The following is a 45,609-nucleotide window of genomic DNA, read 5'->3' on the forward strand; positions in this document are numbered from 1 at the left end:
GGTGATGCCGGTGTTGCCCGGATCGCCGAGCACTCCGCCGTCGGGCCGCGGGTACCCGGCGTAGCGGATCAGCTGGTCGTTCCAGATCCTCGGGCCGGGCCGGTCCGGCGCGTCCGGGGCGAAGACGGTGATGACCGGGCGGATCCGCCCGCCGTTGGTCGCGGCCCTCAGGTGGGCGGCGGCTTCCAGGGCCACCCCGCGCGCCGTCGCGACGTGGCGGCGGTCGCGGACCTGCAGGGAGTTCCAGTACAGCCGCCCTATGCAGCGGTTGCTGTTGCGCCAGGCGACGCGCGCGCCGAAGACGAGTTCCTCGTGGGTGTGCCGGTAGGTGCCCGTCGCGTCGATCTCGGCGAGCACCGCGGACAGGCGCCGTTCGGCGTCGCCGGCGGCGCCGGCGGCGCCGGGCAACTCGCGGTGGTACTGGCCCAGGAAGTCGATGGCAAGCGCGCGGACGTCCACGTCCTTGTGCCGGACGGAGGGGGCACCGTCCCCGCCGGCCGCGCGGTCCACGGGACAGGAGGCCGCCGCGCCCTCGGGAGGCCGCCCCTCGGCACCCGCCTCCGCCGCCTGCGGGTGTCCGGCGGGCCACCCGGCCAGTGGCTCGGGGCCGTCCATCCGCGCGTGCTCCGCCGCGGGAGGCACGCGGCCCGGCCCGGTACTCCGTTCGTTCTTCCCCCCGGTACGGCGCAGAAATCTCAGCACGCCTGGCACCCCCAAGACCGCCTGCGCGAACCGTTTCCCTCACGGTCCGCGGGTACGGCACGAGACTGGAATCGGTATGACCGCTTGTCCGGAGTCAGTCATCCTGGCACGCGGCGCCGAACTGGACGTCGAATCAGGCGAATTGACGACATCGCTTCCCAGGTCGGACACATCCGGTCACGTGATGACCGTGACCGGTCCCGATCCGCCCGGGGCGCGTACGAACCCGCCTCGCGCACGCCCGGCGCCGCCGCTGGACCTCCGCACGGCAGGGGCGCGCCCCTCGGGCGGGTGCGTCGGGCGGGTGCGTCAGCCGGGCCGGGAAGACGCCCCCGGGGCCGGCCGGCGTACGGATACATGCCCGCGGTTCGCCGAGGGCATCGGGCACCGCACCGCGATCTCGACCCGGCGGCACGCCGCCGTAAGCGCTCGTCATGGCAGGCGTACCGGCAGGACCGCGCCCCGCGGCCGGGCGCCTCAGACGGACCCGGCAGGCCGCGCCGGACGCGGGGCCGCGCCGAGGGGCGCGGCCAGGCCGCTGAGCGCCGCCTCCAGACCCCGCAGGTGCTCCAGGGCCCGGTCGGCGTGCGGATGAGAGCCGCTGACCATGACCGACGCCGGGGCACCATCCCCGGCCGCGCCCGGGGGCACCAGACGCCGCACCGCGATCTCGACCCGGCGGCACGCCGCCGTGAGGCGCTCGTCATGGCAGGCGTGCGGGTCGGCCACGACCTCCGCGAGGCCGCGGACCTGGCGGGCGCACTCGTCGAGCAGGGCGAGGACGGTACGCGCCCGGGCCTTGCGACGCCGCAGCGGGCTGAGGGGATGCACCAGCGGGGCGACGGCGGCGCGCACCCGCTCCAGGAGGACGTCGAGCTCGGCCACATGGCGCGCCAGGTCGTGGCCCGGGCCGCCGGCGAGGTGACGGGCGGCCTCGCCGGTGAAGTCGTGGACCGCCTGCAGTGCGCGGCGGATCCAGGCGTCGGTCGCCGCGTGCGTGGTCACCGGCAGCACCATGAGGACCGCGACGGCCGCACCCAGGGCGCCGACGGCGGTCTCGCCCAGCCGCAGCACCAGCAGCCCGGGGTGGAGGATGCCGAGCAGGCCGTAGAGCAGCCCCGCCATCACGGTCACGAAGAACATCATCCAGCTGTACGAGACCGGGGCGGTGTAGAAGATCCCGAAGACGCAGACGGCGACGAGCCCGGCGGTCGGGGCGGGCGCCCCGTGCAGCGGAAGCGCCACGGCGAGCCCGGCGGCGATACCGGTGACGGTGCCGAGGACCCGGCGGAAGCCGCGCACGAGGGTCTCGCCCCGCGAGGTGGTGTTCACGAAGATCCACCAGGCGGTGCCGACGGCCCAGTACCAGCGGTCCTCGGACAGCGCCTGGCCCACCGCCACCGCGATGCCGCCAGCGAGCACCGCCTGGAAGGCCTGCCGGGTCGTCGGTCGGCGCAGCCCCCGCGGCTGGGGCGCGGAGACGGCGGGTGCCGGGGCGGCCGCGCGCTCGTAGCACCAGAGGCCGAAGCGGACGAGGGCGGCGCAGCCCAGCCCGAGGCCCACGGCCCCGTACAGCTCCGGCAGCAGTCCCGGCCCGGCCCGCAGGAACTGGGCGATGAAGAACATCATGAAGGCGAATACGCCCAGCGCGTGGCCGCGCGGCCCCCAGCGGCGGGCGTAGACCCCGGCGAAGACCACCGCGAGGAAGGCCGCGTCCCGTGCGCCCGGGTACGGGTGAAGCCACGCGGCCAGCGCGAGGACGGGGAAGGCCACCACGGGCGTCAGCGCCGTCGTCACGGCCTGGCGGGCCGGGCCGGGGTCGGCGACGACGAAGAGCGCGAGCAGCGCGGCCAGCCCGCCGACCACGACGGCGGGCAGCGGCAGCCCGGCCGCCGCCACGGCGGCGACCGCCCCCGCGATGCCCAGGACCGCGCGCGAGCCGCTGCGCAGCCGCGCGCGCCCCGGGTCCGGTGCGATGAACATCCGCCTCAGCACGTGCGCGTCCCGCCCCTTCGTTCGTGCCGCGGTGTGTGTCCGCGCATGGAAAAGGCGCTGCGGGGACCTCGTGTCCGCCGCAACGCCATCGTCGCCTACAGGAAAACATCCTTCGGGCCCGTGGCTCAACCGACCGCGTCCCCACTGGGCCATTGGCCCAGGCCCCATTCCGCCGGCCAGGGCGGGGACGGACCAGTGGCCCATGCCGGAACGCCCATTCGGCGTATATTGAGGAGAAAGGCGGACGTATTGACGCGAAAAAGTCGATCCCGCCTTTAAAGGCGCCCGACGAACCAACTCACCGGATCCGCCCCAGGAGGGGCCCGAGTCGAAGCCGACCCGTCCGGAGGAGGACGCGATGAGGGACGTGGCGAGCGAGCGGGACGTGGGCCGTCCCGGAACCATCGAGCGCGTCGTGACACTCGACGTCAACGGCCGGTCATACACCCTTCGCCTGGACACCCGGGTGACGCTGTTGGACGCGCTGCGGGACCGGCTGGGCCTGACGGGCACGAAGAAGGGCTGCGACCAGGGAGCCTGCGGTGCGTGCACGGTCCATCTCGACGGCAGGAGAGTGCTGTCCTGCCTGACACTGGCGGCGCAGGCCGAGGGCCGGGCGATCACCACCATCGAGGGCGTCGCGGGCACGGAGGGGCCGCACCCGGTGCAGCGGTCCTTCATGGACCACGACGGCTTCCAGTGCGGTTTCTGCACCCCCGGGCAGATCATGTCCGCGGTGGCGCTGATGGCCGAGGGCCGGACCGGCTCCGACGAGGAGATCCGGGAGTTCATGAGCGGCAACCTGTGCCGCTGCGGCGCCTATCCCAACATCGTGGCCGCGATCCGTGAGGCGGCATCAGGGGGAGGTTACGATGCGCACCTTTGAGTACGTGCGGGCGACCGACACCCAAGAGGTCGTACGGATGCTGGCGGAGGACCCGTCGGCGTCCTGTCTCGCGGGCGGCACGACCCAGCTGGACCTGATGAAGGACGGGGTCCTTGAGCCGCCGACGCTGATCGACATAACCCGGCTCCCGCTGCACGGCATCGAGCGGCGCGGCGAGTCGCTCCACGTGGGGGCGCTGGCCACGATGGAGGAGCTGGCCGCGGACGCCACCGTCGCCGAGCGGCTGCCGGTGGTGCGCGAGGCCCTCCTGCTGGGCGCGTCGACGCAGTTGCGCAACATGGCGACGATCGGCGGCAACCTGCTGCAGCGCACCCGCTGCCGCTACTTCCGCGACCCCAATGTGCTCGAGTGCAACAAGCGCGCTCCGGGCACCGGCTGCGCGGCCGTGCGGGGCGTGGCCAGGATGCACGCCGTCCTCGGCGTGAGCGAGAACTGCATCGCGCTGCACGCCTCGGACCTCGCCGTCGCACTGGTGGCGCTCGACGCGGTCGTGCACATCCAGGGGCTGTCGGGCCGGCGCACCGTCCCTCTGACGGAGTTCTACGTGACGGCAGTCGAGAGCCCCCAGCGGGAGAACGTCCTGGAGCACGCCGAGCTGATCACCGAGGTGGAGATCCCGCTCCCACCGCCGTCCGCCCGCTCGGGCTACCTCAAGGTCCGCGACCGGGTGTCCTACGAGTTCGCCCTGACCTCGGCCGCGGTGGTGCTCGTCGTGGAGGACGGCACGATCCGTCAGGCCCGGGTCGGCCTCGGCGGGGTGGGGTCGAAACCCTGGCGGGCCTACGAGGCCGAGCACGTGCTGACCGGCGCGCCCGCCACGTCGGCGACGTTCGTCGACGCGTCCGAGGCGACGATGCGCGACGCCTGGACCGTGCCCGGCACGGCGTTCAAGGTGCCCCTGGCCCGCCGGACCCTCGTCCGCGAGCTGCAGACAGTGTCAGGAGTGACGGCATGAGCACGGTCGAGAGCAGGCCGTTGGTCGGCGCGGGCCTCAACCGGGTCGACGGACCGCGCAAGGTCACCGGCGCCGCCCCCTACCCGATGGACTTCAGCGTCCCCGGCCAGGCCTACGGCGCCCTGGTGCAGAGCACGGTCGCCTCGGGCCGGATCGTCCGCATGGACACCGAGGAGGCCGAACGCTCCCCGGGTGTGATCTCGGTGCTCACCCACGAGAACGCCCCGCGGGTCGGGACCGGCCCCACCACGGTGCTCGGCGAGTCGCCGCCCGCCCCGCTGCGCAACGACCGGGTCATGCACCACGGGCAGCACATCGCCTTCGTGGTGGCCGAGACACCCGAACAGGCCACCGCCGCGGCACGGCTGGTGCACGCGGAGTACGAGGCCGCCGAGCCTTTGCTGGACCTGCAGGACCCGCGGGCGCAGCATCTGGTGGACCCGTGGAAGATGGACCACTCGCGCGGCGACGCCGCCGCGGCACTGGAGGCCGCCGACGTCGTCGTGCGCGGTACGTATTTCACGGCGGACAACACCAACAACCCGCTCGGGCTGTTCGCCACGCTGGCCGTGTGGGAGGGGGACACCCTCACCGTCCACGACACCAGCCAGTGGCCGTCGATGGTGCGCACCACACTCGCCATGGCCTTCGGCATCCCCGAGAGCTCGGTGCGGGTGCTGGTGCCCTACGTGGGCGGTGGCTTCGGCGCCGGGCTGCGGGCGTGGCCGCACGTGATCCTCACCGCGATGGCCGCCCGGACGACCAAGCGCCCGGTGAAGCTCGTGCTGACCCGGCCGCAGATGTTCACCTCCGTCGGGCACCGTCCCAGCGGGGTGCAGTGGCTCAGCGTGGGCGCCTCGCGCGACGGCGAACTGGTCGCCCTCGACCACCGCAGCCTCAGCTCGCTGAGCATGGAGGACAACGACTACGAGCCGTTCTCCCACGGGACCGCCTTCTCCTACCGGTGCCCGAACGTGATCACCCGCGACGAGCAGGCCAAGCTCAACATCGCCGTGCCGACCTCGATGCGCGCCCCCGCGGAGGCGCAGGGCTCCTTCGCGCTGGAATCGGCCCTCGACGAGCTGGCCTACACCCTGCGCATGGACCCGCTGGAGCTGCGGATCCGCAACCACACCGAGGTCGACCCGCGCAACGGGCTGCCCTGGTCCGGTAAGGCACTCCTGGAGTGCTACGAGGCCGGGGCGCGGCGCTTCGGCTGGTCCGACCGGAACCCGGAGCCGCGGTCCATGCGCGACGGCAACTGGCTCGTGGGCTACGGCATGGCGAGCGCGATGTTCCCGTACTTCGCGACGCCGTGCATGGCCGAGGTCACCGTCAACCGCGACGGCAGCGCGTTCGTGCGCAGTGCGGCGACGGACATCGGCACCGGCACGTACACCGTGATGGCACAGCTGTCCGCCGAGGAACTGGGCCTGCCCATGGACAAGGTCCGCTTCGACCTCGGCGACTCCGACATGCCCGACTCGATGATGGCGGGCGGCTCCGGGCTGACCGGTGCGCTCGGCAACGCCGTGCACGACGCCTGCCGCAGGCTCGTGGGGCTGTTCGCCGACCTCGCCCGCGGGGACGCCGGCTCGCCGCTGCTGGGCGCCTCCCCCGAGGACGTCGAGGCCTCCGGCGGCGGGGTCCACCTCGTCGGCCGCCCGGACCGCGGGCAGTCGTACGCCGACATCCTCGCCCGGCACGGGCTGCCCCAGCTCACGGCGACCGGGAGCAGCACGCCCCTCGTCCCGGCCGAGATCGGCATGTCGCCGGCCGGGGCCTACGGCGCGAAGTTCGTGGAGGTGCGCGTCGACGCCGACCTCGGCATCGTCCGTGTCGCCCGCGTGGTGTCCGCGATCGACGGCGGCCGCATCCTCAACGAGAAGACGGCCAGGAGCCAGATCATCGGCGGGACGGTCGGCGGGATCGGCATGGCCCTGTTCGAGGACACCGTCACCGACCCGCGTACCGGCCGGATCGCCAACGGGACGTTCGGGGACTATCTCGTCGCCGTGAACGCCGACATCCCGGAGCTGGACGTGATCTTCGTAGGCGAGCCCGACCGCGGCACGCCGACCGGCACCAAGGGAGTCGGCGAGGTCGGCCTGGTCGGCATCGCGCCCGCCATCGCCAACGCCGTTCACCACGCCACCGGCAAGCGCATCCGCGACCTGCCGATCACCATCGACGACCTGCTCTGAGCGGCGCGCACGGGCCGTCGGTAGCGTCGGATCCCCTGCCGTACGCCCGGGACCCCAAGGAGGCCGCGCCCCGTGCCCGCTGACGAGCTGGACGCCCGGATCCTGGCGCTGCTGCTGGAACAGCCGCGCACCAGCGTCCGCGAGTACGCCCGCATCCTGGGTGTGGCGCGGGGGACCCTGCAGGCGCGGCTGGACCGGCTGGACCGGGACGGGGTGATCACCGGGTACGAGCCGCGGCTGTCGCCCGAGGCCCTGGGGTACCGGGTGCTGGCCTTCGTCCACCTGGAGGTGACCCAGGGTCATCTGGACGACGCGGGCGAGGCCCTGGCCGCTGTGCCCGAGATCATCGAGGCGTTCTCGATCACCGGCGGCGGGGACCTGCTCACCCGGGTGGTCGCCCGGGACGCCGCACACCTGGAGGACGTGATCCAGCGTCTGATCCAAGTGCCGGGTGTGGTGCGCACCCGCACCGAGGTGGCGCTGCGCGAGCGGGTGCCGCAGCGGATGCTGCCGCTGGTCCGGGAGGTCGGCCGGGACGCCGCGGCCGGGCGCACGCCGTGATCGCGGGCTTGGCATGCTGGGGGTCATGACGCTCCCCGCGGTGATATTCGACCTGGACGGCACCCTCGTGGACAGCGAGCCCAACTACTTCGAGGCGGGCCGCCGGCTGCTGGCCGCGCACGGCGTGGACGACTTCACCTGGGAGCAGCACCGGCGCTTCGTCGGCATCGGCACCAAGGAGACGCTGGCGACCCTCCGCGAGGAGTACGGCCTGCCGGCGTCCGTCCAGGAGCTGCTGGACGGCAAGAACCGGCTCTACCTGGAACTGGCCCACGGGGCCACCCACGTGTTCCCGCGGATGCGCGCGTTCGCCGAACTCCTGGCGCAGGCCGGGCACCCCATGGCGGTGGCCTCGGGCTCCTCGCGGGAGGCGATCCGGGCGGTGCTGGCGGGGACCGGGCTGGACGCCCTGCTGACGACCGTGGTCTCGGCGGAGGAGGTCGACCACCCCGCCCCGGACGTCTTCCTGGAGGCGGCGGCCCGGCTCGACGTGGACCCGGCGGACTGCGTGGTCGTCGAGGACTCGCCGCCCGGCGCGGAGGCGGCGCACCGGGCGGGCATGCGGTGCGTCGCCGTCCCCTACCTGGCCGTGCAGGCCGACGATCCCGCCTTCGCGACGGCCGGTCTGCTGGTGCGCGGCGGGCAGAACGCCTTCGACGCCCGCGCGGTGATGGACTGGCTGACGGCCTGACGCGCGGGCGGTGCGGCGTTCAGCCGAGGAAGCTCAACCGGACCTGGCGTCGCGGGTTGTCGCGGTTGGTGTCGACCAGGACGACGGACTGCCAGGTGCCGAGTTCCAGCCGGCCGCCGATCACCGGGAGCGTGGCGTGCGGCGGGACGATGGCAGGCAGCACATGGTCGCGGCCGTGGCCGGGGCTGCCGTGGCGGTGGCGCCAGCGGTCGTCGGCAGGGAGCAGGTCGTGGAGCGCGGTCAGGAGGTCGTCGTCGCTGCCCGCGCCGGTCTCGATGACGGCGATCCCGGCGGTGGCGTGCGGGACGAACACGTTGAGCAGCCCGTCGCGTCCATGGGCGACGTCGTCGAGGAAGTCGGCGCAGGCGCCGGTCAGGTCGTGGACCGTCTCGCGGCTGCCGGTGGTGACGTCGATGGTGCGGGTGGAGAAAGCGTCGGCCATGTGACCATGGTGACTCACCCGGGAACACCGCGCGTTCCGGGGCCGTCGCGGGCGTTCCGAGGGCCGAGACACCGTTGGAGCCATCTGGACGGCCTGGCTACGTTCGTCGGCATGTCGCGTCCCGTTCTGTTCACCACGCGCGGTCACATCGACCTACTGCGGGTGGCCTCCGCCGCCTGTCGCCGCGGCTGCTGACGCCTCCACATCTTTTCACGCGCCTTCCCGCGCGCCCCCAACCCGTCGTGCCGCCGGGCGCGCTGCTGCCCGGCGCGATGACGGGGCTGCGCTCATCGCTCGCGACCGCGTGGCTCGCGATGGGCTTCGGGGAGCAGATCAACGCCTCCGACGGCATCGGCTTCCTGATGAACCAGGCACGGCGCTTCCTGCGGACCGACGTGATCGTGGTCTGCCTCGTCGTCCACGCCTTCCTCGGCCTCACCGCCGACATCGCCGTCCGCCTTGTCTAAGGCTGCTGCCGCAACGGCGACCGGCCTCCACCGGCCAGTGAGCCAACGCCGCGGAAACCGTGGGCGGTCCAGCGGCCGTGCGCGTGACCGGGCTGACCCGCTCCTTCAGCGGCCGTCCCGTCATCGACGGCCTCGGCCTCACCTTGCGGCCGGGCGAGTTCACCGCGCTGCTCGGCCGCAGCGGCTGCGGCAAGAGCACGCCGCTGCGTGTCCTGGCCGGGCTCGACCGGGAGATCGAGGTCACCGTGCTGGTTCCCGAGGCGTGCGGTCGACTTCCAGGCACCACGGCTGATGCCGTGGAAGCGGGTGTGGCCCGACGTCCTGCTCGGACTGCGGGGGCGGCCGGATCGGGCGCCGGCGAGGCCGCGTTGGACGAGGTCGGACTGCGGCAGCGGTCCGGTGCCTGGCCGAAGACGCTGTCGGGCGGTGAGACCCAGCGTGCCTCGCTCGCCAGGGTGCTGGTCCACGAGCCCGATCTGCTGCTGCTCGACGAGCCGTTCGGCGCGCTGGACGCCCTGACCCGCATCAAGGCGCAGCGCCTCGTCGCCGGCCGGCCGGCGTCCGCGCCGGACGGGGCGGGGCGCCGCTGCTGCGGTCCGGAGGCCGCTGAACGGGGCCGCACGACAGGGGCGGCTGTCCTGATCCGGGCGGCCGGCCCTCGATTGGTCTGGACCACTTGCCGTCCCTCGGGATAGGGTCGGCAGCGCCCGCCCGAGCGCCAGAGGGGGACCCCCCGTGTACGCACCGCACCGCGTCGCCGCGCTGGTCGACGTCTGCCTGCTGCCCGCCGGTCAGACCCGCAGACCGCCGGAATGGCTCCGGCGCGGCCTGGAGCGGGCCGGGGCGGTCACCATCGACGTGCCCGCCGCGCTCAGCGGGCCCGCGGTCACGGAGCTGCTGCGGGACGAGTTGGGCGACGGCGCGGTCGTGATCAGCGAACCGCTCGATACCGACGAGGTCGTGGAGGGCTGGGGCGTACCGGGGGCAGCCGTCCTGGCCTGGCTCTCGGGCGTGGACCTGCTCCAGCTCGGGCCCGGCTGCGGCACGGGCGTCCGGGAGGCCATCCGCACCGCGGCCACCCGCGCGGTCGCCGACGGCGACCTGCCGCTGTCCCGCCTTGAGGAGGCCGCCGCGCGGGTGGCCCGGCTGCGGCGCGAGGTGGCCGCGGGAAGCTTCCACGAAGGCGCGTAGTTAGTGGAAGCGTGAACCATGTGGATGTGGACGTCGCCGTCATCGGTGCCGGGCAGGCCGGGCTCTCCGGTGCGTACTTCCTGCGACGGGCCGGGATGCGGCCCGACGAGGACTTCGTCGTCCTGGACCACTCCCCCGGCCCCGGCGGCGCCTGGCAGTTCCGCTGGCCGACGCTGACCTACGGCAGGGCGCACGGGGTGCACTCGCTGCCCGGCATGGAGCTGGAGGGCGCCGACCCCGGCCGGCCGTCCGCCGAGGTCGTCGCCGAGTACTTCGGCCGCTACGAGCGCACCTTCGACCTGCGGGTGCACCGCCCGGTCGGCGTCTCCACGGTCCGCGAGGGCCCGGGCGGGCGCCTGCTCGTCGAGTCCGACGCCGGCACATGGGCGGCCCGCGCACTGCTCAACGCCACCGGGACCTGGGACCGGCCCTTCGTGCCCCGCTACCCGGGTCAGGAGACCTTCCGCGGCCGCCAGCTGCACACGGCGGGGTACCGCGGGCGCGAGGAGTTCGCCGGGAAGCACGTGATCGTGGTCGGCGGCGGCACTTCGGCCGTCCAGCTGCTGTTGGAGCTCCACGAGCCGGGTGGCGCGGCCGCGACGACCTGGGTCACCCGGCGGCCTCCCGTCTATCGCACCGGCCCCTTCGGCGAGGAGCAGGGCAGGGCGGCGGTCGCGCTGGTCGAGGAGCGCGTCAAGCAGGGCCTGCCGCCCCAGAGCGTCGTCAGCGTGACGGGGCTGCCCATGACCGAGGCGATGGAACGCGCCCATGAGCGCGGCATCCTCGAACGCCTCCCCATGTTCGACCGGATCACCCCGGACGGCGTGACCTGGGCGGACGGCCGCCACGTCACCGCCGAAGTCATCCTGTGGGCCACCGGTTTCCGCGCGGCCCTCGACCACCTCGCCCCGCTGCACCTGCGCGGGTCCGGCGGCGGCATCCGGCTGGAGGGACTCACCCGGGTCGCCGCTGACCCCCGGGTCCACCTCATCGGCTACGGCCCCTCCGCGAGCACGATCGGCGCCAACCGGGCCGGCCGCAGCGCCGTCCGCGAGATCCGCGCCTACTTGCGGGACCGGGACCGCGCCCTGGACGATCCCCGGGCGCCGGAGCCGGTGACCGCGGCCGGCTGACGGCGCCGCCGCCCGGCAGGGGCACCGACCCGCGTCAAGGAGGGGCTCCTCGGTACGGCCGTGCCGGACGCCCGGACCCCTGCGGCGCGCGACGGGCGGTGCCCCACGACGGCAGGTACCCCACGACGGCACCAGGTGGCACCCCGGCGGGAGTGACGTGCCCGGGGATGCCTCAGCAGCGGTGGGCCGCCCTGCCCACCCGGTCCGGGACCGAAAACAGGTGCCGAGATCCGACGGCACCGGGCGCACCGCCACGCGCGCCCTCGGCTCGGCGGAAGGTGGGCGGTACGGGCGGACCGGACCGGCTTACGGCCGGGGCACGGACGGCCACGGCCTGGCACGGCCCGGCGGGCACCGCAGGGCTCAACGGGCGGCGCGGCCACTCTTGCCGAGGGTGGAGGCACGGACGACGAGTTCGGGCTGGAAGACGATGCGCCGGTGCTCGTGCTCCTCGGCCGCGTCCCCGGTCTCCTCGATGAGCAGGTCGGCCGCCGCCCGGCCCATCCGGTACGCGGGCTGCCGCACGGACGTCAGCGGCACCGCGGCCGCCGCCGCGAACTCGATGTCGTCGTAACCGACCAGTGCGATCTCCTCGGGCACCGCGATGCCCGCCGCGTACAGCGCCTGCAGCACGCCCAGCGCGAGCAGGTCGTTGGCGCAGAAGACGGCCGTCGGACGGTTGGCCATCCCCAGCAGGCGGGCCCCGGCGTCGCGTCCTGAGGGGACGTCGAGCCGCTCCGTCTCGATGTGCGCCAGGGACTCGGCGGGGAGCCCCGCGGCGGCGAGCGCGTCCAGGGCGCCGGTGCGCCGGTCCTGGCACTGGGCGAGGTGCATCGGACCGCTGACGTAGACGATGCGTTCGTGGCCGCGCTCGATGAGGTGGTCGACCGCGAGGCGGCCGCCCTCGATGTCGTCCACGGACACCGAGCAGGCCTCGGCGCTCGGCACGACGCGGTCCACGAAGACGAAGGGGATGCCGTGCCGCCGGAAGGAGGCGATGTTGCGGCCGCTGGTGTCCGCGGGCGTCACCAGGACGCCGCGCACCCGCTGTTCGGCGAACAGCCCCAGGTAGTCGGCCTCCTCCGAGGGGCTCTCGCCACTGTTGCAGAGCATCACGCCGAGCCCGGTCTCGCGGGCGGCCCGCTCGGCGCCCGAGGCGACGTCCACGAAGAAGGGGTTGGCCATGTCGAGCACGAGCAGCGCGATGATCCTGCTGCGGCCCGCCCTCAACTGCCGTGCGGACTCACTGCGCACGTAGCCGAGTTGTTCGATGACCGACAGCACGCGGGCACGCGTGTCCTCGGAGACCATGTCGGGCCGGTTGATCACGTTCGACACCGTGCCGACCGAAACGCCCGCCTGCCGGGCGACATCCTTGATCCCCACCATGCGTGTCACGAGCTCCGCCCTACCTCCTGCCGCCGGCCCGCCACAGGCCGCGGGTTCATGCTACGCATAGGTGACGGCGTCGGCGCCCACTGTGTCCGGCCGGCCGAACGGCGGCGGTGGCGCGGAACGGTGGCCTGCGGGGCGGGGCGGATCGTCCGCGCGGGCGTGGGCCGCGCCGTCACGCCAGGTGGAAGACCTCCGTGAGCGGCCGCATGGCCTCGTCGGGCCGGGCCCCGTCCAGCGCCTCGAAGAAGTCCGCCACCTCCGCCTGCCAGCGGGCGTTGACGTCGGTCGCCGCCATGGCCTCCTGCGCCGCCGCGAAGTCCTCGGTCTCCAGGTAGCCGACGAGCAGGCCGTCCTCGCGGAGGAAGAGGGAGTAGTTGTGCCAGCCGGTTGCGGAGAGGGCGTCCAGCATCTCGGGCCAGACGGCGGCGTGGCGCTCGCGGTACTCGGCGAGCCGGTCCTTCCGGACCTTCAACAGGAAACAGACGCGCTGCACGGTCAACCCTGGCCTCTCGGTCTGATATGAAAGGTTTCAATCAATGGCAGGGACGTTAGGACACCCCGACATGGCTCGTCAATGGCACGCTCTGCGACGTGCAGACATCCGATCTCTGCCCCATGGTGTGGGGCACATACGGCAGTATGAGCCCACGGGTGGCCGTGCCGAACGTGAGGAGGCCGCATGCGCGTAGCACTGTTCGTCACTTGCGTGAACGACACGCTGTACCCCGAGACGGGGAAGGCCGTCGTGACCCTGCTGGAGCGGCTGGGGGTGACCGTGCACTTCCCCGCCGCGCAGACCTGCTGTGGCCAGCCGCAGTTCAACACAGGCTACCGGCACGAGACGGAGCCCCTGGTCAAGCGATACACCAAGGCCTTCGAGGGCTACGACTACATCGTCACCCCGTCCGGTTCATGCGCCGCGATGGTGCGCGACAACTACCCCCGCATCGGCGACCGCGCCCGCGCTGAGGGGCGGGGCGAGGCCCTCGCCGCCGCCGCCGCGTCCGTCGTGCCGCGCACCTACGAGCTGACCGCGTTCCTCACCGACGTGCTCAAGGTGACGGACGTCGGCGCCTACTTCCCCTACCCCGTCACCTATCATCCGACCTGTCATGGCCTGCGGATGCTGGGGCTGGGCCGGCGCCCGCAGGAGCTGCTCAGACATGTGAAGGGGCTGGAGCTGGTCGAGCTGCCCGGCGCCGAGGAGTGCTGCGGCTTCGGCGGCACCTTCGCGGTCAAGAACGCGGCCGTGTCCGCGGCGATGGGCGCGGACAAGGCCCGCAACATCACCTCCACCGGCGCGCGCGCCGTGTGCACGGTGGACAACTCCTGCCTGATGCACATCGGCGGCACTCTCGCCCGGCTCGGCGCCGAGGTGCGGCCGGTCCACCTCGCCGAGATCCTCGCGTCGACCGAGGAGCAGCCCTACGGAGGCATCCGATGAGCGGCACCTACCTGGGCATGCCCGCCTTTCACGTCGCCGCCGGCGAGGCCGTGCGCAACACGACGCTGCGCGGCAACCTGCGGCACGCCACCCACACCATCCGGGACAAGCGGGCCCGCGCCGTCGCCGAACTCGACGACTGGCAGCAACTGCGCGCGGCGGGCAAGCAGATCAAGGACGACGTGCTGCGCCATCTCGACCACTACCTGGTGCGCCTGGAGGAGGCGGTCACCGCCGCGGGCGGCACCGTCCACTGGGCAGCCGACGCGGACGAGGCCAACCGCGTGGTGGCGGACCTGGTGCGCGCCACCGGTGAGACCGAGGTCGTCAAGGTCAAGTCCATGGCGACCCAGGAGATCGGCCTCAACGAGGCGCTCGCCAAGGCCGGGATCTCCGCCTACGAGACGGACCTGGCCGAGCTGATCGTGCAGCTCGGCGACGACCTGCCGAGCCACATCCTCGTGCCCGCGATTCACCGCAACCGCTCCGAGATCCGCGACATCTTCACCGGCGCCATGGGCCGCTGGGGCCGTCCCGCGCCCGAGGGGCTGTCGGACTCCCCCGCCGAACTGGCCGAGGCCGCACGGCTCCACCTGCGGGAGAAGTTCCTGCGCGCCAAGGTCGGCATCTCGGGCGCCAACTTCATGATCGCCGAGACCGGCACCCTGGTCGTGGTGGAGTCCGAGGGCAACGGCCGCATGTGCCTGACGCTGCCCGAGACCCTGATCTCGGTGGTCGGCATCGAGAAGGTGCTGCCGAGCTGGCAGGACCTCGAGGTGTTCCTACAGCTCCTGCCGCGCTCCTCCACGGCCGAGCGGATGAACCCGTACACGAGCACCTGGACCGGGACCACCGACGAGGACGGGCCGCGCACCTTTCACCTCGTCCTGGTGGACAACGGCCGCACCGACACCCTCGCCGACGAGGTGGGCCGGCAGGCCCTGCGCTGCATCCGCTGCTCGGCCTGCCTCAACGTCTGCCCCGTCTACGAGCGGGCGGGAGGGCACGCCTATGGCTCCGCCTACCCGGGGCCGATCGGCGCCATCCTCACCCCGCAGCTCCGGGGCACGGACACCGCGCTCGACGCCTCGCTCCCGTACGCCTCGTCCCTCTGCGGCGCCTGCTACGAGGTGTGCCCGGTCGCCATCGACATCCCGGAGGTCCTCGTCCACCTGCGCGAACGCGTGGTGCAGGGCGGCGAGGTGACCCGGGCGGGCAACAAGGTGACGCTCAGGCCCGCCAAGGGCCACGCGGCGGAGCGGGCGGCCATGCGCGCGGCGCGCTGGACGCTGGACCACCCCGGGGCGTTGCGCGCCGGCCAGCGCCTGGCGTCGCGGACCCGCAGGTTCCACCCGAGGCGGCTGCCAGGGCCCGGGAAGGCGTGGACCGACACCCGGGACGTCCCGTCGGTGCCGGCGGAGTCCTTCCGTGACTGGTGGCGGCGCACCCGGGGACCGGGCGCCGCGGGCGCCGCGGGCGCCGGCACCGGCACCGGCACCGAGAGCAGGGAGGGCACCAAGTGAGCGGCAGCCGTGACCAGATCCTGGGGCGGATCCGCCGCGCCCTCGCCGGCGCGCCGCACCAGGCGGCACCGGCGCGCGGCGCGGTGGACCGCGATTATCTGCGCGTCCATGGGCGGCGGGACCCGGCGCAAACCGCCGACCTGCTGGCCGAGAACCTCGCCGACTACCGGGCGATCGTCCACCGCGCCACCGGCGAAGAGCTGCCCGGCCGCCTCGCGGGGCTGCTGGCCGCGCGGGGCGCCCGCCGCATCGTCGTCCCGCCCGGCCTGCCGGAGCAGTGGCTGTCGGCGGTGCGGAACGTGGAACGAATGGCCGACTCCGCCGAGCTGACGGCGCGCGATCTGGACGCCTTCGACAGCGTCGTCACCGGCTGCGCGGTGGCGATCGCGGAGACCGGGACCATCGTGCTGGACGCCGGACCCGACCAGGGGCGGCGCAGGATCACGCTCGTCCCGGACCATCATGTCGTCGTCGTGCGCGTTCCGGAGCAGCTCGTGGACTCGGTGCCGCAGGCGCTGGAACGGCTCGACCCCGTCCGGCCGTTGACGTGGATCTCCGGGCCCTCGGCCACCAGCGACATCGAGCTGGACCGGGTGGAGGGCGTGCACGGGCCACGCACGCTGGAGGTCGTGCTCGTGACGGACTGACCGCGGGGCGCTCATTTGGCGTCCGCGTAGCACTCGACCACGTGGGTCTGCAGCGGGAAGGGCACCGGCGTCGGGCCGAAGAGCAGGCGCCGGGCCTCCTCCGCGGACTCCGCGACGGCGCGCTCCACGGCGGGGGCCAGCTCCTGGGGCGTGTGCACGATGACCTCGTCGTGCAGGAAGAACACCAGGCGGGCCCGTGCGTCCAGCGCGGTCAGGCGGCGGCGCAGGGAGGCCAGCACGGCCAGCGCCCATTCGGCGGCCGTGGCCTGGATGACGAAGTTGCGGGTGAAGCGGCCCCAGGCGCGGGCCTGGGTGTCGGTGAGCTCCTGAGGGTCGGCGGACGGGGCCGGTGACGTACGCCCGAGGTGGGACCGGACGACGCCGCCGCCCTCCCCGGTGCGGGCGGCGGACTCCACCAGGCGCATGGCGTCCGGGAAACGGCGGCGCAGCACCTCGAGCAGCGGCCCCACCTCACCGCTGGTCTGGCCGTACATCGCGCCCAGCAGGCCCAGTTTGGCCCGCGCGCGGTCACCGCCGAAGGCCGTGCGCGCGAGGGCGGCGTACAAGTCGCCCTCGGCGGCGGCCGCCGCCAGCCCGGGATCGCCGGAGAGGGCGGCCAGGACGCGGGGTTCCAGCTGGCCCGCGTCGGCGACCACCAGCCGGTGCCCGGGGTCGGCGACCACGGCGGCGCGGAGCTGCCGGGGGATCTGCAGGGCGCCGCCGCCGCGGGTGGCCCAGCGGCCGGAGACGACACCGCCGACGACGTACTCCGGGTGGAACCGGCCGGTGGGCGCCCACTGTTCACGCCAGGCCCAGCCGTGGGCGCTGTGGATGCGGGAGAGCTCCTTGTAGCGCAGCAGCAGCGCGGCGGCCGGGTGCTCGACCTCGCGCAGCACATGGGAACGGGTCGAGCTGATCCGCACGCCCACGCGCTCGAAGGCGGGCAGCAACTGGACGGGGGAGTCGGGGTTGACCGGGCGGCCCAGCGCTTCCTGGATGCCGGTTGCGAGCTCGGACAGCACCTTGGGGCGGACACCGCCCGCCGGACGGGGGCCCAGCAGACCGGTGAGCACCGCGTCGTGGGCGGCGGCGCTCCAGGGCAGGCCGTCCCAGCTCATCTCGGCGGCGGCCAGGGCGCCGGCGGACTCGGCGGCGCACAGCAGGCGCAGCCGGTCGGGGTGTTCGGACAGGGCGATCCGGCGCTGCTGGTCGGCGTGGACGGCGACCACGGCCTCCAGCGGGTCGGTGCCCGGCGGCAGGTGGTGGCGGTCGGCGGCGAAGAGCACCGGCTGATCGTCGGGGCCGCCCTCGCGCGCGTCGTCCGGCACCGGGAGACCGCGCAGCCGGGCCCAGGCGGCGCCGAGCGAACGGGGCAGGCCCCAGCGCTCCTCCGCACCGAGCAGCAGGGATTCGACGAGCTTGAGGTCGTGGCACCGGGCCGGACGTGCCGGCAGCCGTTCCAGCAGCGGCGGGTAGATCTCGTCGGTCGCCGCCCACACCCAGCGCGGCGCCTGCCGGGCCTCGCGATCGGCGACGGCCGCCGCGAGGTCGCCGACGGTCTGCGGGGGACCGTCCGCGGTGCCGTCCTCGCGCAGCACCTGCAGCCGCCCGCCGGTCCCCAGGGAATCGGCGACGACGGCGACGGACAGGGTCCTGGGCGAGGTCACCGTTCGAGAGTAGAACGAGGCACCGACAACGTCCTGCGGGCCGGTCAGGGGGCCTGCCGCAGCTCACCTTCAGGCCCACAGCACCAGCCGCGCCCGGAGCGGCAGCCGGGCGCAGGCGGCGTTCCGCAGGAGCACGGGCCGCCACCGCCGGTCCCGGGCCCCCTTCACGTTTGCGGGGCGTACGGCGGTGGGGAGGCCCGCCGTCGGCAGGGGGTTCGCCCGGCGGGTACGCGGCAGCGCCATGCCCGCGGCAAGCACCAGGTCCACGGCGCCGCTGACGTAGGTCCGAATGCGGCTCGCCGGGCAGGGGCGTGCGGGACGATCGCGCCGAAGGGCCGCGGCATCACGAAGTGGGCGGTGCCCGCGGCGAGGAGTCCGGCCGGCAGCAGGGCGGAACGGTCGGACGCGGCCGTCGGGTACCTCCTGAGGACTCCGCGGCCTCCGCGGCGCCGCTCACGTCGGCGCCGGTGGCCCGGCCCGTCGCTGATCGGCCGGGCCGGGGTGAGCTCGCCGGCTCACCGGGGTCTACGGGGCGGTGCCGGCTGGTCCGGTGAAGGGCGGCAGGGCCGCGAAGTCCGGGGCGACGTGGAGCGAGACGGCGAGTTGGGCGAGCGCGTCCCGGACCCGGGTGAGGGGGTGTTCCGGGAAGTGCACGTCGTAGTGGGGGGCATCACCCCAGTGGAAGGGCAGGCCCTGCCTCAGGTCGGAGGCGTACGGGTGGGGCATGAAGTAGCGCTCGGGGCCGAGTTCGATGAGCACCTGCGCCTCCCGGGCGCCGGTCGTGCCCTGCTCCAAAGCCTGCACCTTCACGACGGCGCTGCACGAGGCGCGGGGCAGGGTGTAGCTGCCCAGGAACGCCTGGCCGGTGGGGCGGTCGGGCAGGGGGACCTTGATGACCTGCCGCAGCGTGGGCACCGTTCCCAGGTGCAGGACGTCGGCCTCGATGAGGCCGCCGCCCGCCCCGGCCGTGTAGTGGGCCAGGGCGTGCCGCAGGCGCGGCAGGTCATCCAGGGGCGCGGGTATGTCCGGCGGCACGTCGAACCAGTGCAGGCTGACGAGGTCGCCGTGGTCATTGGTCCAGGCGTCCGTCTCGATCTGCCGGTAGCCGGGGAGTTCCGCCCCCGCGATGGGTCCCATGGCCGAGGATCATGCCGTATGGACGAGTTGGGCGTCACGGCGGATCAGGGCGGCGTAGCGGCCGTCCAGGGCGAGCAGTTCGTCGTGGCTGCCGCGTTCGACGATCCGGCCGTGGTCGAGGACGACGATCTGGTCGGCGTCGCGGACGGTGGACAGCCGATGGGCGATGGTGATGGTCGTGCGGCCCGCCGAGAGGGCGTCGATGGCGTCCTGGACGGCGTGTTCGGTACGGGTGTCCAGCGCGCTGGTGGCCTCGTCGAGGATGAGGACCGCGGGGTCGCGCAGGATCGTCCGAGCGATGGCCAGGCGCTGCTTCTCACCTCCGGAGAAACGGTAGCCGCGTTCGCCGACGACGGTGTCGTAGCCGTCGGGCAGGCCCGCGATGTGGTCGTGGATCTGCGCGGCGCGGGCGGCGGCGACGACCTCCTCGTCGGTGGCGTCGGGCTTTGCGAAGCGCAGGTTCTCGGCGACCGAGGCGTGGAAGAGGTATGTCTCCTGGGAGACGACGCCGACCGACGCGGCGAGCGTGTCGAAGGCGAGGTCCCGCACGTCGACGCCGTCGAGCGTGACGCGCCCTTCGGTGACGTCGTACAGCCGGGGCACGAGGTAGCTCAGGGTGCTCTTGCCGGAGCCGGTGGCGCCGACGACGGCGAGGCTGCCGCCGGCCGGGACCGCCAGGTCGATGCCGTCGAGGGTGCGCCCCGGCGAGGCGGGGTCGTAGGAGAAGCCGACGTTCTCGAAGCGGATGTCGCCGCGGACGCACGGGATGCGTATCGGGTCGTCCTTCTCGGTGATGTCGACGGGCAGGTCGAGGTACTCGAAGATGCGCTGGAAGAGCGCGAGTGAGGTCTGCACCTGGACGCCGGTCGACAGCAGGCTGACGGTGGGCCGGAACAGGCCCTGCTGAAGCGAGACGAAGGCCACGAGCGTGCCGATGGACACGGTGCCGCCCGCTCCGTGGACGGCGATTCCGGCGACCCAGTAGATGAGCGCGGGCATCGCGGCCATGACCACGCCGATGGTGGACATGCGCCAGCGTCCGGCCATGTTGGAGCGCACCTCGAGGTCGACCAGCCGGTCGGACTCCTCGGCGAAGGAGCGGGTGAGGGAGTCGGCGCGTCCCATGGTGCGGCCGAGGAGGATGCCGCTGACCGACAGCGACTCGGTGACGATGGCGGACATCGCCGCCATCTGCTTCTGGCGCTGGGTAGTGATCTTCTTGCGTTCGGTGCCGACCCGGCGGCTGATCCACACGAAGACCGGGAGCAGCAGCAAGGAGGCGATGGTCAGCCGCCAGTCCAGGGCGATCATGGCGACGACGGTGGCCACGACGCTGGTGAGGTTGGAGACCAGCGAGGTCGCGGTGGAGGTGACGGTGGCCTGCATGCCGCCGATGTCGTTGGCTATGCGGGACTGCACCTCTCCGGTGCGGGTCCGGGTGAAGAAGGCGAGCGACATGCGTTGCAGCCGCTCGTAGACGGCGGTGCGCAGGTCGTGCATGACGCGCTGGCCGACCGTGGTGGAGATCAGGGTCTGCAGGACGCCGAACACGCTGTTGAGGACGGCGGTGGCGATCATGCCGAGGGCGAGCAGGCTCAACAGCCCGGTGCGGCCCTGCGGGATCGCGGTGTCGAGGATCTCGCGCAGCATGAAGGGCGAGGCGACCGAGACGAGCGAGGCGGCGCCGACGAGGAGCCCCACGAGGGTGAGGCGAGCGCGGTAAGGACGGAAGAGCCGCAGGACGCGGCGTACGTCGGTGGGACGGGTGGGATCCTTGGGCGGCGGGGTCCACCGCGGGGTTTCATCGGGGTGCAAAGGGCCTCCGAAAGGTCCGGGCATGGCTGGACGATGAGAGTGTAGTTCATTGTTACCTATACTCACAGTGAATTGCATCCTGATACCCTCTGACCATGGAATCCCGCACCTCCGCCGCGGACGCCGACGAGACCACCGGGCGCCTCGCCGACCAGTTGCTGTGGCTGACCCGTCGGCTGCACCGCACACAGCGGCGCCACCTGGAGCCGGTGGGCGTCACACCGGCCCAGGCACGCATGCTGCGCACGGTCGCGCACGTCCTCAAGCACGGGACCGCCCCCCGCATGGCCGACCTCGCCGAACGGCTGGATGTCGTGCCGCGCGCGGTGACAAGCCTGACCGACGCCCTGGAGCAGCGGGGGCTGGTCCGCAGGGTGCCCGACCCGGCGAACCGCAGGGTGGTGCGCATCGAGCTCACCGAGGAGGGCGACGAGGCCGTACGGCGGCTGCGCCGCGCCCGCCGGGCGGCGGCCGAGGAACTGCTCTCCCCCCTGGACGCGGACCAGCGCGATGCCCTGACGGAGTTGCTCGCCGTCCTGGACACCGCGCCGGGGCGCTGCTGAGGGGCCGGAGGACCGAGGGGCCGGGCGCGCCCTGACGCGCCAGGACCCCTCAGGCACGCCGGCGCGTCAGGTGCGCCAGGTGTCGCTCAGCGTCACCTTGCCGCTCGCGGGGACGGTCGCCGTGCGGTTGGCGCCGGACTCCCAGGTGACGTTCCCACTGCCGTCCTTCTTGATGTACTTGTACTCGAAGGACGTGCCCGCGCCCATGGAGACGTCGAGCTTCCACACCGGGTAGGCCGCCGAGGACAACGGGAGGGCGTTGCCGGTGTTCCAGTTGCCGAGCGCGGCGTTGTTGCCGACGACGTAGACGTTCTGGCCCCACACCGTGGTGGCGTTGACCGAGAAGGACGCACCGCTCGCGGGGGTCGTGCCGCCGCCGGCGCCGCAGGGGGCTCCGGCGTAGAGCGCCACCGCGTCATTGGCGCCGATGGTGGCGGTGAACCCGCCGTCCGAACCGACGGTGTAGGTGGCGCCGCTGTGCTGCACGTCACAATAGGTGCCGGCGGGCAGCGAGGTGGTGAAGGTCCGCGTCAGCGGGCCGCTCTCGTGGTTGATCGCAACGTAGCCCTTGCTGCCGCGCCCGAAGGCGATGGCGTTGTTCCCGTTGGACCACCAGTTGGTCACCGCGGTGCCGGCCACCGCGTTGCGGAAGCCCACCATGCCCGCGATCTGCGGCCAGGCGTGCTGGCACTTCCAGCCGTCGCTGTAGCAGGCGTTGACGGTGCCGCCGTTCGGCGGGCCGGCGTCGTTGTCGGAGAACTCGTAGCCGGAGTAGACGTTCGGCGAGCCGTAGGGCCAGGCCAGCATGTAGACGTTGGCCAGGGTGTAGGTCGCGCCGGCCTTGTAGTTGAGGGTCGAGCCGTTGCGCTCGGTGTCCCAGTTGTCGACGAAGGTGCGCGAACTGCCGCTCGGGAGGTAGCCCGCACCCCAGGAGGCGCCCCAGTTGCTGAGGTAGGCGAGCTTCTCGTTGCTGAAGATCCGCTTGAGGTCGTACGCGCCCTGGAAGGCGTCGACGTCACCGGTGCCGGTGTACTCGCCGGGCTGCACGGCCTCCCCGGAGCCGTAGATGACCTCCTGCGCCCAGAAGACGGAGGGGTTGCTGAGCTTGGCCTTGATGGCGGCCAGGTCCGCTGCCGCCATGTGCTTGGCGGCGTCGATACGGAATCCGTCGACGCCCAGTGAGATGAGGTTGTTCAGATACGCCGCGATCGTCGAGCGCACGTAGTCGCTGCCGGTGTTCAGGTCCGAGAGACCGACGAGTTCGCAGTTCTGGACGTTGTCGCGGTTGCCGTAGTCGGAAATGTTCGTCCGGCAGGAGTGGAAGTCCTGGTCCTGGTAGAACCCCGGGTAGTTGTACTTGCTGTACGACGTGCCGCCGGTACCGGTACCCGAGCCGGCACTCATGTGGTTGACGACGGCGTCGGCGATGACCTTCACCCCGGCGGCGTGACAGGTGTCGACCATGTTCCTGAAGGCCGTGCCATCGCCCAGCCGGCCCGCTATGCGGTAGCTGACGGGCTGGTAGGAGGTCCACCACTGCGCGCCCTGGACGTGCTCCTGGGGCGGCGACACCTCGACGTAGCCGTACCCGGCCGGGCCGAGGGTGTTGGTGCACTCCTTGGCGACCGAGGCGAACTTCCACTCGAAGAGGGTGGCGGTGACGTCCTTGCTCCCGGGCGGTGCTGCCTGGGCCGGCTGCTGCGAGACGCCGACGAGCCCTGCCGTGCTGAGCAGGGCGGCCAGACCCGCGCGCAGAAAACGCGATCTCATGGTGCGGCTCCTTCGTGTTCGGGCACAAAGGTGCCCCGAAGACAGCCACGCGCCGGGCCATCGAGTGTGGGGGCGGAATTCCCGCCCGTGGGAACTCCGGGTAGGAGACTGGCCCCACCACCGGGTAGCGTCAATACATCGCGTGGAAAAACTTTCAACTTCTTGCGGAAAGGACCTGCTTCGATCTTGCAGCCGCCCTGCCGGCCTTGCGGCAGGGCATTCTGAGCGGGCGTCAGGCCGCCAAGTGGGCCCGGTCCCCCATCACCACGACCGGGTGCAGCGCCGGGTCGAGCGTGCGCAGCAGATACTCCATGTCGGCCTTGGACTGGCTGACGCAGGCCGACGTGCCGCTGCCGTGGTCCATGTGCAGCCAGATGCCGCCGCCCTTGGACTGCCCCTGGGGGCGGGTCGGATCGAGCGGGGAGGTGCCCTTGACCCGGTTGTAGTCGATGGCGATGACGAGGTCGAAGTCGTGCCAGTGCGACCGGGACCACGACCGCGGCGCGGCGAAGGCGGAGGAGCGGTGGTACGGGAGCCGTGACCCCGGCTCGGCCAGTACGCCGCCCGCGTCCGACAGCGTGAAGACGCCCACGGGACTCTTCTTGTCCCCCTCGTGATGGTCGGTCGTCCAGCCGCGCTTGCCGTTGTGCCCGGACCACGAGCGCTCGCGCTTCCACAGGTCGCCCTGCCGAGTGTACAGCACGATGGCCGAGTCGGCCGATTCGGCACCGTCCCCGTACACCGCGACGACCTGGCGGGAGCCTGCCGGGATGCGGGACCGCAGCGTGGGACCGACGCCCGGTATCACACGTGTGGCAGCCGCCTGGGTGGCGCGCGGCGACTGCTTCACGGCTCGCCCCGGCGCGTCCTGGCGCTCTTCCACGCCCCTGGCACAGCCGGCGAGCAGCACAAGCGCCGCCGCGACGCCCACCGCCCCCGCCCCCGCCCCCGCCCCGCGCATCACTCGAACCGTCCCTCTTCCCGGCAGTCGCGTTCCATCTTCGCACCCTTCGACGAGGACGGACGCGGACCCTGGCCCGTTCCACTCGGTCCAGGAAAAACGGGTTGAATTCGTCACGCCGGTGACGCGACGCTGGCACGTCTCCTCCCTCCCCCAGCATCCATGTCGGGACGTCATGTCGCTACGCGCTCTCCCCCATGCCGACCCGGGTGTCCCCGACACCCGCTCCGGCTTCCGATTCCTGCTCTGGCTGGAACGACGCCAGATCGGTGCCCAGATCAAGGCCACGCTGTGGGGCACCCTCCACATGGCGGCGGTGGCCTGCTTCCCGGCCGCCGTCGGCCTCGCCGTGCAGGCCGTCGTCGACGGCTCCGGTGGACGCCTCGCGCTCGCGGGCGGCCTGATCCTCGCCCTGGGCATGGTGACCGCCGTCGGCGACACCATGCTGCACCGCACCGCCGTCACCAACTGGATCACCGCGGCCGCCCGGGTGCAGCTCCTGCTGTCGCGCAAGACCGTCGAACTGGGCTCGCTGCTCACCCGGCGGGTCGCGGCGGGCGAGGTCGTCGCGGTGAGCACCGGCGACGTCGAGAAGATCGGCTGGTTCGTCGAGGCGCTGGCCCGCTTCGCCTGCTCCCTGCTGGCGACCGTCGGCGTCACCGTCGCCCTGCTGGTCTACCGGCCCGAGCTGGGGCTGATCGTGGCCGCGGGCGTGCCCGTACTGGCCCTGGCGGTGCTGCCGTTGCTGCCGCACGCGACGCGGCGCGCCGACGAGCAGCGCGCCAAGGCGGGCAAGGCCACGGAACTCGCCTCCGACACCGTGGCGGGGCTGCGCGTGCTGCGCGGCATCGGCGGCGAGGAGCTGTTCCTGTCCCGCTACCGGCGGGCCTCCCAGGAGGTCCGCAGCGCCGCCGTCCGCAACGCGCGGATGTGGGCGCTGATCAGCGCCGTGCAAGTGGCCCTGCCCGGGCTGCTGCTGCTCGCGGTGACCTGGTACGGCGCGCGCCTGGCGCTGGACGGACGGATCACGGTGGGCGAACTGGTCACGGTCTACGGGACGGTGGTCTTCCTGCTGTTCCCCCTGCGGGGATTCGAGGAGATCGCGATGGCGTACTCCTTCTCGCGGCCGTCCGCCACGCGCGCCGCCCGGGTGCTCGCACTGCGGCGGGACACCGCGGGCGACCACGACGGGCCCGCGGCGGACCCGGACCGGCTGCCGGAGGGCGACCTCCACGACCCGCTGACGGGCCTGCTCGCCCCGGCCGGGAGACTGACCGCCGTGGTGTGCGGGGACCCGGACGCGGCGGGCGCGCTCGCCGACCGGCTGGGCGGCCACACCCCGGCCGGGACCGGGGACGCCCCCTCGGTGCTGCTCGGCGGGACGGCGCTGGACGACCTGCCGCTGGCGGCGGCCCGCGCGGCCGTGCTGGTCCAGGACAAGGACCCGGTGCTGCTGTCCGGAACGCTGACCGGGCTGCTGGACGTACCCGCCTCCGGCCGGGTCACCGCGGCCGAGGCCCTCGCGGCGGCGCAGTGCGGCGACGTGCTCGACGCGCTGGCCCAGGCCTCGGTGGACGACTCCGGGGACCCGATGCGGTCCCGGATCACCGAGCGTGGGCGGTCCCTGTCGGGCGGCCAGCGGCAGCGGCTGGCGCTGGCCCGGTCGCTCGTCGCCGACCCCGGGGTCCTGGTGCTGGACGAGCCGACCAGCGCCGTCGACACGCACACCGAGGCCCGGATCGCCCAGGGCCTCAGGGCACTGCGTGCCGACCGGACAACGGTGGTCCTCACCTCCAGCCCGCTGCTGCTGGACCTCGCGGACCGGGTCGTGTTCGTAGAGGACGGCGTGGTGCGCGCGTCCGGCACGCACCGCGAACTGCTCCGCGCCGACCTCGGCTACCGCGCCGTGGTCACCCGCGAGACCGAGCAGGAGCCCGGGGAATCCGCACGATTCGAGAAAGCCGAGGAATCCGCATGATCGGCGTGAAACCGCCGGAGTACGACCCGGCCGCGCCGCGGCACGTGACGACCCTGCCGGTGGGCTCGGCCGCCACGGTGCGCGGTTACGTCCGCGAGCTGGCCAGGCGGCACCGCGGCGCGTTCACCATCCTCGTCTCGGTGAACGCCGTCGCCGTCGTCGCCTCGATGGTCGGCCCCTATCTGCTGGGCGGGCTCGTCGAGGACTTGGCTGCGGGCCACCGCGACCAGCACATCGGACGCTCCATGGCGCTGTTCGCCGTCGCGCTCGCCGTACAGACGGTGTTCGTCCGGGAGGTGCGGCTGCGCGGCGCGATCCTGGGCGAGCGGATGCTGGCGGACCTGCGCGAGGACTTCCTCGTACGGTCCGTGGGGCTGCCCCCGGGCGTCCTGGAACGGGCGGGCACGGGTGACCTGCTCTCCCGCATCACCACCGACATCGACCGGCTGTCCAACGCCATGCGGGAGGCCGTCCCTCAGCTGGCGATCGCCGTGGTGTGGAGCGGGCTGCTGCTCGGCGCGCTGACGGTCACCTCACCGCCCCTGGCGCTGGCGGTGCTGGTGGCCGTACCGGTGCTGCTCGCCGGCTGCCGCTGGTACTTCCGGCGCGCGCCGGGGGCGTACCGCTCGGAGGCGGCCGGTTACGCGGCCGTCTCGGCGGTCCTCGCGGAGTCGGTGGACGCCGGGCGCACCATCGAGGCGCACCGGCTCGGTGACCGCCGCGAGGAGCTGTCACGTACCCGCATCCGCCAGTGGGTGGCGTGGGAGCGCTACACGATGTGGCTGCGCAGCGTGCTCTTCCCGGTGATCAATGTGACGTACATGCTCATCCTCGCGTCGGTACTGCTGATCGGCGGGACGCTGGTGCTGCACGGCCGGGTGTCGGTGGGCGAGCTGACGACGGGCGCGCTGTACGCCCAGATGCTGGTCGACCCGATCAACCTCATCCTGCGCTGGTACGACGAGCTGCAGGTGGCCCAGGTGTCGCTGGCCCGGCTGGTCGGCGTCCGGGAGGTCGACCAGGGCGCCGGGGACGAGCGGGTGGCGCCGGACGGCCGCGACGTCCACGCCGATCAGGTGCGCTTCGGCTACCGCACCGGTAGCGACGTGCTGCACGGGGTGAGCCTGCGGGTCCGCCCGGGTACCCGGCTGGCCCTGGTCGGCCCCTCCGGGGCGGGCAAGTCGACGCTGGGGCGGCTGCTGGCCGGGATCTACAGCCCGCGGGCCGGTGAGATCACCCTGGGCGGCGCCCAGCTGGCCCGGATGCCCGCGGAACGGGTCCGTGAGCACGTGGCCCTGGTCAACCAGGAGCACCACGTCTTCGTCGGTACGCTCCGGGACAACCTGCTGCTGGCCCGCGCGGGAGCCGGTGACGACGAGTTGTGGGCGGCGCTCACCGCGGTCGACGCCGACAACTGGGCACGGGCGCTCGACGACGGCCTGGACACCGAGGTCGGCTCGGGAGGTACGGCCCTGACCCCGGCCCAGGCGCAGCAGGTGGCCCTGGCACGACTGGTCCTCGCCGACCCGCACACCCTGGTGCTGGACGAGGCCACCTCGCTGCTGGACCCCCGCGCGGCGCGCCACCTGGAGCGGTCGCTGGCCCGTGTGCTCGACGGCAGGACCGTGGTGGCCATCGCGCACCGGCTGCACACCGCGCACGACGCGGACCTGATCGCCGTGGTCGAGGACGGCCGTATCAGCGAGCTGGGCAGCCATCACCAGCTGGTGGAAGCCGACGGCGCGTACGCGGCGCTGTGGCGGTCCTGGCACGGATAGTGCGGACCGGCACGGCGCCGCGTCACGGCATGGCGCTGCGGCGTGGCATGGCAGTGCGGCGTGGCAGGGGCTCTCAGCCGAAGAACAGGGCCCCGGCCGCGCCCACGCCGCCGATCACGAAGAAGACCGGCGTCAGCACCTTGACCTCGACCTTGCTACCGGCGCGGAAGCGCATGAACTTCGGCGTCCCGAGCGGGTACCAGCGCCTGCGCCCGATCGGGATGGGCCACAGCACCGGGCAGCCGGACACGGTCAGGGCGTCGCCGATGCAGTGCACGATGGAGCCCAGCACGATGGGGATGCCGATCCACAGGTAGTGCTGGCCGGGATCGGTGAACAGCCAGGCCTTGCCGCTCTCGGTGCTGTCCAGGGCGTCCGCAAGCACCCATGCGCTGGTCGCCCCGAGCAGCCAGACCAGGATGTCGCTGGAGACCCGGGCCTGCCGCCACAGCAGCCCCTCGACGGCCAGTACCGCGTGCACGAAGAGGATGACGAGTACCGCCCACCGGCCGCCCGCCAGGGCCAGGCCGGAGGCGGCGGCACCCATCAGGACCGCCCACAGCCAGGTGTGGGTGAGGGTGCGGTGTCCGCCCTGGCGCACGGGGTCGCCGGGCTTCCGGGTCTTCTTGTAGGTGGCGTAGGAGAGCTTGTCGATGATCTCGCACAGCCCGCGCGATATGGGGCCGAAGGCCCGCGAGATCGTCGCCGCCTTGTGGTCCAGGTCGGGGGCGAGAGCCGCGCCGGCGCAGATCAGCGCCCCGACCACGATGGTCGGCCACGGCATCGGATGACCGAGTCCCGCGGAGACTGCTCCCACCGACAGCCACGCCGCCGCTCCGGAGAGGGAATGTGCCGGTCCCATCATGGTGTGTGCCCCGCCCTTTCACCCCGCCCCGAAAGCGGAGTTGACGCATAATCGACGGCACACCATACCGCCGGTCGATCTTCCTCCGTACCGCCGGTTCATCCCCTGGTCCCTGGGACAGGCAAGATGGTGGTGTGACCCTCATCGATCAGCTGCCTGCCGAGCCCGACCCCGACACCCTCTTCGAGGCCTTCTCGTCCTGGGCGGAGGGCCGGGGCATCACCCTCTACCCCGCCCAGGAAGAGGCGCTGATCGAGGTGGTGTCGGGGGCGAACGTCATCCTGTCGACCCCCACCGGCTCGGGGAAGAGCCTCGTCGCGGCCGGTGCGCACTTCGCGGCGCTGGCCCGGGACGAGGTCACCTTCTACACCGCGCCGATCAAGGCGCTGGTGTCGGAGAAGTTCTTCGACCTGTGCAAGCTCTTCGGCACCGAGAACGTCGGCATGCTCACCGGCGACGCCTCCGTCAACCCGGACGCACCCGTCATCTGCTGCACGGCCGAGGTGCTGGCGTCGATAGCGCTCCGGGACGGCAAGGACGCCGACATCGGCCAGGTCGTCATGGACGAGTTCCACTTCTACGCCGAGCCCGACCGCGGCTGGGCCTGGCAGATCCCGCTGCTGGAGCTGCCGCAGGCGCAGTTCCTGCTGATGTCGGCGACGCTCGGCGACGTCACGCGCTTCGAGAAGGACCTCACCCGCCGCACCGGCCGGCCCACGGCCGTCGTGCGCTCGGCGACGCGGCCGGTGCCACTGTCGTACGAGTACCGGCTCACCCCGCTCACCGAGACGCTGACCGAGCTGCTGGAGACCCGCCAGGCCCCCGTCTACATCGTGCACTTCACGCAGGCTGCCGCCGTGGAACGAGCGCAGGCGCTGATGAGCATCAACATGTGCACGCGCGCCGAGAAGGACGCCATCGCGGAGCTCATCGGCAACTTCCGCTTCACCACGACGTTCGGCCGCAACCTGTCGCGCTTCGTCCGGCACGGCATCGGGGTGCACCACGCCGGCATGCTGCCCAAGTACCGGCGCCTGGTGGAGAAGCTGGCGCAGGCGGGACTGCTGAAGGTCATCTGCGGCACGGACACCCTCGGCGTCGGCGTCAACGTGCCGATCCGGACCGTGCTCTTCACCGCCCTCACCAAGTACGACGGCAATCGCGTGCGCGTGCTGCGCTCGCGTGAGTTCCACCAGATCGCGGGTCGCGCCGGACGCGCCGGGTTCGACACCTCCGGCTTCGTGGTGGCCCAGGCGCCGGAGCACGTGATCGAGAACGAGAAGGCCCTCGCGAAGGCCGGCGACGACCCCAAGAAGCGCCGCAAGGTGGTGCGCAAGAAGGCGCCCGAGGGCTTCGTGGCGTGGACGGAGAACACCTTCGAGAAGCTCATCGCCTCCGACCCCGAACCGCTCACCTCCCGGTTCCGGGTCACCCACGCGATGCTGCTGTCGGTCATCGCCCGCCCCGGCAACGCCTTCGACGCGATGCGGCGGCTGCTGGAGGACAACCATGAGGACCGCAGATCCCAGCTGCGGCACATCCGGCGGGCCATCGCCATCTACCGTTCGCTGCTGGCGGGTGGGGTCGTGGAGCGGCTGGACGAGCCCGACGAGGAGGGGCGCATCGTCCGGCTGACGGTGGACCTGCAGCAGGACTTCGCGCTCAACCAGCCGCTGTCCACCTTCGCGCTGGCCGCGTTCGAGCTGCTGGACCCGGAGTCCCCCTCCTACGCGCTGGACATGCTGTCGGTGATCGAGTCGACGCTCGACGACCCCCGGCAGATTCTCGCCGCCCAGGAGAACAAGGCGCGCGGTGAGGCCGTCGCGGCGATGAAGGCCGACGGAGTGGAGTACGAGGAGCGGATGGAGCGGCTCCAGGACGTCTCCTACCCCAAGCCGCTGGAGGAGGTGCTGTCGCATGCCTACGGCGTCTACCGCAAGAGCCACCCGTGGGTCGGCGACCACCCGCTGTCGCCCAAGGCGGTCGTACGCGACATGTACGAACGGGCGATGACCTTCTCCGAGTTCGTCTCGCACTACGAACTGGCCAGGACCGAGGGCATCGTGCTGCGCTACCTGGCGGGCGCGTACAAGGCGCTGGAGCACACCGTCCCCGACGACCTGAAGTCCGAGGACCTGCAGGACCTCATCGCCTGGCTCGGCGAGCTGGTCCGCCAGGTCGACTCCAGCCTGCTGGACGAGTGGGAGCAGCTCGCCAACCCCGAGGAGATGACGGCCGAGGAGGCGCAGGAGCGGGCCGACCAGGTCAAGCCGGTCACGGCCAACGCCCGTGCCTTCCGGGTCCTGGTGCGCAACGCCATGTTCCGCCGGGTGGAGCTCGCCGCGCTGGATCGGTTCGGCGAACTCGGCGAGATGGACGCCGGCTCCGGCTGGGACGCGGATGCCTGGTCCGAGGCCATGGATGCCTACTGGGACGAGTACGAGGACCTGGGCACCGGCCCCGACGCGCGCGGCCCGAAGCTGCTGCAGATCGAGGAGCGCCCCGCGGAGGGGCTGTGGAAGGTCCGCCAGACCTTCGCGGACCCCGAAGGCGACCACGACTGGGGCATCTCCGCCGACATCGACCTCGCCGCCTCCGACGAGGAGGGCCGCGCGGTGGTCAAGGTGACGTCCGTGGGCGCGCTGTGACGGCGACAACCACGCCCCGCACGAAGGAGCGCACCCGATGACCAACCCGGCCGAGCGGCTGGTGGACCTCCTCGACCTGGAACGGATCGAGGAGGACATCTTCCGCGGGCGGAGCCCCCAGGAACGCCTCCAGCGGGTGTTCGGCGGACAGGTGGCGGGCCAGGCGCTGGTCGCGGCCGGGCGCACGACGGACGGCAGCCGTCCGGTGCACTCCCTGCACGCGTACTTCCTGCGCCCGGGGCGTCCCGGGGTGCCGATCGTGTACCAGGTGGAGCGGATCCGCGACGGCCGCTCCTTCACGACGCGGCGTGTGGTCGCGGTGCAGCAGGGCCGGACGATCTTCAACCTGACCGCCTCCTTCCATGTGCCGGAGCCCGGGTTCGAGCACCAGTTGCCGATGCGCGAGGTCCCGGCCCCGGAGAGCCTGCCGAAGCTGAGCGACGAGCTCCGTGAGCACCTCGGCGAACTGCCCGAGCAGCTCGAGCGGATGGCGCGACGGCAGCCGTTCGACATCCGCTACGTGGACCGCCTGCGCTGGACCGCCGAGGAGATCGAGGGCGCCGAGCCGCGCAGCGCGGTCTGGATGCGCGCGGTGGGCCCGCTCGGCGACGACCCGCTGGTGCACACCTGCGCCCTCACGTACGCCAGCGACATGATGCTGCTGGACGCCGTGCGCGTACCGGTGGAACCGCTGTGGGGGCCACGCGGCTTCGACATGGCCTCGCTGGACCACGCGATGTGGTTCCACCGGCCGTTCCGCACCGACGAGTGGTTCCTGTACGACCAGGAGTCCCCCGTCGCGACCGGCGCGCGCGGCCTGGCCCGCGGGCGCATCTACGACCGCGAGGGCCGGCTGCTGGTCTCCGTGGTCCAGGAGGGGCTGTTCCGGAAGCACGGCGGCTGAAGGTCGTGGCCGGCGGTGCCGGGCGGGGCCGGGTCCCCCTCCCGCCGCCCGGGCCTCAGCGCATGCGGACGCGCCCTGTGAGGCCCGGCACGGTCAGTCCAGTCGGAGGAGGCGTCGCCAGCGGCTGCGCGGCGCCGCGGAGGGCGGCGGGGGTGCGGCAGGAGGTGGTGGGGCGATCGGCGCGACAGCGGTGGCGGCCGGGGTGCCGCGCTCGGGGTGCGGCGCGGGGCGGGTGGTGCGGGCCCTGAGCAGCGCGTCGGTGAGCGAGACCTGGGCGAAGGTGATCTCGTCCGGGTCGGAGGCCACGGTCTGGGCCTCGATCAGCTCACGTGTCGCGTACGAACCCGTGCTTCCCGGTGGAATCGCCGGGCACAGCCGGCGCAGATAGGCCCGTTCGCGAGGGTCCGGCACCGCGTCGGCGGCCGCTGCCGGGCCCAGCAGGGCGGACCAGGCGGCCGCCTCGCCCCAGGCGTCCTCCGCGTCGCGCACCAGTTCCTCGATGCGGCGGGCCCGCCAGCCGCGGGCGCGGTGATCCTCGCCCTCGTCGAGGGCGTCGCGCAACTCGGCCGGCAGCCGGCCCTCCAGCAGCGCCGGATGGGACCGGGCGAACCGCCGCACATCTTCGGCGAGATAGAGCCACACAACGGCGCGGTAGCGGTTGACGTACCAGCGGACCGGGCGGAGGAAACCGCCTCTGGCGAGCCGGGTGAAGCGTTCCCGGCTGATCCCGATCAGCGCCGCGCCCTCGATGCTGCCGACCAGTTCCAGCCGCGCGCGCAGGCGGTCGGGAAAGCCCTCCTCGGCGCGCAGGCGGTCCACGTCCTCCCGCACGACGCGCCGACGTCCGCCGACGGCCGGTGCCGTGCGCACCTCGCCGGTCTGCAGCGCGACCTCGAACTCCGCCGACTCCAGACACAGTTCCTCCCGGGCGCGCTGCATGCCGAGCGCCTCCCGGACGGCGGTCTCCTTGACAGCCATGCCACTCCCCCTGACCTTCCGTAGCGATCCATCACTGACAGTCACGACAATAGGTCCTCGCGGCGACATCCGCCCGGGCCTGTGGATAACTCCGCGTCACGCCCCGTTGTCGTACACGGTCACGGAGATCCCGCGGCGCACGAGCCGCTCCTCGATCGACGGCGCGACCCGCTCCCACCGCCCGCCCGCGAGCCCGCACCCGATGCGCGGCATGTGCACGGACGCGTCCAGCTCCGCGGCCCTTCGCGCCACCAGGTCCAGCCCCGCGTCGATCGCCTCGTACCGTACGGGCACGCCCTTGCTGCCCCTGCGGATGCCGTGCTGGCCCACGAGATTGGCCACCCAGACCCGCTCACCGACCCGGACGAACTGGACCGCGCCCAGGGCGAAGTCGTTGCCGGCGCGCTCGCGGTGCCATCGCCGGTACGCGGCCTCGGGCTCGGGCCAGCGGCGGGAGAGCGCGACCACGAATCCCTTGCCCCAGCCGCCCAGGTCGTTGCAGACGTGGACGATCAGCTTGACACCCTTGCCCTGCGGCGCGGTGGCGTCCCCCCGGACGTACGTGATCCCCTCCATGTGATCACCGTACGCCTAAGCTCCGACAGCGCCGCCAGGGCGACAGCCCGGCTCACAGGGCGCGCAGGCCGTTGATGACGTCCTTGAGCAGCCCCACGTCGGGCAGGTCGGCCGGAGGCACGGGCCGGATGGCGCGCAGATGGCCGCCCCGAAGGAGGTCGCCGAGCAGCACCCGGACGACGCCGAGCGCGAGATCGGCGTCCGCGGCCAGTTCGGCCACGGTGAGCGGGCCGTCACGGCACAGATCCAGGAGGGCCAGGTGCTCCTCGTCGAGGTCGTCGTCCGAGGCCGCGCCGGCGGCCGGGACCATGACGGCGATCAGGTCGACGTCACCGTCGGAGTCCGGCCGGGTGCGGCCACCGGTGATGGTGTAGGCGCGCACCATCGGACCGGCCTCGTCGTCATACCAGAGCGCGCCCTCGTCTCCCGGCGGGCTCGGGTTCATGCTTCATCACTCCCCCGGTGCCGCCGCGTCGTGCCGGCGCGGCGTGACACCGAGGTGTTCACCGACCCGGTGGACCATGAGGGTCATCTCGTAGGCGATCTGCCCGACATCGGCCTGCACACCACTGAGCACCGAGAGGCAGCTGCCCTCGCCCGCGGCCGTGACGAACAGGAAGCCGTCGTCGAACTCGACCATCGTCTGGCGCACACCGCCCGCGTCGAAGTGCCGCCCAGCGCCTTTGGCGAGGCTGTGGAACCCGGACGAGACGGCGGCCAGGTGCTCGGCCGTGGCACGGTCCAAACTGGTGCTCGCCCCGGTCACCAGACCGTCGCCGGAGAGCACAAGCGCGTGCCTGACGTGCGGCACCCGCTCTGTCAGATCGTCCATCAGCCACGTGAGTCCATTGCTCACCGCCATCCCCCGATCTCCCCTGACTCCGCAGTTCCTTGCGGTGCTGCGGCGTCCCTGCCGCGGGCCAGGCCGCGGGCGAACGCCGTGATGGTGGAACGAGCCTCTTCCGGAGATCGTTCCCTTTCGTCTCCCCCACCGGACGTCTTCGCCGGGCTCTGGTGCACTCCCTCGTCCCTCAGTTGCGCTACGAGACTGGCCTGCCGCTGCCGCTTCGGCAACCCCGTCACCGTGCGGCCTTCCTCGCGCGGCCGGGTCGGTCCCCGCCGCGGCCTCGGTGTGCGCGGCGCCGCGTCCGCGCGGTCCGGCCCCGGCGGTTCGGGTACGGCCCGTGGACGGAGCACGTGCTCCCCGGTCTCGACATCGTCGCCCGAGGCGTCCACGAGCACCGACTGCGGTATGAACACCACCGCCACCGTGCCGTCGAACCGCCCTCGGCGCAGGGTGACGCGCACTCCCTGCCGCGCGGCGAGCCGCCCGACGGTGAACAGGCCCAGGCGGTCGGTCTCGGGGAGTTCCGTCCCGGCCCCGGCCTCGCCGAGTTCGTTGTTGGCCGCGGCGAGCCGCTCGGTGCTCATGCCCAGGCCGCGGTCCTCGACCTCCAGGACGTAGCCGCCGGCGACGACCTCCCCACGCACCTCGACCTTGGTGTCGGGTGGCGAGAACGCCGTGGCGTTGTCGATGAGTTCCGCCAGCAGGTGCACTACGTCGGCGACCGCGGGGCCGGTCAGCGCCACCCGGGGCATGCGCCGGACGGTGACCCGCTGGTAGTGCTCGACCTCGCCGACCGCGGCGCGTGCCACCTCCGCGAGCCGGACCGGGCGGCGCCAGGCGCGGCCCGGTGCGTTGCCGGAGAGGATCAGCAGGCCCTCGGCGTGCCGGCGCATGCGGACGGCGATGTGGTCGACGCGGAAGAGGTCGTCCAGATCCGCCGGGTCACCGGAGCGGCGTTCCATGGCGTCGAGCAATGTCAGCTGACGGTGCAGCAGCACCTGGCTACGGCGGGCCAGGTTGGTGAAGACGGCGGAGACGCCGCGGCGCAGCTTCTCCTGGTCGACGGCCGCCTGGACGGCGGCGCGCTGCGCGTTGTTGAAGGCCCGGCCGACCTGGCCGATCTCGTCGGCGCCGAAACGCAGGTCAGGTGCGGCACGGGCGACCGCCTCGTTGTCGAGTTCCTCACCCGCGCGCAGCCTGCGGAGCACTTCGGGCAGGCGCATTCCGGACAGCTCCAGGGCCTGGTTGCGCAGCAGGGTGAGCCGGCGGGCGATGCCGCGTCCGATGAGCAGGGAGACGACCACCGACAGGACGACCAGGAACAGTCCGGCGAGGCTGACCGCACCGGTCCGCACGAGCACGTCCATGCCGTCGGTGCGCGCTTGCTCGCCGACCTCACGGGCGGCGTCCAGGTTGATGTCGCTCAGTTCGGCCAGCGCCCGGTCGGCGTTCTGCCGCCAGCGGTCCTGGGAGACGACGAGTCCGACGTCCTTGGCGCCCGCCGAACGGGCCGCGGTCTCCATGGAGTCCAGCGTCCAGGCGACGCTGCCGCCCTCGAACTCGTCGAGCCGCTCCTTGGCGGCCTTGGTCAGCTCGGGGTCGACGATGGAGTGCAGCAGCTTGCGCCCGTCGATGGTCCCGATGAACTCACGGTACTGACTCGACGTCATGGCCGGACCGACCTGTGCGGCGGTGAGCATGGCGTCCTCGCGGGACAGCAACTCCCTGGCGCGTGCAAGGTCGATGACGAACCCGCCCTGCCGGGCGACCTCGCCGCTCTGGAGCGCGGCAAGAGAGCCCCGGAGCCGGAAGATGGGGTCGATCACAGCCGAATAGCGGTGGAGCGTCATCGACCAGCCGACATCGCGCTGCCGGACGTCCTCACGCAGCGGCTCCAGGTCCTTCGCCGCGGTGATCAGCTCCGTGATCCGCCGGCGCTGTGCGAGGTCCAGTTCGGTGCCCTGCGCCTGATCGCGCGCGTGGTCGCGGACGACCGCGAGCAGCCGGTCGGTGGTGCGCTCGAGGCGCTCCAGTTCGTCCCCGCCGTCGGCGCCGTCGGACGCCACATAGGCGACGGCGACGCGCCGCTCGACCTGCAGGGCCCGTCCGAGGTCGTCCGCGGGGGTTCCGTAGTAGCGGTAGGTGTCGGCGATCCCCATGAGGGCGAAGGCCCCGCGCACCGAGGTCGCGGTGCTGTATGTCCACAGACCCGCCAGCGAGATCAGCGGCACCAGAAGAAGTACCACGAGTTGCGTGCGGATGGTGCGGGGGCGCAGGCGCATGCGTGAGGTCCTCGGTCGACCATGGGTTCGATGGGGAGGGGCACAGTCTGACCCACGAACACCCCTTTGGTGGTGTCGACTGTGACATCTCACAATCCCTTTCCCCAAGGGCCCCCGGGGTGCGGGACCCTGGGAGGCGACGTATCCTGCCACCGCACGCCCACACCCGCGCAAGCGCGTTCACGCCGTGCTAACGGCGCGGCATTGCGGGGGAAACCCCGCTGTCGCACGCTGGACGCATGGAACGGGGACAGGTCGTGCGCCGGGTCCACCCTCTCGCCCCGGACGCGGAGGACGGTTCGCAGGGCGTTCCTCTGGTCCATCGCGACATCCACGGCTACCGGCGCGCGTTCCGGCTCGGCGGCAGCGGGCCGCCGCTGCTGCTGATCCACGGTCTCGGCGACTCGTCGGCGACGTGGGCGCACATACTGCCCCGGCTGGGGCGCCGGCACACGGTCATCGCGCCCGATCTGCTGGGACACGGCGACAGCGAGCGGCCCCGCGCCGACTACGCGGTGGCGGCCTACGCCTGCGGCATGCGCGACCTGCTGGGCGTGCTCGACGTCGACCGGGTGTCGGTCGTGGGCCACTCGCTCGGGGCGGGTGTCGCGATGCAGTTCGCCTACCAGTTCCCGGAGCGGTGCGAACGCCTGGTGATCGTGGGCGGCGGCGGCCTGGGGCCGGAGGTGCACCCGCTGCTGCGGCTGGCCGCGGGCCCGGGTTCCGAGGTGACGCTGCCACTGGCCACCTCGCCGCCCGTGCGCAGGGCTCTGCGGCTGCTGGCACCGCTGCTGCGGGCCACCGGCGGGCTGGGGCTCGGCCGCCACGACTTCGACTACGTCCTGGAGCGCTACCTCATGCTGGACAGCTCCATGACGCGTCAGGCCTTCCTGCGCACCCTGCGTGCCGGAGTCGATGTGCGGGGGCAGGTCATCACGATGATGGACCGCAGTTATCTGACGGCGGGCCTGCCGACCCTCATCATGTGGGGTGAGCACGACGGGGTGATCCCGGTGCGCCACGCGCGGAGGGCGCACACCGCGATGCCGGGCAGCCGGCTGGAGTTGTTCAAGGACGCCGGGCATTTCCCGCATCATGACGCGCCCGGGCGTTTCGTCGACGTACTGGAGGACTTCCTCGCCACCACCACGCCGCAGGAGTACGACCCGGTGCTCTGGCGCCGGCTGCTGCGGCGCGGCCGGATGGACGTACCGCTCTACCAGGAGGCCGAGCCGCAGCACCCCTCCAGTGGGTCCTGAGGCCACCGGCCGCCGTCCGGGGCAGGATGGGGGCATGGGACACAGGATGACCGAGGAAGAGTGGCGGGCCTTCGTCTCCGCCGGCACGCGGACGGGGAAGCTGGCGACCACGCGGGCGGACGGCACGCCCCATGTGGCACCCGTCTGGTTCCTGCTGGACGGCGACGACATCGTGTTCAACACGGGCAAGGACACGGTCAAGGGCCGCAACATCGCGCGCGACGGCCGGGTCGCCCTGTGCGTGGACGATGACCGGCCGCCGTTCGCGTACGTGGTCCTGCGGGGACGGGCGGAGGTGAGCGAGGAGCCCGGTCCCTTGCGGGAGTGGGCCACCCGGATCGCCGCCCGCTACATGGGCGAGGACGTCGCCGAGGAGTTCGGGGCGCGCAATGGGGTGCCCGGCGAACTCCTGGTGCGGGTGCGGATCGACAAGGTGCTCGCCGAGTCCGGTGTGGCGGACTGAGCGTCGCGGGCCCCGCCCCTGCCCGGGTCAGCGGATCGGCTTGCCGCCGTTGGCCTTCTTGCCGTTGGCGCCCATGGCCCACCAGGTGCCGCCCACGGCGTGGCCGTTGGTGTCACCGGGCTTGGTGTCGCCGACGTACCAGTAGACGGGCCAGCAGTTGTACGACAGCTGCTTGGTGCCGTCCGGACGGGTGTAGGTGCTGACGAGCTTGGGGTTGAGACCGGCGGCCTCGGCCTGCGCCTTGGTGACGGGCTTGGCCGCCGGCCACTTCTTGAGGCACTCGCCGGTGCAGTTGGACACCATCGGCCAGTCGGTGTCCTTGTCGAAGCGGTACAGGGTACGGCCCTTGAAATCGACGAGGATGTCGCCGAGCTTGGCGTCGTTGACGACGGACAGGATGGGCCACTTCTTGTCGGAGGCGGCGTCCGCGCTGCCGCTGTCGGAGATGTCGTCCGCACCACCGGCGTATCCGTCACCGGTGCCCGAGGAGGGGTCGGCGGAGGTCTCGCTGTCGTACCCGTAACCGCTCGAGGAGGACCCGGAGCCGGGCTGCGAGGTGGGCGACTGGGCCGCGTCCTGCTGCTGGGCCGCCGGCGCCACGCTGCCGGCCTGGTTGTAGCCGTTCGACCCGCCGCAGGCGGTGACGAGCAGGAGGGCAGCGGCCGTTCCGGCGACTGCGGCACCGATCCGCTTGTGCATCTGGACTCCTTGCGCGGTAGGGGCGTCGGGGCCCGTGCGCCCCGTCTGGCCACCTGTACGCATCCGGTTCGGCTGCCTCTCAATGCACTGTGAATTCCTTTTTCCGCGGCACCGTTCTGCTAGGGTGCCCCGCCCCTGCACGGAGCGTCAGCGCACCGACTCCAGAAGGCGTGCCGCGTGCATCCGCCCGGCGTGCTCGACGAGGGCGATCAACACCTCCTTGCCCGATGCGCGGTCCCGCGCGTCGCACAGGACGACGGGGGTGCCGTCCTGCAGGTCGAGGGCACGCGAGACGTCCTCCGGGCGGTGCTCCAGCGCGCCGGGGAAGCGGTTGACGGCGACGGCGAAGGGGATCTTACGGTGCTCGAAGAAGTCCACGGCCGGAAAGCAGTCCTCAAGGCGGCGGGTGTCGGCGAGCACGACCGCGCCGAGCGCCCCTTGTGACAGCTCGTCCCACAGGAACCAGAAGCGGTCCTGGCCGGGGGTGCCGAACAGGTAGAGCGAGAGACCGGCCCTGACGGTGATCCTGCCGAAGTCCATCGCCACGGTGGTGGTGGACTTCCGCTCGACTCCGCCGATGTCGTCCACATGGCGCCCGGCCTCGGTCAGTTGCTCCTCGGTGCGCAGCGGCCGGATCTCGCTCACCGCGCCCACCATGGTGGTCTTGCCGACCCCGAAGCCCCCCGCGATGAGGATCTTCAGGGCCATGACCGGCGTCTCAGAGTGCCCGGAGTCCATTGATCACCTCTCGCAGGATGCGCTCGTCAGGTAGCTGCGCCGGCGGTACGGGAGTGCTCACCCGTACGCTGCCGAGCGTCAGGAGGTCGCCGAGGAGGACGCGTACGACGCCCAACGGCAGGTCGGCGTCGGCTGCCAGCTCGGCGACCGACAGGGGCTCGTCCCGGCACAACGCGAGCAGCGCGGTGTGCTCGGGTCCGAGTGTGGGATCGTCGGTGGCGCCGGGTTCGGCGAGCACCAGGGCGATCAGGTCCAGGGCGGCGACCGCCGTCCCGGGCCGGGTGCGGCCGCCGGTCATGGCGTACGGGCGCACCAGGGGTCCGGCCGCGTCGTCGTACCAGTGGCCGTCCGGCCCGCGCGGGTGCCCGCCGTTCATCACCTGTGCGCCGGTCAGCCGGCGGCCGGGCCTGCGGCGCCGAGACGCGGCGGGGTGTGCAGGTGCTCGCCCACGCGCTTGACCAGGCGGGCCATCTCGTAGGCGATCAGGCCGACGTCGGCTCCCGCGCCGGTGAACACCGCGAGGCACGAGCCCTCGCCCGCGGCCGCCACGAAGAGGAAGCCGTGGTCGAGTTCGACCATGGTCTGCCGGACCTCGCCGGCGGCGAAGTGGCGTCCGGCGCCCTTGGCGAGGCTGTGGAAGCCCGAGGCGACGGCCGCCAGGTGCTCGGCGTCCTCCCGGGTCAGGCCGCGTGAGGAGCCCACGGCCAGGCCGTCGCCCGACAGGACCACGGCGTGACGGACGTTGTCCACCCGGTCGGTGAGGTCGTCCAGCAGCCAGTCCAGTTCACCGGACCGGTTCGATGCGTCGATCATCCATGCTCTCCTTCGCGGGATGCCGGGTCCGAGGTGCGGGCGTGGCCCTGCTCGCCGTCCTCGGGCGTCGTGTCCGAGCCGTCGTCGTGGCCTGACCCATCGGGACCGGGCCGGACGCCTCCGGGCTGCGGTGCGGACCGCAGGGGGCGCGGCCCGGTCGGTTCCCCGTCGGCGGCGTCACGGGCTCCGGCACCGCCGCCGCGGACCCAGCCGCGACGGAAGGCTGCCATCGTCGAGCGCGCCTGCTCCGCCGTCCGTTCGGGTACGTCGTGCCCCGTGTCCTGCGGCATGGGGGCGCGTTCGGGTGCGCGTGGTTCCAGGAGCTGTGGGGCGAGGCTCGCACGGCGGACGCGGCGCGGGAGTCCGCCACCGGCGGCGGGAGCGGCCCCAGGGGCGCCGACGGGCGCGGGAGTGGGCGCCCCGCCGCGGGCCGGGGTGGGCGCGGGATCGGGGGCGGGCACGGGGGCCGTCGCCGGCTCCGGCAGACGAACGGGCCGGGGCGCGGCGGGGCGCGGCGGCCCGTCGCCGTCGCCGCGCGGGGAGGCGGCCGCCGGGGGCGGTACCTCCGTGAACCCCTGGCGGGGTCCGTGCGGGCCGGACGCCGCGCCTCTCGTCCCCGCGCCTCGTGGGGCGCGGGCTTCTGGTGCCCTCATGTCGAGCACGGCGGTGGGCAGCAGGACGACGGCGGTGGTGCCGCCGTACGCGGAGGAGCGCAGGGAGACCCTCACGTCGTGCCGCCGGGCGAGCCGGCTGACGACGAAGAGGCCGAGCCGGTCGCTGTCGAAAAGGTCGAGCGCCTGGGTCTGCGCGATGCGCCGGTTGGCCTCGGTCATGGCCTCCTTGCCCATGCCGAGCCCGCGGTCCTCGATCTCCAGGGCGTAGCCGTTGCCGACCTGTTCGCCGTAGACGCGCACCTTGGTGTGCGGCGGGGAGAACTGGGTCGCGTTCTCGACGAGTTCGGCGATCAGATGGGTGAGGTCGGCGACCGCGGAGCCGACGACCGCGGCGACGGGGAGTCGTCGGACCTCGACACGGGCATAGTCCTCGACCTCGGCGACGGCGGCACGCACCACATTGGTGAGGGGCACGGGCTTGCTCCAGGCGCGGCCGGGAGCGGCGCCGGACAGGATGATCAGACCCTCGGCGTGCCGCCGCATGCGGGTCGTGAGGTGGTCCAGCTTGAACAGGTCCTCCAGCTCGCCCGGGTCCTCGGTGCGCCGTTCCATGCTGTCGAGCAGCGCGAGCTGACGGTGCACCAGGACCTGGCTGCGGCGGGCGAGGTTGACGAAGACGCCGGAGACACCGTTGACCAGTTCGGCGCGTTCCGCGGCGGCCTGCAGCGCGGCGCGCTGCACGGTGGCCAGGGCCCCGGCGACCTGGCCGATCTCGTCGGCGCCGTGCCTGCCGAGGGGTGCCTCCTTGCCGAGGTCGATCTCCTCGCCGGCGCGGAGCCGTCGCATGGCGCGGGGAAGTTTGCGGCGGGCCAGTTCGAGCGCGGTGTTGCGCAGGCCGACGAGTTCGACGACGAGACCGCGGCCGATCCGTACGGAGATGAGCAGGGACGCGACGACGGCGAGGAGGCCGAGCAGGACGGCGATCCCCGAGGTGCTCAACAGGCCCTGTGTGACGGGCCGGTCGGCGGGCGCGGCGGTCGTGGCGACCTTCTCCAGACCGGACAGCACCTGTCCGGCGGCCCGGTCCCAGGAGGCGGGGCTCACGCCGTCCACGGCCGCCTTGCCGGGGCCGGCGTCGAGGACGGCGTCCTCCATGGCCTCGAGGTCGGTGTACGCGATGGAACGAGCCAGCCGCTCCCAGGTGCTGCGGCTGTCGCCGCCGAGGTCGGCCGCGGAGCCCGCGAGCAGGACGCGGCGGGCGGTGACGGCGCCGCTCAGGTCGCGGTAGCGGTCCGTGGGGAGGCCACGGGTGAGGGCGGCCGCCGCGAGCAGGGCGTCCTCGCGGGACAGTTGTTCCGCGGCGCGGCCGATCTCGAGGGCGGCGCGCTCGCCGCGGGACGTGGCAAGGGTGCTGCCGATCGCGAACCCGTCGGTCACGGCGTCGGTGTAGGCGCGGTACGTCCGGCGCCAGTCGGCCGCTCCCTTGGCGATGCCGGGCCGGAGCCTGCGCAGACGCTCCAGGTCGCCGACGAAGGTGCGGACCCGCACGGCCGCGGTGCCCGGCAGCCCGGTGCCGTCGGCGACGGTGTGGCCGCCGCCCAGTTGCAGCAGGGCGACGGCGCGGTCGGTGGCCCCGGCGCGCCTGTTCAGTTCGGCGGCTGCCTCGGTGGTGGGCCGGGCCAGGTAGCCGGTGGCGGCACGGCGTTCCGCCTGCAGGGTGGTCACGGTGTCGGCGACCGGCTCGCGGATCGTTTCTGCGATGCGCTGGGCACGCAGCCGCCCGGAGATGTCCTGGGCCGTGGTGACGGCGGCGAAGGCCCACAGCGCCATCAGGGAGACGACGGGCACCATGAGCAGGGACACGATCTTCGCGCGCACGCTCCTCGGGCGCAGGCTCAGCCGGGACCTGGTCCCGCCGTCCCGTCCGCCGTCGGTCGCGTGCGGGGACACCTCTTCCGCGGGGGGCCCCGCGTGGGCTCTGCGGCCCCGTGGCGGCGTCACAGGGCGCCCTCGCCGATGCGCTGGGCGGTCGCGGAGGCGATGCGCTCCCTCGTCGTCGGGGAGAGCGCGACGAAAGCGGAGGTGAGGAAGAGGTAGGAGCCGAGACCGACGATGAGGGGAAAGAGGAACGCGGTCGCGCCAGCGCCGGATAGCGCGTCCGTCGAGGGCCTGACCCTGACGTGCACGGCGAGCATCCCCGTGTAGTGCATGCTGCTGACCGCCGCGCCCATCACCAGGGAGGCGCCGGCGACCACCACGGGGCGGTGGATGGTGAGCGCGGCCCACAGGGCGGCGGTCGCGGCGGCCCAGGCGATGCCGACGGACAGCGCCACGAGCCACGGTTCGTAGGACACCGCGCCGTGCAGGCGTACCGCGGCCATGCCCAGGTAGTGCATGCTGGCCACGCCGACACCCGTGGTGAGGCCGCCGATCGCCAGGGCCCGGAGGCGGCCCTGGCCGTACCCCACGGTGAAGACGCCGAGGCCGACGACGACCATGGCCACGGCCAGGCTGAGGACGGTCAGGGGAACGCTGTAGCGGATCTCGGTGCCGGTGACGCGGAAACCGAGCATGGCGACGAAGTGCATCGTCCAGATGCCGGTGCCGAGAGCGCTCGCGGCGGTGATCAGCCAGTTGCGCCGGGAACGGCCGGTCGCAGCCAGGGCCCGGACGGTGCAGCGCAGTCCGAGCGCGGCACCGACGCACGCCATGGCGTACGAAAGCAGCGGGGTCAGCCAGCCGAAGGCGGCGTGGTCGATGTGTCCCATGGCCCCGGGACGCTAGTGCGGGGGTGGCCGCGCGCTCGGGCCATGTCGAAACCCTGCCTTATTTGACAACGTGCTTTCCGGATGCGGTCCCCGACGATCGCCCGCGGCACGAACCTGCACAAGGGGAGCGTGTTTCAGCCGCTGCGTGGCGCATACATGGTGATCCCCACGCCCACCAGGCAGACCAGGGCGCCCAGCACGTCGTAGCGGTCGGGCCGGTAACCGTCCGCCACCATGCCCCACGCGAGGGAGCCCGCGATGAACACCCCGCCGTAGGCGGCGAGGATGCGGCCGAACTCGGCATCCGGCTGCAGGGTGGCGACACACCCGTACAAGCCCAGGGCGATGACGCCGGCCCCGATCCAGACCCATCCGCGGTGCTCGCGCAGGCCCTGCCAGACCAGCCAGGCGCCGCCGATCTCCAGCACCGCGGCGAGCAGGAACAAGGCGACGGAACGGAACGGGATCATGCGACCATGATGCCCCGCGTCCCGTGCGCCCCGGCGCGCGCCCCGAACCGGAGGTGGACCGTCGTGCACACCGACCCCGCGCAGATCCGCGCGTTCTTCGCCGCCCGCGCCGCCGACTGGGAGACCCGCTACCCCGACGACGCCCCCGCCTATCGCGCCGCTGTGGCCGAACTGGGCCTTGCGGAGGGCCAGGCGGTCCTCGACGCGGGGTGCGGCACGGGCCGGGCGCTGCCCTTCCTGCGCGCGGCCGTGGGGGCTTGCGGGACGGTCGTGGGCGCCGACCTGACGCCCGAGATGCTGGCCGCCGCGGTACGGGCCGGGCGCGGGGAGCACGGCGCCCTGCTGCTGGCCGACTGCGCCCGGCTGCCGCTGCGCGACGCCACCCTGGACGCCGTTTTCGCCGCGGGACTGATCGGTCACCTGCCGGACCCCCGGGCCTGTCTGCGGGAGCTGGCCCGGGTCACCCGGCCCGGCGGCCGGCTGGCGCTCTTCCACCCGATCGGCCGGGCGGCGCTGGCCGCCCGGCAGGGCCGCGAGCTGACCCCGGACGACCTGCGCGCCAAGTCCAGCCTGGGGCCGTTGCTGGCGTCCTCGGGGTGGACCATGACCTCCTACACCGACACCGACGAGCGGTTCCTCGCGATGGCGTCGACGAAGGCGTAGGCGTTGTCGAACATGATGTTTTGACATCCTCCCTGCCCTAAGGGACGGGGATTCCTGGCTCACGTTGGCTGGGGACCAGCGGTCCGCCAGCGCTTA

At 72.9% G+C, this 45,609-nt stretch carries 42 protein-coding genes and 2 pseudogenes (1 of these 44 running past the window's edge); 20 read left to right on the forward strand and 24 right to left on the reverse strand.

The features are described 5' to 3' along the window. Both ACRWNP_RS20525 and ACRWNP_RS20530 read right to left on the reverse strand, forming a co-directional pair. Positions 1-615, reverse strand: partial view of a nitric oxide synthase oxygenase gene (locus tag ACRWNP_RS20525; protein ID WP_431963395.1) — the start only. 660 nt of this gene lie to the left of the window's left edge; only the first 615 of its 1,275 coding nucleotides appear in the window; it begins with the start codon at positions 613-615; the stop codon falls past the left edge of the window. Between the two features lie 564 nt (positions 616-1,179). Continuing rightward, positions 1,180-2,685: an FUSC family protein gene (locus ACRWNP_RS20530; protein WP_431963397.1), complete on the reverse strand. Its 1,506-nt coding sequence runs from the start codon at positions 2,683-2,685 to the stop codon at positions 1,180-1,182. A gap of 370 nt (positions 2,686-3,055) precedes the next feature. On the opposite strand from ACRWNP_RS20530, the gene ACRWNP_RS20535 reads away from it, so the two are divergent. From ACRWNP_RS20535 to ACRWNP_RS20555, 5 genes are all read left to right on the forward strand, one after another. Then, entirely contained in the window at positions 3,056-3,583 is a 528-nt protein-coding gene (locus tag ACRWNP_RS20535; protein WP_431963399.1) for a (2Fe-2S)-binding protein, read from the forward strand. Continuing rightward, positions 3,570-4,559 (forward strand): FAD binding domain-containing protein, encoded by a 990-nt coding sequence (locus ACRWNP_RS20540; RefSeq protein WP_431963401.1) that lies wholly within the window; start codon positions 3,570-3,572, stop codon positions 4,557-4,559. Before ACRWNP_RS20535 ends, ACRWNP_RS20540 begins: the two co-directional genes overlap by 14 nt. Then, the gene (locus ACRWNP_RS20545; protein ID WP_431963403.1) at positions 4,556-6,763 is read left to right on the forward strand and encodes a xanthine dehydrogenase family protein molybdopterin-binding subunit; all 2,208 of its coding nucleotides are present in this window, start codon (positions 4,556-4,558) and stop codon (positions 6,761-6,763) included. Before ACRWNP_RS20540 ends, ACRWNP_RS20545 begins: the two co-directional genes overlap by 4 nt. Positions 6,764-6,835: 72 nt before the next feature. Then, entirely contained in the window at positions 6,836-7,324 is a 489-nt protein-coding gene (locus tag ACRWNP_RS20550; RefSeq protein WP_431963405.1) for an Lrp/AsnC family transcriptional regulator, read from the forward strand. A 25-nt stretch (positions 7,325-7,349) separates the two neighbouring features. Beyond that, positions 7,350-8,015, forward strand: coding sequence for an HAD family hydrolase (locus ACRWNP_RS20555; RefSeq protein ID WP_431963407.1), 666 nt, complete (start codon positions 7,350-7,352; stop codon positions 8,013-8,015). Positions 8,016-8,034: 19 nt separating this feature from the next. Here ACRWNP_RS20555 and ACRWNP_RS20560 read toward each other — a convergent pair whose 3' ends face one another. Beyond that, the gene (locus ACRWNP_RS20560; RefSeq protein ID WP_431963409.1) at positions 8,035-8,457 is read right to left on the reverse strand and encodes a secondary thiamine-phosphate synthase enzyme YjbQ; all 423 of its coding nucleotides are present in this window, start codon (positions 8,455-8,457) and stop codon (positions 8,035-8,037) included. A gap of 239 nt (positions 8,458-8,696) precedes the next feature. On the opposite strand from ACRWNP_RS20560, the pseudogene ACRWNP_RS20565 reads away from it, so the two are divergent. The 4 genes and pseudogenes from ACRWNP_RS20565 to ACRWNP_RS20580 all read left to right on the forward strand — a co-directional run. Then, positions 8,697-8,965: pseudogene (locus ACRWNP_RS20565) on the forward strand (ABC transporter permease); the annotation flags it as partial. Positions 8,966-9,007: 42 nt separating this feature from the next. After that, on the forward strand, positions 9,008-9,619 hold the full coding sequence (locus ACRWNP_RS20570; RefSeq protein WP_431963411.1) for an ATP-binding cassette domain-containing protein: 612 nt from the start codon (positions 9,008-9,010) through the stop codon (positions 9,617-9,619). Positions 9,620-9,659: 40 nt separating this feature from the next. Beyond that, positions 9,660-10,115, forward strand: a complete 456-nt coding sequence (locus ACRWNP_RS20575) for a hypothetical protein (RefSeq protein WP_431963413.1) — start codon at positions 9,660-9,662, stop codon at positions 10,113-10,115. 20 nt (positions 10,116-10,135) lie between these two features. Further along, on the forward strand, positions 10,136-11,248 hold the full coding sequence (locus ACRWNP_RS20580; protein WP_431963480.1) for an NAD(P)-binding domain-containing protein: 1,113 nt from the start codon (positions 10,136-10,138) through the stop codon (positions 11,246-11,248). A gap of 363 nt (positions 11,249-11,611) precedes the next feature. On the opposite strand, the gene ACRWNP_RS20585 is transcribed toward ACRWNP_RS20580, so the two are convergent. Together ACRWNP_RS20585 and ACRWNP_RS20590 are read right to left on the reverse strand one after the other, a co-directional pair. Further along, a complete protein-coding gene (locus ACRWNP_RS20585) occupies positions 11,612-12,637 on the reverse strand; it encodes a LacI family DNA-binding transcriptional regulator (protein ID WP_431963482.1) in 1,026 nt (341 codons plus the stop codon). A 178-nt stretch (positions 12,638-12,815) separates the two neighbouring features. Further along, the gene (locus tag ACRWNP_RS20590) at positions 12,816-13,136 is read right to left on the reverse strand and encodes an L-rhamnose mutarotase (RefSeq protein WP_431963415.1); all 321 of its coding nucleotides are present in this window, start codon (positions 13,134-13,136) and stop codon (positions 12,816-12,818) included. 186 nt (positions 13,137-13,322) lie between these two features. On the opposite strand from ACRWNP_RS20590, the gene ACRWNP_RS20595 reads away from it, so the two are divergent. Genes ACRWNP_RS20595 through ACRWNP_RS20605 form a run of 3 tightly spaced genes read left to right on the forward strand, consistent with a single transcriptional unit; the run spans position 13,323 to position 16,257 of the window. Next, on the forward strand, positions 13,323-14,087 hold the full coding sequence (locus ACRWNP_RS20595) for a (Fe-S)-binding protein (RefSeq protein WP_431963417.1): 765 nt from the start codon (positions 13,323-13,325) through the stop codon (positions 14,085-14,087). Further along, complete coding sequence (locus ACRWNP_RS20600) at positions 14,084-15,610, forward strand: lactate utilization protein B (protein WP_431963419.1); 1,527 nt, start codon at positions 14,084-14,086, stop codon at positions 15,608-15,610. The genes ACRWNP_RS20595 and ACRWNP_RS20600 overlap by 4 nt, the downstream gene beginning before the upstream one ends. After that, entirely contained in the window at positions 15,607-16,257 is a 651-nt protein-coding gene (locus ACRWNP_RS20605) for a LutC/YkgG family protein (protein WP_431963421.1), read from the forward strand. Before ACRWNP_RS20600 ends, ACRWNP_RS20605 begins: the two co-directional genes overlap by 4 nt. Before the next feature lie 11 nt (positions 16,258-16,268). Here ACRWNP_RS20605 and ACRWNP_RS20610 read toward each other — a convergent pair whose 3' ends face one another. The 4 genes and pseudogenes from ACRWNP_RS20610 to ACRWNP_RS20625 all read right to left on the reverse strand — a co-directional run bounded on the left by ACRWNP_RS20610 (position 16,269) and on the right by ACRWNP_RS20625 (position 20,876). Continuing rightward, positions 16,269-17,924: a bifunctional 3'-5' exonuclease/DNA polymerase gene (locus ACRWNP_RS20610; RefSeq protein WP_431963423.1), complete on the reverse strand. Its 1,656-nt coding sequence runs from the start codon at positions 17,922-17,924 to the stop codon at positions 16,269-16,271. 69 nt (positions 17,925-17,993) lie between these two features. Next, positions 17,994-18,313 (reverse strand): annotated as a pseudogene (locus tag ACRWNP_RS20615) (DoxX family protein). A 136-nt stretch (positions 18,314-18,449) separates the two neighbouring features. Beyond that, positions 18,450-19,061: a hypothetical protein gene (locus ACRWNP_RS20620; protein ID WP_431963425.1), complete on the reverse strand. Its 612-nt coding sequence runs from the start codon at positions 19,059-19,061 to the stop codon at positions 18,450-18,452. Positions 19,062-19,070: 9 nt separating this feature from the next. After that, positions 19,071-20,876: an ABC transporter ATP-binding protein gene (locus tag ACRWNP_RS20625; RefSeq protein ID WP_431963484.1), complete on the reverse strand. Its 1,806-nt coding sequence runs from the start codon at positions 20,874-20,876 to the stop codon at positions 19,071-19,073. Positions 20,877-20,971: 95 nt separating this feature from the next. On the opposite strand from ACRWNP_RS20625, the gene ACRWNP_RS20630 reads away from it, so the two are divergent. Next, positions 20,972-21,439, forward strand: coding sequence for a MarR family winged helix-turn-helix transcriptional regulator (locus ACRWNP_RS20630; protein ID WP_431963427.1), 468 nt, complete (start codon positions 20,972-20,974; stop codon positions 21,437-21,439). A gap of 66 nt (positions 21,440-21,505) precedes the next feature. Here ACRWNP_RS20630 and ACRWNP_RS20635 read toward each other — a convergent pair whose 3' ends face one another. Together ACRWNP_RS20635 and ACRWNP_RS20640 are read right to left on the reverse strand one after the other, a co-directional pair. Then, entirely contained in the window at positions 21,506-23,209 is a 1,704-nt protein-coding gene (locus ACRWNP_RS20635; protein ID WP_431963429.1) for a carbohydrate-binding module family 20 domain-containing protein, read from the reverse strand. 232 nt (positions 23,210-23,441) lie between these two features. After that, positions 23,442-24,170 (reverse strand): L,D-transpeptidase family protein, encoded by a 729-nt coding sequence (locus tag ACRWNP_RS20640; RefSeq protein ID WP_431963431.1) that lies wholly within the window; start codon positions 24,168-24,170, stop codon positions 23,442-23,444. A 175-nt stretch (positions 24,171-24,345) separates the two neighbouring features. On the opposite strand from ACRWNP_RS20640, the gene ACRWNP_RS20645 reads away from it, so the two are divergent. Beyond that, on the forward strand, positions 24,346-26,148 hold the full coding sequence (locus tag ACRWNP_RS20645) for an ABC transporter transmembrane domain-containing protein (protein WP_431963433.1): 1,803 nt from the start codon (positions 24,346-24,348) through the stop codon (positions 26,146-26,148). Further along, on the forward strand, positions 26,145-27,926 hold the full coding sequence (locus tag ACRWNP_RS20650) for an ABC transporter ATP-binding protein (protein WP_431963435.1): 1,782 nt from the start codon (positions 26,145-26,147) through the stop codon (positions 27,924-27,926). Before ACRWNP_RS20645 ends, ACRWNP_RS20650 begins: the two co-directional genes overlap by 4 nt. A 73-nt stretch (positions 27,927-27,999) precedes the next feature. Here ACRWNP_RS20650 and ACRWNP_RS20655 read toward each other — a convergent pair whose 3' ends face one another. After that, complete coding sequence (locus ACRWNP_RS20655; RefSeq protein WP_431963437.1) at positions 28,000-28,791, reverse strand: metal-dependent hydrolase; 792 nt, start codon at positions 28,789-28,791, stop codon at positions 28,000-28,002. Between the two features lie 134 nt (positions 28,792-28,925). On the opposite strand from ACRWNP_RS20655, the gene ACRWNP_RS20660 reads away from it, so the two are divergent. Continuing rightward, entirely contained in the window at positions 28,926-31,439 is a 2,514-nt protein-coding gene (locus ACRWNP_RS20660; protein WP_431963439.1) for a DEAD/DEAH box helicase, read from the forward strand. A gap of 37 nt (positions 31,440-31,476) precedes the next feature. Next, complete coding sequence (locus tag ACRWNP_RS20665; protein WP_431963441.1) at positions 31,477-32,343, forward strand: acyl-CoA thioesterase; 867 nt, start codon at positions 31,477-31,479, stop codon at positions 32,341-32,343. Between the two features lie 93 nt (positions 32,344-32,436). Here ACRWNP_RS20665 and ACRWNP_RS20670 read toward each other — a convergent pair whose 3' ends face one another. The 5 genes from ACRWNP_RS20670 to ACRWNP_RS20690 form a co-directional block, all read right to left on the reverse strand. Continuing rightward, positions 32,437-33,321, reverse strand: coding sequence for a DUF6397 family protein (locus tag ACRWNP_RS20670; protein ID WP_431963443.1), 885 nt, complete (start codon positions 33,319-33,321; stop codon positions 32,437-32,439). Between the two features lie 96 nt (positions 33,322-33,417). Further along, positions 33,418-33,897 (reverse strand): macro domain-containing protein, encoded by a 480-nt coding sequence (locus ACRWNP_RS20675; RefSeq protein WP_431963445.1) that lies wholly within the window; start codon positions 33,895-33,897, stop codon positions 33,418-33,420. A gap of 52 nt (positions 33,898-33,949) precedes the next feature. Further along, positions 33,950-34,342: a DUF742 domain-containing protein gene (locus tag ACRWNP_RS20680; RefSeq protein WP_431963447.1), complete on the reverse strand. Its 393-nt coding sequence runs from the start codon at positions 34,340-34,342 to the stop codon at positions 33,950-33,952. Between the two features lie 6 nt (positions 34,343-34,348). Next, positions 34,349-34,759, reverse strand: coding sequence for a roadblock/LC7 domain-containing protein (locus tag ACRWNP_RS20685; protein ID WP_431963449.1), 411 nt, complete (start codon positions 34,757-34,759; stop codon positions 34,349-34,351). Next, positions 34,750-37,026 (reverse strand): sensor histidine kinase, encoded by a 2,277-nt coding sequence (locus ACRWNP_RS20690; RefSeq protein WP_431963451.1) that lies wholly within the window; start codon positions 37,024-37,026, stop codon positions 34,750-34,752. Before ACRWNP_RS20690 ends, ACRWNP_RS20685 begins: the two co-directional genes overlap by 10 nt. A gap of 239 nt (positions 37,027-37,265) precedes the next feature. Here ACRWNP_RS20690 and ACRWNP_RS20695 point away from each other — a divergent pair, with 239 nt between their 5' ends. Beyond that, positions 37,266-38,285: an alpha/beta fold hydrolase gene (locus tag ACRWNP_RS20695; RefSeq protein WP_431963453.1), complete on the forward strand. Its 1,020-nt coding sequence runs from the start codon at positions 37,266-37,268 to the stop codon at positions 38,283-38,285. Positions 38,286-38,319: 34 nt separating this feature from the next. After that, on the forward strand, positions 38,320-38,748 hold the full coding sequence (locus tag ACRWNP_RS20700; RefSeq protein ID WP_431963457.1) for a PPOX class F420-dependent oxidoreductase: 429 nt from the start codon (positions 38,320-38,322) through the stop codon (positions 38,746-38,748). Between the two features lie 27 nt (positions 38,749-38,775). On the opposite strand, the gene ACRWNP_RS20705 is transcribed toward ACRWNP_RS20700, so the two are convergent. The 7 genes from ACRWNP_RS20705 to ACRWNP_RS20735 all read right to left on the reverse strand — a co-directional run bounded on the left by ACRWNP_RS20705 (position 38,776) and on the right by ACRWNP_RS20735 (position 44,850). Beyond that, positions 38,776-39,447 carry a hypothetical protein gene (locus tag ACRWNP_RS20705; RefSeq protein ID WP_431963459.1) on the reverse strand — a complete coding sequence of 224 codons (672 nt, stop codon included), beginning with the start codon at positions 39,445-39,447 and terminating at the stop codon, positions 38,776-38,778. A gap of 147 nt (positions 39,448-39,594) precedes the next feature. Continuing rightward, the gene (locus ACRWNP_RS20710) at positions 39,595-40,185 is read right to left on the reverse strand and encodes a GTP-binding protein (RefSeq protein ID WP_431963461.1); all 591 of its coding nucleotides are present in this window, start codon (positions 40,183-40,185) and stop codon (positions 39,595-39,597) included. Next, positions 40,166-40,561: a DUF742 domain-containing protein gene (locus ACRWNP_RS20715; RefSeq protein ID WP_431963463.1), complete on the reverse strand. Its 396-nt coding sequence runs from the start codon at positions 40,559-40,561 to the stop codon at positions 40,166-40,168. Before ACRWNP_RS20715 ends, ACRWNP_RS20710 begins: the two co-directional genes overlap by 20 nt. A gap of 14 nt (positions 40,562-40,575) precedes the next feature. Continuing rightward, the gene (locus tag ACRWNP_RS20720; protein WP_431963465.1) at positions 40,576-40,998 is read right to left on the reverse strand and encodes a roadblock/LC7 domain-containing protein; all 423 of its coding nucleotides are present in this window, start codon (positions 40,996-40,998) and stop codon (positions 40,576-40,578) included. Beyond that, positions 40,995-43,490 (reverse strand): sensor histidine kinase, encoded by a 2,496-nt coding sequence (locus ACRWNP_RS20725; protein WP_431963467.1) that lies wholly within the window; start codon positions 43,488-43,490, stop codon positions 40,995-40,997. The genes ACRWNP_RS20720 and ACRWNP_RS20725 overlap by 4 nt, the downstream gene beginning before the upstream one ends. Positions 43,491-43,609: 119 nt before the next feature. Continuing rightward, entirely contained in the window at positions 43,610-44,380 is a 771-nt protein-coding gene (locus ACRWNP_RS20730) for an MHYT domain-containing protein (RefSeq protein ID WP_431963469.1), read from the reverse strand. 134 nt (positions 44,381-44,514) lie between these two features. Further along, positions 44,515-44,850, reverse strand: coding sequence for a YnfA family protein (locus ACRWNP_RS20735; protein WP_431963471.1), 336 nt, complete (start codon positions 44,848-44,850; stop codon positions 44,515-44,517). Between the two features lie 6 nt (positions 44,851-44,856). Here ACRWNP_RS20735 and ACRWNP_RS20740 point away from each other — a divergent pair, with 6 nt between their 5' ends. Beyond that, positions 44,857-45,513: a class I SAM-dependent methyltransferase gene (locus ACRWNP_RS20740; RefSeq protein WP_431963473.1), complete on the forward strand. Its 657-nt coding sequence runs from the start codon at positions 44,857-44,859 to the stop codon at positions 45,511-45,513. The last annotated feature ends 96 nt before the right edge of the window (positions 45,514-45,609 follow it).

The sequence above is a fragment of the Actinacidiphila sp. bgisy160 genome, assembly GCF_965342435.1.
Lineage (GTDB): Bacteria > Actinomycetota > Actinomycetes > Streptomycetales > Streptomycetaceae > Actinacidiphila.

Bases quoted from the DNA above. Each gene is read 5' to 3' on its own strand.
- ACRWNP_RS20530 (WP_431963397.1), bottom strand. From the start codon at position 2,685: ATGTTCATCGCACCGGACCCGGGGCGCGCGCGGCTGCGCAGCGGCTCG.
- ACRWNP_RS20535 (WP_431963399.1), top strand. From the start codon at position 3,056: ATGAGGGACGTGGCGAGCGAGCGGGACGTGGGCCGTCCCGGAACCATC.
- ACRWNP_RS20540 (WP_431963401.1), top strand. From the start codon at position 3,570: ATGCGCACCTTTGAGTACGTGCGGGCGACCGACACCCAAGAGGTCGTA.
- ACRWNP_RS20545 (WP_431963403.1), top strand. From the start codon at position 4,556: ATGAGCACGGTCGAGAGCAGGCCGTTGGTCGGCGCGGGCCTCAACCGG.
- ACRWNP_RS20555 (WP_431963407.1), top strand. From the start codon at position 7,350: ATGACGCTCCCCGCGGTGATATTCGACCTGGACGGCACCCTCGTGGAC.
- ACRWNP_RS20560 (WP_431963409.1), bottom strand. From the start codon at position 8,457: ATGGCCGACGCTTTCTCCACCCGCACCATCGACGTCACCACCGGCAGC.
- ACRWNP_RS20585 (WP_431963482.1), bottom strand. From the start codon at position 12,637: ATGGTGGGGATCAAGGATGTCGCCCGGCAGGCGGGCGTTTCGGTCGGC.
- ACRWNP_RS20595 (WP_431963417.1), top strand. From the start codon at position 13,323: ATGCGCGTAGCACTGTTCGTCACTTGCGTGAACGACACGCTGTACCCC.
- ACRWNP_RS20600 (WP_431963419.1), top strand. From the start codon at position 14,084: ATGAGCGGCACCTACCTGGGCATGCCCGCCTTTCACGTCGCCGCCGGC.
- ACRWNP_RS20620 (WP_431963425.1), bottom strand. From the start codon at position 19,061: ATGGGACCCATCGCGGGGGCGGAACTCCCCGGCTACCGGCAGATCGAG.
- ACRWNP_RS20630 (WP_431963427.1), top strand. From the start codon at position 20,972: ATGGAATCCCGCACCTCCGCCGCGGACGCCGACGAGACCACCGGGCGC.
- ACRWNP_RS20635 (WP_431963429.1), bottom strand. From the start codon at position 23,209: ATGAGATCGCGTTTTCTGCGCGCGGGTCTGGCCGCCCTGCTCAGCACG.
- ACRWNP_RS20640 (WP_431963431.1), bottom strand. From the start codon at position 24,170: ATGCGCGGGGCGGGGGCGGGGGCGGGGGCGGTGGGCGTCGCGGCGGCG.
- ACRWNP_RS20645 (WP_431963433.1), top strand. From the start codon at position 24,346: ATGTCGCTACGCGCTCTCCCCCATGCCGACCCGGGTGTCCCCGACACC.
- ACRWNP_RS20650 (WP_431963435.1), top strand. From the start codon at position 26,145: ATGATCGGCGTGAAACCGCCGGAGTACGACCCGGCCGCGCCGCGGCAC.
- ACRWNP_RS20655 (WP_431963437.1), bottom strand. From the start codon at position 28,791: ATGATGGGACCGGCACATTCCCTCTCCGGAGCGGCGGCGTGGCTGTCG.
- ACRWNP_RS20665 (WP_431963441.1), top strand. From the start codon at position 31,477: ATGACCAACCCGGCCGAGCGGCTGGTGGACCTCCTCGACCTGGAACGG.
- ACRWNP_RS20670 (WP_431963443.1), bottom strand. From the start codon at position 33,321: ATGGCTGTCAAGGAGACCGCCGTCCGGGAGGCGCTCGGCATGCAGCGC.
- ACRWNP_RS20675 (WP_431963445.1), bottom strand. From the start codon at position 33,897: ATGGAGGGGATCACGTACGTCCGGGGGGACGCCACCGCGCCGCAGGGC.
- ACRWNP_RS20680 (WP_431963447.1), bottom strand. From the start codon at position 34,342: ATGAACCCGAGCCCGCCGGGAGACGAGGGCGCGCTCTGGTATGACGAC.
- ACRWNP_RS20685 (WP_431963449.1), bottom strand. From the start codon at position 34,759: ATGGCGGTGAGCAATGGACTCACGTGGCTGATGGACGATCTGACAGAG.
- ACRWNP_RS20690 (WP_431963451.1), bottom strand. From the start codon at position 37,026: ATGCGCCTGCGCCCCCGCACCATCCGCACGCAACTCGTGGTACTTCTT.
- ACRWNP_RS20695 (WP_431963453.1), top strand. From the start codon at position 37,266: ATGGAACGGGGACAGGTCGTGCGCCGGGTCCACCCTCTCGCCCCGGAC.
- ACRWNP_RS20700 (WP_431963457.1), top strand. From the start codon at position 38,320: ATGGGACACAGGATGACCGAGGAAGAGTGGCGGGCCTTCGTCTCCGCC.
- ACRWNP_RS20705 (WP_431963459.1), bottom strand. From the start codon at position 39,447: ATGCACAAGCGGATCGGTGCCGCAGTCGCCGGAACGGCCGCTGCCCTC.
- ACRWNP_RS20710 (WP_431963461.1), bottom strand. From the start codon at position 40,185: ATGGACTCCGGGCACTCTGAGACGCCGGTCATGGCCCTGAAGATCCTC.
- ACRWNP_RS20715 (WP_431963463.1), bottom strand. From the start codon at position 40,561: ATGAACGGCGGGCACCCGCGCGGGCCGGACGGCCACTGGTACGACGAC.
- ACRWNP_RS20720 (WP_431963465.1), bottom strand. From the start codon at position 40,998: ATGATCGACGCATCGAACCGGTCCGGTGAACTGGACTGGCTGCTGGAC.
- ACRWNP_RS20730 (WP_431963469.1), bottom strand. From the start codon at position 44,380: ATGGGACACATCGACCACGCCGCCTTCGGCTGGCTGACCCCGCTGCTT.
- ACRWNP_RS20735 (WP_431963471.1), bottom strand. From the start codon at position 44,850: ATGATCCCGTTCCGTTCCGTCGCCTTGTTCCTGCTCGCCGCGGTGCTG.
- ACRWNP_RS20740 (WP_431963473.1), top strand. From the start codon at position 44,857: ATGATGCCCCGCGTCCCGTGCGCCCCGGCGCGCGCCCCGAACCGGAGG.